Consider the following 57,254-nt stretch of genomic DNA (forward strand, 5'->3'; position numbering starts at 1 on the left):
CGCCGATCCGGGAGCCGACGGTGACGACCTGGAGTCCGACGACGTCGGTCTCCCCCGACTCCTCCGGGCGGAAGTAGTCCGCCAGGCACAGTCGGCGGCCCCGGCGCTGGCGGGGGAAGGTGAAGCGGGTGCGTTCGTTGCCCTGCTCGTCCAGCAGGATCAGGTCGTCGTCCTTGGACACGCAGGGGAAGTAGCCGTAGACCACGGCGGCTTCCAGCAGGTTGTCGGTCTGGAGCCGGTCCAGCAGTCCGCGCAGCCGCGGCCGGCCCTCGGTCTCGACGAGTTCCTCGTAGCTCGGGCCGTCGCCGGTGCGGGCCTGCTTCAGACCCCACTGGCCCTTGAACAGGGCGCCCTCGTCGAGCCAGCTCGCGTACTCCTTGAGCTGGATGCCCTTGACGACGCGGGTGCCCCAGAACGGCGGGGTGGGGACCGGGTTGTCGGTGGCCACGTCGGAGCGCACGTGTCCTTCCTCGGGGTGCTCCTCGACCTGCGCCGCGGGCGTCGCCCGGACCCTGCGCTGCTTGAGCTCCGGCAGCTTCGCGCCGGGCACTCCGCGCTTGACGCCGACCAGGGCGTCCATCAGGCGCAGGCCCTCGAAGGCGTCGCGGGCGTAGCGGACCTCGCCCTCGTAGATCTCGTGCAGGTCCTGTTCGACGTAGGCGCGGGTCAGCGCGGCGCCGCCGAGGATGACCGGGAAGTCCGCCGCCAGGCCGCGCTGGTTGAGCTCCTCCAGGTTCTCCTTCATGATCACGGTGGACTTCACCAGCAGGCCCGACATGCCGATGACGTCGGCGCGGTGCTCCTCGGCGGCCTCCAGGATCGCGGAGACCGGCTGCTTGATGCCGAGGTTGACGACGTTGTAGCCGTTGTTCGACAGGATGATGTCGACCAGGTTCTTGCCGATGTCGTGGACGTCGCCGCGCACGGTGGCCAGCACGATGGTGCCCTTGCCCTCGGTGTCGGACTTCTCCATGTGCGGTTCGAGGTGGGCGACGGCGGCCTTCATCACCTCGGCGGACTGGAGGACGAACGGCAGCTGCATCTGGCCCGAGCCGAACAGCTCGCCGACGGTCTTCATGCCGTCGAGGAGGGTCTCGTTGACGATGTCGAGGGCGGGGCGTTCGGCCAGGGCGAGGTCCAGGTCGGCTTCCAGGCCGTTGCGTTCGCCGTCGATGATCCGCCGCTTGAGGCGCTCCTCCAGCGGCAGTGCCGCCAGTTCCTCCGCCCGGCCGGCCTTCAGCGACTTCGCGGTGGCGCCCTCGAAGAGCTGCATGAGCTTCTGGAGCGGGTCGTAGCCCTCGCGGCGCCGGTCGTGGATGAGGTCGAGGGCGGTCTGCACCTGCTCGTCGTCGAAGCGGGCGATCGGCAGGATCTTGCTGGCGTGCACGATCGCCGAGTCCAGTCCGGCCTTGACGCATTCGTCGAGGAAGACGGAGTTGAGCAGGATGCGGGCGGCCGGGTTGAGGCCGAAGGAGATGTTCGACAGGCCCAGGGTGGTCTGTACGTCCGGGTGGCGGCGCTTGAGCTCGCGGATCGCCTCGATGGTGGCGATGCCGTCGCCCCGGGACTCCTCCTGGCCCGTACAGATCGTGAAGGTCAGTGTGTCGATCAGGATGTCCGACTCGTGGATGCCCCAGTTCCCGGTGAGGTCCTCGATCAGCCGTTCGGCGATCTCGACCTTCTTCTCGGGGGTACGGGCCTGGCCCTCCTCGTCGATGGTCAGCGCGATCAGGGCCGCGCCGTGTTCCTGGGCGAGCCTGGTGACCTTCGCGAAGCGGGACTCGGGGCCGTCGCCGTCCTCGTAGTTCACGGAGTTGATCACGGCGCGGCCGCCGAGCTTCTCCAGGCCGGCCCGGATGACCTCGACCTCGGTGGAGTCCAGGACGATCGGCAGCGTGGAGGCGGTGGCGAAACGGCCGGCCAGTTCCTCCATGTCGGCGACACCGTCACGGCCGACGTAGTCGACGCACAGGTCGAGCATGTGCGCGCCCTCGCGGATCTGGTCGCGGGCCATCTCCACGCAGTCGTCCCAGCGGCCCTCCAGCATCGCCTCGCGGAACTTCTTCGAGCCGTTGGCGTTCGTCCGTTCGCCGATCGCCAGGTAGGAGGTGTCCTGGCGGAAGGGGACGGTCTGGTAGAGGGAGGCGGCACCCGGCTCGGGGCGCGGGCGGCGCTCGCCCGGGGTGAGGCCGCGGACGCGCTCGACGACCTGGCGCAGGTGCTCGGGGGTGGTGCCGCAGCAGCCGCCGACGAGCGAGAGGCCGTACTCGTGTACGAAGGTCTCCTGGGCGTCGGCGAGCTCGGGCGCGCTCAGCGGGTAGTGGGCGCCGTCCTTGCCGAGGACCGGCAGGCCCGCGTTGGGCATGCAGGCCAGCGGGATGCGGGAGGTACGGGCGAGGTAGCGCAGGTGCTCGCTCATCTCGGCCGGGCCGGTGGCGCAGTTCAGGCCGATCATGTCGATGCCGAGCGGTTCCAGCGCGGTGAGGGCGGCGCCGATCTCCGAGCCGAGCAGCATGGTGCCGGTGGTCTCGACGGTCACCGAGACGATCAGCGGCAGGTCGAGGCCGAGGGCTTCGAGGGCGCGGCGGGTGCCGAGGACCGCGGACTTGGTCTGGAGCAGGTCCTGGGTGGTCTCGACGAGCAGTGCGTCGGCGCCGCCCGCGACCAGTCCCTCGGCGTTGCGCTGGTAGGCGTCGCGCAGGGTGGTGTAGGGGGCGTGGCCCAGGGTGGGCAGCTTGGTGCCGGGGCCCATGGAGCCCAGGATCCAGCGCTGTCGGCCGTCGCGGGCGGTGAAGTCGTCGGCGGCCTCGCGGGCGACGCGGGCGCCCGCCTCGGACAGCTCGTACACGCGGTCGGCGATGTCGTACTCGCCGAGCGCGGAGTGGTTGGCTCCGAACGTGTTCGTCTCGACGCAGTCCACGCCCACGGAGAAGTAGGCCTCATGGACCGAACGGACGATGTCGGGCCGGGTCACATTGAGGATCTCGTTGCAGCCCTCGAGGTTCTGGAAGTCCTCGAGGGTGGGCTCCTGGGCCTGGAGCATGGTGCCCATGGCTCCGTCGGCGACCACCACACGGGTGGCGAGGGCCTCTCGGAGCGCGGACACGCGGGTCCGGCTGTCGGCAAGGGTCGGCGGCACAGAGGCCATGAAGGGGCTCCCTTTGGGTGCGACGGCTGTCGGCTTTGCGCCGCCCGGGGAGTACCGGGAGGGGTCCCTGGGCGGGCGCACCCCGTCAGGGTATCCGGGACCGGGGGCTTATGGTCGGGGCGTCCACGAGGCGGACGAGGACGGCGCGCGGGCCGCCGCCGGGGGACGTGTGGCGCAACAGGTACCGACGGACCATTGGCGGGACGTCCACCTGGACCGGTAGTGTTCGGCATTGCCGAACGTTGGCAGTTCAAGGCCGCGCATTGTCGGTCATGGGGACGGAGGCAGGACGGCGATGGCACGGAACATCCAGTCGCTCGAACGGGCGGCCGCGATGCTGCGGCTGCTCGCGGGCGGCGAGCGGCGGCTCGGCCTGTCGGACATCGCCTCGGCGCTCGGCCTCGCCAAGGGCACCGCGCACGGCATCCTGCGCACCCTCCAGCTGGAGGGTTTCGTGGAGCAGGAGGACGCCTCCGGGCGCTACCAGCTGGGCGCCGAGCTGTTGCGGCTGGGCACCACGTATCTCGACGTGCACGAACTGCGCGCGCGGGCCCTGGTGTGGACGGACGACCTGGCCCGTTCCAGCGGGGAGAGCGTGCACCTGGGGGTCCTGCACCAGCACGGCGTACTGATCGTGCATCACGTCTTCCGGCCGGACGACAGCCGGCAGGTGCTGGAGATCGGGGCCATGCAGCCCCTGCACTCCACCGCGCTCGGCAAGGTGCTGTCGGCGTACGACCCGGTGGCGCACAGCGAGGTCATGGAGGCCGACCGCAAGCCGTTCACGGACCGGACCGTGTGCGAGTCGGTGGCGTTCGAGCAGGTCCTCGACCTCACGCGGGCGCGGGGGTACGCGGCCGACGTCGAGGAGACCTGGGAGGGCGTCGCGTCGATCGCCGCGCCCATCCACGACCGGCGGCGCATGCCGGTCGGCGCGGTCGGCATCACCGGGGCCGTGGAACGGCTGGGCCGGGACGGGGAGCTGCGTCCCGAGCTGATCGCGGCGGTGCGGGACTGCGCCCGCGCGGTGTCACGGGACCTGGGCGCCGCCCGCTTCTGATCCTGCGCGACCCCGCGCACCCTCGACTTCAAGGACCGGAACGCCCGGTGGCGCTCCGGTCCTTACCATGCCCCGGGGTGTACAAAATGGGGCAAACATGAGGCCGCGAGCGCGTCGTGGCCGCATCGCCGCCGCCCGGCCCGCCGGCCCTTTGGCCGGGCCCGGCACCCCCCGCCCATCAGTGGCGATCGCGAATAACGATCGCGCTTTCGAGAACAGAACCCTTGACGCACGCGTGACGCCGGAGCAAGACTCCCGTCCACCGGTCGACATTGTCGAACACCTGACGGCAATACGCGCTAGGGTGTGGCAACGCCCACGGCCGGCATCGCTCTCACCCCCGAGGGCGTCGAACTCCCGGCGGGACCCGGGATTCGGCTTCCTGGACGAAGGACAAAGGAGTCGCGGGTGTCCAGCTCCGACATCTTCATCGGCGAGACCATCGGTACCGCCATACTCATCCTGCTGGGCGGCGGCGTCTGCGCCGCCGTCACGCTGAAGGCCTCCAAGGCCCGCAACGCCGGCTGGCTCGCCATCACCTTCGGGTGGGGTTTCGCCGTCCTCACGGCCGTCTACACCTCCGGCCCGCTGTCCGGCGCGCATCTGAACCCGGCGGTGACGCTCGCACTCGCGATCAAGGACGGCGGCTGGGGCAACGTTCCGGTCTACTGGGGCGGGCAGCTCCTGGGCGCCATGATCGGCGCGACGCTGGTCTGGGTCGCCTACTACGGCCAGTTCCAGGCGCACCTGACGGACGAGGAGATCGTCGGCGACCTCGGCGGGCAGCCCGTCAAGGTGAAGTCCGCCGAGGTGAAGTCCGTCGAGGCCCGGGAGAGAGGCGCCGGCCCGGTGCTGGGCGTCTTCTCCACCGGTCCCGAGATCCGCGTGGTCTGGCAGAACCTGGCCACGGAGATCATCGGCACCTTCGTGCTCGTCATCGCCGTCCTCACCCAGGGCCTCAACGACGCGGGCAACGGCCTCGGCACGCTGGGCGCGCTGATCACCGCCCTCGTCGTCGTCTCGATCGGTCTGTCCCTCGGCGGCCCGACCGGCTACGCGATCAACCCGGCCCGTGACCTCGGTCCGCGCCTCGTGCACGCCCTCCTGCCGCTGCCCAACAAGGGCGGCTCCGACTGGCGCTACGCCTGGATACCGGTGGCCGGCCCGCTGATCGGCGGGGCGATCGCCGCGGGCATATACAACGTCGCCTTCGCCTGAGAACACCGGTCCTCCGGACTCCCGCCGCGCGCACCGGGAGTCCGGACCCGAAGCACCGAACCTCACCGCACGCGCCGTACGTACCGCCCCCAACCACGGAACTCCCAGGAGCAGACAGTGACCGACGCGCACACCGCCGGCCCGTTCATCGCCGCCATCGACCAGGGCACCACCTCCAGCCGCTGCATCGTCTTCGACCGCGACGGCCGGATCGTCTCCGTCGACCAGAAGGAGCACGAGCAGATCTTCCCGAAGCCGGGCTGGGTGGAGCACGACGCCACCGAGATCTGGACCAACGTCGAGGAGGTCGTCGCCGGAGCCATCGCGAAGGCCGGCATCACCCGCGACGACATCAAGGCCATCGGCATCACCAACCAGCGCGAGACCACCGTGCTGTGGGACAGGAACACCGGTGAGCCCGTCCACAACGCCATCGTCTGGCAGGACACCCGCACCGACGCGCTCTGCAAGGAGCTCGGCCGCAACGTCGGCCAGGACCGCTTCCGCCGCGAGACCGGCCTGCCGCTCGCGTCGTACTTCGCCGGCCCCAAGGCGCGCTGGCTGCTCGACAACGTCTCGGGCCTGCGCGAGCGCGCCGAGGCGGGCGACATCCTCTTCGGCACCATGGACAGCTGGGTCATCTGGAACCTGACCGGCGGTGTCGACGGCGGCCACCACGTCACCGACGTCACCAACGCCTCCCGCACCATGCTGATGAACCTGCACACGCTGGAGTGGGACCCGAAGATCGCCGAGTCCATCGGCGTCCCGCTGTCGATGCTGCCCGAGATCCGCTCCTCGGCCGAGGTCTACGGCGAGGTCACCGGCGGCCGGCTGGGCGAGCTGCTCGGCGGCATCCCGGTCGCCTCCGCGCTCGGCGACCAGCAGGCGGCCCTGTTCGGCCAGACCTGCTTCTCCGAGGGCGAGGCCAAGTCCACGTACGGCACCGGCACGTTCATGCTGATGAACACCGGCGAGAAGATCATCAACTCCTACTCGGGCCTGCTGACCACGGTCGGCTACCGCATCGGCGACCAGAAGCCGGTGTACGCCCTGGAGGGTTCGATCGCCGTCACCGGTTCGCTGGTGCAGTGGATGCGCGACCAGATGGGCCTGATCTCCACCGCCGCCGAGATCGAGACGCTCGCGCTGACCGTCGAGGACAACGGCGGCGCCTACTTCGTACCGGCCTTCTCCGGCCTGTTCGCCCCGTACTGGCGCTCCGACGCCCGCGGTGTGATCGCCGGTCTGACCCGGTACGTCACCAAGGCGCACCTCGCACGCGCCGTCCTGGAGGCCACGGCCTGGCAGACCCGTGAGATCACCGACGCCATGACGAAGGACTCGGGCGTCGAGCTCGCGGCCCTCAAGGTCGACGGCGGCATGACCTCCAACAACCTGCTGATGCAGACCCTCTCGGACTTCCTGGACGCCCCCGTGGTGCGTCCGATGGTCGCCGAGACGACCTGCCTCGGCGCCGCCTACGCCGCCGGTCTCGCCGTCGGCTTCTGGAACAACACCGACGACCTGCGCGCCAACTGGCGCCGGGCCGCCGAATGGACCCCCCGCATGGACGCGGAGCACCGCGACCGTGAGTACAAGAGCTGGCTCAAGGCCGTCGAGCGGACCATGGGCTGGCTCGAGGACGAGGAGTAAGAACCACCGATGACCAGTCAGCCCACCCTGCAGTCCGTGCCTGCCCTCGGTACGCGCCCGGCCGCCGGCTCGAACCCGAGTCGTGCCGAGACCCGAGAGCAGCTCTCCAAGGCGTCGTACGACCTTCTCGTGATCGGCGGCGGCATCCTGGGCATCTCCACCGCCTGGCACGCCGCGCAGTCCGGTCTGCGGGTGGCTCTGGTCGACTCCGGCGACTTCGCCGGTGCCACCTCCTCCGCCTCCTCCAAGCTCCTCCACGGCGGTCTGCGCTACCTCCAGACCGGCGCGGTGAAGCTGGTGGCGGAGAACCACTTCGAGCGCCGTGCGGTCTCCCGCCAGGTGGCCCCCCACCTGGCGAACCCGCTCACGTTCTACCTCCCCGTGTACAAGGGCGGGCCGCACGGCGCGGCGAAGCTCGGGGCGGGCGTCTTCGCCTACTCCGCGCTCTCCGCGTTCGGTGACGGCGTCGGTCACCTGCTCAGCCCGGCCAAGGCCGCGCAGGACGTGCCCGAGCTGCGCACCGACAACCTCAAGGCCGTCGCCGTCTACGGCGACGACCAGATGAACGACTCCCGGATGGCGCTGATGACGGTCCGCGCGGCCGTCGAGTCGGGCGCCGTCGTCCTCAACCACGCCGAGGTCACCGGACTGCGTTTCACCCGGGGCCGGGTGACGGGCGCCGAGCTGCGCGACCGTCTCTCCGGCGAGGAGTTCGGCGTGAACGCCCGGCTGGTGCTGAACGCGACCGGCCCGTGGGTGGACCACCTGCGCCGGATGGAGGACGCCGGCGCCGCGCCGTCGATCCGGCTGTCGAAGGGCGCGCACCTGGTCCTGAAGCGGACCGCGCCGTGGAAGGCCGCGCTGGCCACCCCCATCGACAAGTACCGCATCACCTTCGCCCTGCCCTGGGAGGACATGCTGCTGCTGGGCACGACCGACGAGGAGTACGAGGGCGACCCGGCGGACGTCGCCGTCAACGACAAGGACACCGCCCAGATCCTCGACGAGGCGGCGTTCTCCATCCGGGACCAGCAGCTCGACCGTGACCTCATCACGTACGCCTTCGCCGGTCTGCGGGTGCTGCCGGGCGGCCCCGGCGACACCGCCAAGGCCAAGCGCGAGACGGTGGTGACCGAGGGCCGGGGCGGCATGCTGTCCGTCGCGGGCGGCAAGTGGACCACCTTCCGGCACATCGGCCGTACGGTGATGCGCAAGCTCCAGGAGCTGCCGGGGCACCCGCTCGGCGACGACTTCGAGCCGGTCGCCTCGCTGCCGAAGAAGCTGCCGCTGCCGGGGGTCGCCAACCCGCGCGCGGTCGCCCACCGGCTGCTCACCGACCGTCCGGCGCCGGGGCCGCGGATGGCGGCGGACACCGCCCGGCACCTTGCCACCCACTACGGTTCGCTGGCCTTCGACATCGCCCGGCTGGCGAACGAGGACCCGCGGCTGGGCGAGCGCGTCCACCCGGACGCGCCGGAGATCTGGGCGCAGGTCGTCTACGCCCGGGACCACGAGTGGGCCCGGACGCCGGACGACGTGCTGCGCCGTCGTACGACGCTCACGATCCGGGGCCTGGCCTCGGACGAGGTCCGGGCGAAGGTCCAGGACGTGCTCGACGCGCAGTAGGCCCGGCGTCCGCCCCGCCCGACCGGGGCCGGCGCCGGGGCCTGCGCCCGCTACCGGGAGAGGGGCGGCTCCACGTCACCGGAGCCGCCCCTCTCCACATGCGGGCCATGATCGGCGACTTGGCCGCGTCGGACGGGCCGGGCCTCCATAATGCCCCTGAGACATCGGATGTCTCGGATGTCCGAGCGACAGGGGGCCCTCCCATGGCAGTCACCGACGAGGCGATCGAGAAGATCAAGGACATGATCGTCTCCGGTGCGCTGCGCCCGGGCGACCGCCTGCCGAAGGAGAGCGAACTCGCCGCCGGGCTGGGGCTGTCGCGCAACTCGCTGCGGGAGGCGGTGCGCGCGCTGTCGCTGATCCGGATCCTGGACGTGCGGCAGGGCGACGGCACCTATGTGACCAGCCTGGACCCGCAGTTGCTGCTGGAGGCGATGAGTTTCGTCGTCGACTTCCACCGCGACGACACGGTGCTGGAGTTCCTCTCCGTGCGCCGCATCCTGGAGCCGGCCGCCACGGCGATGGCGGCCCCGCGGATCGGCGAGGCGCAACTGGACGCGCTCTCGGCCCGGTTGGACGCGCTCGGCGCGGCCCCCTCGGTGGAGGAACTCGTCGCCTGCGACCTGGAGTTCCACCGGGACATCGTGCGCAGCGCGGGCAACTCGGTGCTGTGCTCACTGCTCGACGGTCTGTCAGGGCCCACCACCCGGGCCCGGATCTGGCGCGGGCTGACCCAGGAGGACGCGGTCGCCCGCACGCTGCGCGAGCACCGGGCGATCCTGGCCGCGCTGCGCGACCGGGACGCGGAGGCGGCGCGTTCCTGGGCGACGGTGCACATCGCGAGTGTGGAGCAGTGGCTGCGCAGCACGCTGTGAATCTCCTGTGGATCCGGGGTGCGGGGCGTGGGCGGCCGTCGCCCGTCGAGGGTGTTCGGGGGTGGTGATCGGGGCAGTGATCCGTTCACTCCCCCGTGCAAGGGGGCTGCGGGCGCCCCCGCCGCACGCCGTAAGGTTGGGACGTACGCGAGGGCACGTCGGAAGGAGGCGCTGGGTGATCGAGCTCGAGGGGGTTCCCGAGCTGATCGACCCGGTCATGGTGGCCGCGTTCGAGGGCTGGAACGATGCCGGCGACGCCGCTTCCACCGCGGTCGCGCATCTGGAGAGGGAGTGGAAGGGCGAGGTGTTCGCGGCGCTCGACGCCGAGGACTACTACGACTTCCAGGTGAACCGGCCCACGGTGTGGATGGATGCCGGGGTGCGCAAGATCACCTGGCCGACGACGAGGCTGTCGGTGGTCCGGATCGGCGGCGAGAAGCCGCGCGACCTGGTGCTGGTCCGTGGCATCGAACCGTCCATGCGCTGGCGCTCGTTCTGCAACGAGCTGCTCGGCTTCGCGCACGAGCTGGGCGTGGAGCTGGTGGTGATCCTGGGCGCGCTGCTCGGCGACACCCCGCACACCCGTCCGGTCCCGATCAGCGGGACCACGTCCGACCCGGACCTGGCGCAGCGCATGGACCTGGAGGAGACCAAGTACGAGGGTCCGACGGGCATCGTCGGCGTCCTGCAGGAGGCGTGCACGCACGCGGGCGTGCCGGCGGTGTCGCTGTGGGCGGCGGTCCCGCACTACGTGTCGCAGCCGCCCAACCCGAAGGCCACGATGGCCCTGCTCAACCGGCTGGAGGACCTCATCGACGTGCGCATCCCGCTGGGCGAACTGCCCGAGGACGCGCGCGCCTGGCAGGTGGGGGTGGACCAGCTGGCCGCCGAGGACAGCGAGGTCGCGGAGTACGTGCAGACGCTGGAGGAGGCCCGGGACACCGCGGAGCTCCCGGAGGCGTCCGGCGAGGCGATCGCCCGTGAGTTCGAGCGGTATCTGCGGCGGCGGGACGGCGGCGGTCCGCCCGGGGCACCCGGTGGACACGCCACGGAGGGCGGTGACGGGCCGTCGTCGCCGGGTTCCTATCTGCGCGACAGCCCCAGTGAGCGGACCCGGCCGCCGAAGCCCCCGAAGCCGAGCGCTGACGACGAGGATTCGTCGGAGGACTGACCATGCGGTCCTTGACCGTGTACGCAAGAGGGGCGCTTCCTCCGCAGGGAGGAAGCGCCCCTCTCGTGCGTCCGGTACGTCCGCGGCCGCCAGGGCCTGTCTGACGATTCCCGTCTGCCCGGCGACGCCATGCACGCTCCCCCAAGGGGGGGGGAACCCCCACTCGCCGCACCGGCCCCGGACCCGAGTACCTCCAGTACGCGGGCCTGGGGCCGGCACACCGAGAGCACGCTCCCCCGAGCTCTCGGCTTCGCTCGAGCGGGGAGGGACCCCCATGACACCGCCGGGCCGCCCTCCGGGCGACGACGCGAATCGTCGGACAGGCCCTACAGGGCGACGCCCAGCAGCGCGTCGACGGCCCGGGACACCAGACCGGGGGCGCTGATGTCGGTGCCGCCCCGCTCCTGCTGCGCGGCGGCCCAGCGGTCCACGGCCAGCAGCGCGGCCGGGGCGTCGAGGTCGTTCGCGAGGGCCTCGCGGATCTCCTCGACGAGGGCGTCCGCGGACGGTCCGTCGGGACGGGAGACGGCCGCGCGCCAGCGCCCGAGCCGTGCCTCGGCGGCGGGCAGCACCTCGTCGGTCCACTCCCAGTCGCGACGGTAGTGGTGGGCGAGGAGGGCGAGGCGGATGGCGGCCGGGTCGACGCCGTCGCGCCGCAGACGCGAGACGAAGACGAGGTTGCCCCGCGACTTGGACATCTTCTCGCCGTCCAGCGCGACCATGCCGGCGTGGACGTAGGCCTTGGCCATGGGGAACTCGCCGGTCAGCACCTGGGCGTGCGAGGCGCCCATCTCGTGGTGGGGGAAGACGAGGTCGGAGCCGCCGCCCTGGACGTCGAAGCCCATGCCGAGGTGGTCGAGGGCGATGGCGACGCACTCGATGTGCCAGCCGGGCCGCCCGCGTCCCAGCGAGCCGCCGTCCCAGCTGGGCTCGCCGTCACGGGCGGCCATCCACAGCATGGGGTCGAGCGGGTTCTTCTTGCCGGACCGGTCGGGGTCGCCGCCGCGTTCGGCGGACAGCAGCCGCATGGCGGCGGCGTCGAGGTGGGAGACCTTGCCGAAGTCGGGGTCGGACTCGACGGAGAAGTAGACGTCGCCCTCGAGCTCGTAGGCGGCGCCCTGGTCCCGCAGCCGCTCGACGAGCGGCACGATGCCGGGTATCGCCTCGACGGCGCCTATGTAGTGCCGCGGCGGGAGCATCCGCAGCGCGGTCATGTCCTCGCGGAAGAGCGACGTCTCCTGCTCGGCGAGGGCGACCCAGTCGACGCCGTCCCGCTGCGCGCGCTCCAGCAGCGGATCGTCGACGTCGGTGACGTTCTGGACGTAGTGAACCTGCCGCTTGGTGTCGAGCCACACGCGCTGCACCAGGTCGAACGCGTTGTAGGTCGCCGCGTGACCCATGTGGGTGGCGTCGTAGGGCGTGATGCCGCAGACGTAGATACGGGCGACGGGACCGGGGGCGAGGGTGACCAAGCCGCCGGTCGCGGAGTCGTGGATCCTCAGGTCGCGGCCCTGACCAGGCAGGGCGGGGACCTCGGAAGCGGGCCAGGCATGCATGTCATGAGCCTAACCGGACGGAAGTTCCGCGTACGAACCGGAGCGGGCCGTATGGCCGGGAAGGCACCCTTGCGCGCCCGCGCCCCGGTGTGCTGGGCGCACGTCTGTGTTCGAGCACACATCCGAGCCGCCCGTACCGGCGGACCGGGCGGGCTCGAAAGGGGGAAGGGCGGGAAGTCCGGGGACGGGGTCAGACCGGGGGCCAGGGGATCGCCGGCCACTCGCCGCTCGGCTCCGGATGGGTCCCGGACCGCAGCAGCGCGTCGACCCGCGCCCGGGTGGCGTCGACCTCGGCGGCGGTGAGCAGTTCGGCGAGCCGGACCGCGAGCGCGCCGTCCGGCTCCAGGGCCGCTCCGAGCCCCTTGAGCGCCGCCACGGCCTCCCCGGTCAGCGGTTCCCCCGCCCAGCCCCACAGCAGCGTCCGCAGCTTGTTCTCGACGTTGAAGGTGACCCCGTGGTCGATGCCGTAGAGGCGCTCGTCCGCCGTGGGCAGCAGATGGCCGCCCTTGCGGTCCGCGTTGTTGATCACGGCGTCCAGGACGGCGAGGCGGCGCAGCCGTTCGTCGTCGGCGTGCACCAGCAGCGCGGTCCTGCCCTCACCGACCTCGGCGAAACCGATCGCCTTCCAGCCGGGGGCGGGCTCCTCGTCGTCCACCAGGGCGAGCAGTTCCGCGTCCGGGAGCGCCTCGATCCACAGCTGGCACATCCCCTCGCCGTACGGCCCGTCCCGCAGCACCGTGGGCGGTACGAGACCCCAGCCGGTCGCCTCGGAGACCTCGTAGGCCGCCACCTCGCGCTCGGCGAGCGTGCCGTCGGGGAAGTCCCACAGGGGCCGCTCCCCCGCGACGGGCTTGTAGACGCAGGCCGCTTCCCGGCCGTCGTACGTCACCGTGCAGTACAGCGCCGCGTTGGACGCGTCGCGGATGCGTCCGCGCACCGTCAGCTCGCCGCGCGCGAGCAGCTCGGCGGGCGTCACCTCGGTGCTCACGCCCCGCGGCGGTATCCGTTCTGGCGCGGACATACGTGTCCTTCCGGGTCGAGCGGCAGGCTGCACAGCGGGCAGGGCGGCCGGCCGGCGTTGACGACGTCGAGGGCTCGTTTGGCGAAGGCCCGCGCCTGCGCGCCGGTCAGCCGGACCCGCAGCATCGGGGGCCCGTTCTCCTCGTCCTGGAGGAGCCGCTCCTCGGCCTCGGCGAGGTCCTCGTCGGACTCGGCGTCGAGTTCCACGAGGGCCTGCGCCTCGACGATCATGCGTTGTTCCTCGCCGTCCCAGGCCAGCGCCATGGTGCCGACCCGGAACTCCTCCTCGACGGGCGTGTCGAGAGGGGCGGTGTCGGAGATCTCGGTGGGCGCCATCGCGGGTACGGCCGCGCTGCCGCCGCTACGGCGTACGACCTCGTCGAGCAGTTCGTCCATGCGCTCGGCGAGTGCCGCGACCTGGGTCTTCTCCAGGGCCACGCTGGTCACCCGGGATCCGGCGGTGGCCTGGAGGAAGAACGTACGGCGCCCGGGCAGACCGACCGTGCCGGCCACGAAGCGCTCCGGCGGGTCGTACAGGTACACCTGACGGGACACGTCCTGTCTCCATTGGAATCGTGAGTGCGTGAACGTCCATGCGTGAACGTGACTGCGTGAACCGCTTCACCCTACTGCGGCCGACGATCACGGTGCGCCCGCGCCGCCGCCGACCGGGGCTTCGCCGTCGGCCGGCTCCTCGCGCGGTACGAGGGAGGCGAGGTCACCGGTGTCCCCGAGGCGCACGAGAAACGGCCGCAGCCTGGTGTAGCGGATCACGGTGAGGGAACAGGGTTCTACGGAAATCCTCTGGAACAGGTCGAGATGAAGTCCGAGTGCGTCCGCCACGAGCGACTTGATGATGTCGCCGTGCGAACACATGAGGTACACGGCCCGGTCGCCGTGGTCGCGCTCCACGCGCGCGTTCCACTCGCGGACCGCTTCGGCGGCCCTGGTCTGCATGGCGCGCATGGACTCGCCGCCGGGGAAGGCGGCGGCGGACGGGTGGTTCTGGACGACCTCCATCAGGGGTTCGTCCTTCAGCTCGGCGAGCTTGCGCCCGGACCAGTCGCCGTAGTGGCACTCCCCGATCCGCTCGTCGGTGTGCGCGGTCAGCTCCGGGCGGGCGTCGAGCAGGGGCCGCAGGGTCTCCTGGCAGCGCTGCAAGGGGCTGGTGACGACCTCGGAGACCGGGATGTCGGCGAGCCGCTTCGGCAGTGCGGCGGCCTGCGCGGCGCCGCGCTCGTCGAGGGCGACGCCGGGCGTCCAGCCGGCGAGCAGGCCCTCGGTGTTGGCGGTGGAACGTCCGTGCCGGACGAGGATCAGCGTGGGCATGCGGACCAGCGTAGGCGCACCGGAGGGTGGGCAGAGGGCCGACGGAAAGGAGAACGCACACCGTGATCGTGGACTGTGCCGTCTACCGCGACGGGCGCCGGATCGAGCGTGCCGGGGACTTGTCCGACGTCCTGGACGAGGCGCGCGCCGCGGGCGGATTCGTCTGGATCGGGCTGCACCGGCCGTCCCAGGACGAGTTCGAGCTGGTCACCCGGGAGTTCGGGCTGCATCCGCTGGCGGTCGAGGACGCCCTGAAGGCCCACCAGCGGCCCAAACTGGAGGTGTACGACGACTCGCTGTTCCTGGTGCTGAAACCGGTCGTGTACGAGCCGCGCAGCGATGCCGTCTCCAGCGGCGAGGTCATGGTCTTCCTCGGGGACTCCTTCGTGGTGACCGTGCGGCACGGCGAGGGCTCGTCCCTGGCGGGTGTGCGGCACCGGCTGGAACAGGAGCCGAAGTTGCTGCGCAAGGGCCCCACGGCCGTGCTGTACGCGATCTCCGACGCGACCGTCGACCACTATCTGGAGGTGGCGGCCGAGCTCCAGACGGACCTGGAGGAGGTGGAGGCGGAGGTGTTCTCGCCCGACGGGGGCGGTTCGCGGCACACCGCGTCCCGTATCTACACCTTCAAGCGGCAGGTCCTGGAGTTCCGGCGGGCGACCGGGCCGCTGGCGCCGCCGCTGGTCAGGCTCTCGGGCACCGCTCAGTCCGGCACGCCGGTGCCGTTCGTGCACGAGGGGTCGCGGCCCTTCTTCCGTGACGTCAGCGATCACCTCACGCGCGTGAACGAGTCGGTGGAGGGTCTGGACCGGCTGGTCTCGGACGTGCTGTCGGCGCATCTGGCGCAGACGGGCGTGCGGCAGAACGACGACATGCGGAAGATCTCGGCGTGGGCCGCCATGGCGGCGATACCGACGATGCTCGCGGGGATCTACGGGATGAACTTCGACCACATGCCGGAGCTGCACTGGCTGTGGTCGTATCCGGCGGTGATCGCGGCGATGGCCGTACTGGAGGTGCTGCTGTACCGGACGTTCAAACGGCGGGGCTGGCTGTAGCGAGCGCGTCGCGCCGCAGGGGCGTCTCCAGGGAGACCATCCGCCGCCAGCCGGCGAGGCGCTCCCACGCGTAGACGGTGTGGATGCCGGCCGCCAGCGCCGCCGACTTGGCGGTCGGCCAGCGCAGGATGCGTCCCATGTGGGTCATGACGGCGAGGCTGACGTCCCGGTAGACGCGGATCTCGGCGAGCGCGCAGTCGCGCAGGGTCCGCTGGATGGCGGGGCCGTGGCCGGCCCGGGCGTACCGCAGCAGTTCCTCGTGGCAGTAGGCGAGGTGGTTGTCCTCGTCGTGGGAGATCAGCTTGACCGCGTGGCCGATGTCGGGGTGGTCGGCGAAGTGTCTGAGCAGCAGTTCCATCTGTTCGGAGGCGCGCTGCTCGGTGACCCGGCTGTGGGCGAGGTAGACGACGATGTCGCCCGCGGTCAGGGGTTCGTCGCTCCTGAGCCGGTCGTGGGCGAGGCCGATGCCGTGCCGTTCCAGGATCATGGTGTAGTCGGTGTCGGGCGGTACGGGGACGGGTTCGAGGCCTCGCCTGCGGATCAGGGCGTTGAAGATCCGGCCGTGTTTGTCCTCGTCGGCGCCATGGCGGGTGATCTTGGGGGCCATCCGTCGTTCGCTCTCCGGGACGAGTGCGGCGATCCGCGCGTTCTCCCAGCCGCCCTGGGCCTCGCCGCCGGCCGCGATGGAGCAGAAGAGCCGGAAGGACTCGTCGTCGTCGAGGATCTCCTGGAACAGGCTCTTGGCCGACAGCATGGCGCGCACCTCTCTGCCCGACTCGCCCAACTCCGCGGAATTCATACAGATTCCGCAAAATTCCGCAGAGAACGAGTCAAATGCGGAGCGCCGGGGCGCGCAACAGCAGTGCCGGGAAACTCGGCCGAAAGAAGGAGCACGGCGGTCACCGCAAAGGCGTAACCGCGCGGGCGGGCGGCGCGTTGTTCCCTGTGACGGCCGTGGCGGGGAAGACCCCCGAGCCCCCACCACGGCCGTGGTAACTTCCGGCGCCGCGCGGGCGCCGTCGGACAGGGCTCAGGCGAGCCCGGCGCGCTCCATGGCCTCGGTGCCGGCCCGCAGCGAGGCCAGCCGCTCGTCGAGGGTGAAGCCGGCCGGGGCGAGGGTCAGGGTGGTGACGCCGGCCGCCGCGTAGGCCTTCATCCGGTCCGCGATCCGCTCCACCGAGCCGAGCAGCGTGGTCCGGTCGATCAGGTCGTGCGGTACGGCGGCCGCGGCGCCCTGCTTGTCGCCGGACAGGTACTTGTCCTGGATCTCGGCGGCGGCCTGCTCGTATCCCATGCGCTGGGCGAGCTGGTTGTAGAAGTTCTGCTTCCGGCTGCCCATACCGCCTACGTACAGGGCGGTGTAGGGGCGGAAGGTGTCGGCGAGCCGCTCCACGTCCTTGTCGTCGCCGACGGCCAGCGGGAGGGTCGGGCAGACGTCGAACCCGTCGAGGGTCTTGCCGGCCTTCTCGCGCCCGGCGCGCAGGTAGGTGATCGCGGTGTCCTCGATGTGGTCGGCCGAGGGGAAGATCAGCAGGGCGCCGTCCGCGATCTCGCCGGTCTGTTCGAGGTTCTTCGGCCCGATGGCCGCGATGTACAGCGGGATGTGCTCGCGCTCCGGGTGCACGGTCAGCTTGATGGGCTTGCCGGGGCCGCCGGGCAGCGGCAGCGTCCAGTGCTCGCCCTCGTACGACAGCCGCTCCCGGGTCATCGCCTTGCGCACGATCTCGACGTACTCGCGGGTGCGGGCCAGCGGCTTGTCGAACTTGACGCCGTACCAGCCCTCGGAGACCTGCGGGCCGGACACGCCGAGGCCGAGCCGGAAGCGACCGCCCGACAGCGAGTCGAGGGTCGCCGCGGTCATCGCGGTCATCGCGGGCTGACGGGCCGGGATCTGGAAGATCGCCGAACCCACGTCGATGCGCTCGGTCTGGGCGGCGACCCAGGTGAGCACGGTGGCCGCGTCGGAGCCGTAGGCCTCGGCGGCCCAGCACACGGCGTAGCCGAGCCGGTCGGCCTCCTGCGCCACGGCGAGATTGTCCGCGTCCATCCCGGCGCCCCAGTAGCCGAGGTTGATCCCGAGCTGCATGCCAGATCCCCTTACCGCTCAGTAACGTCCCTTGTGCGGAGACCTTAGCGCGGGACCTTCCGAGGAGACGGGTGGGTGGGGCCGGGAGGCGGGTGGGACGCGTGTGACGAGGGTCCGGCGGGGCGGGCGTGGTGGGCGTGGCGGCGGCGGTGGGGCGAGTGGAGCGGGGCGTGTGGCACGTGGGGCGGGGCCGGTGGGGCGAGTGTGGTGGGTGAGACGGGAGGGTGCGGCGCGCGGGACGCGGGCCGACAGCGCGGACCGGTGCGGGGAGTTGGCCGGATCGATGGCCCGCACGGGGCTCCCGAAGTGCTCCGTTCCCATGAAATCGGTTATCCACAGGCAACCCACGCACCACCCCTGGCCAGTAATCTCGGCGTTCATGGAGCAGAGGCATCTCGGCCGGACCGGCCTGCGCGTGTCCCGCATCGGACTGGGCACCCTCACCTGGGGCAGGGACACCGACGAGCATGACGCCGCGGACCTCTTGAAGACGTTCTGGGAGGCCGGCGGCAGCCTCGTCGACACCGCGGACGTGTACGGCGACGGAGAGGCCGAGTACCTGCTCGGGCGGCTGATGGAGGGCCTGGTGCCGCGCCGTGACCTGGTCATCTCGACCAAGGCGGGCAGCGTGCCCGACCCCGACCGCCGGTTCGACGGCTCACGCGGCCATCTGCTCGCCGCACTGGACGCCTCGCTGGCCCGTCTCGGCACGGACTACGTCGACGTGTGGCACATCCACGCCTACGACCCCCACACCCCGATGGAGGAGACGCTCCAGGCGCTCGACCTGGCGGTCGGCAGCGGCCGGGCGCGGTACGCGGGCGTCTCCAACTTCTGCGGCTGGCAGCTCGCCAAGGCGGGGACCTGGCAGCTCGCGGCGCCCGGCACCCGCACCCGGCTGGCCAGCACGCAGCTGGAGTACTCGCTGCTCCAGCGAGGCGTGGAGCGCGAGGTGCTGCCCGCCGCCATGGACCTCGGGATAGGGCTGCTGCCGTCCTCGCCGCTCGGCCGCGGCGTCCTCACCGGCAAGTACCGCCACTCCACGCCCGCGGACTCGCGCGGCGCCTCCGAACACCTGGCGCCCTTCGTCGCGCCCTACCTCGACGACACCGCGAGCCGCATCGTCGACGCCGTGACGACCGCGGCGGACGGGCTCGCCGTGACCCCGCTCCAGATCGCCCTCGCCTGGGTCCGCGACCGGCCCGGAGTGACCGCCCCCATCATCGGCGCGCGCAACGCGCAGCAGCTCACGGCGGCACTGTCAGTGGAGGCCCTTACTCTTCCTGACGAGATCTGCCGGGCGCTCGACGACGTGTCGGCGCCCGTGCACCGCTATCCCGATCACGACTGGAGCACGCTGTGAGCACGGAACCGGAGACCACCAGGGACGCCGGGGCACCGACCACCGCAGACCCCGAGACCCAGGACGCCGGCGAGCCGTCGCCGGACACCGCGCAGGGCCGGGACGACAGCGCGGAGAGGGCCGGAGACGGCACCTCGGCCGCCACGGATGCCGACGGTGACGGCAGTGACGTGACGGGCGCGGACGGCTCGGGCGCGGAGGGCGAAGGGGAGGCCTCCGCGCAGCGGTCGGAGGCCGAGGCCGAGCTCGCGGCGCAACGACTGGAGCGGGAGCGGATCGAGCAGCGGAAGGCCGAGAAGCAGGGGCCCATCGCCAGCGGAGGCAAGCTGAGCGGGAAGGCCGCCGACCTGCTGGCGGCCGTGCGGGCGGTGGAGAGCGGTGAGAAGCCCGCCGCCGTGTTCGGTGGGCCCGAGCCCACCCCGCGCCGCGCCGCTCCGGAACCCGTCAGGCGCCCGCAACCGGTGGCCGTCACGGGCTCCGGCCCCGCTGCCGGCCCCGCTCCGCGGACCGTCGAGGCCGTACGGCGGGTGCTGGCCGAAGGCGGCGCGCCCGAGGCGCTGGCGCCCCAGGTCGGCGCGGCACTCGGCGAGGGCGCGCAGGACGAGCTGCGCGCCGATCCCTGGCAGCTGCTGCGGGTCGCGGGCGTGCGGCCCGAGCAGGCCGACGGGTTCGCGCGGGCGCTGCTCGGCGCGGACTGCCGTCCGGACGACGAACGGCGGGGCCGCGCGGTCACCGGCTGGCTGCTGGAGCAGGCGGCGCTGGCCGGACACACCGCCCTGGAGCTCGCGGCGCTCACCGCGGCGCTGGCCCGGCGTGGCGTGCCCGACGGCGACGCGACCGTGCAGAGCGCGCTCGCGGAGGGCGAGGCACTCGTCTTCCAGGACGCGCTGGAGGAGTCCCCGGCCGAGGCGGGGCGCCGGGAGGACCCGGCGGAGGACGGCGAGGAGGCGCAGCCGCGCCCGGTCCGGGTCCTGGTCGGCCTGGAGCGGTACGCGCTCGCCGAGGAGAGCCTCGCCGACGGTCTGGCCCGCGTGGTCAACGCCCTGCCCAAGGAAGCCGCCGCGGAGTGGGAGGCGGCCGCGTCCTCGGCGTCCGGCAGCGCGGCCGAGCTGATCCGCGCCGTCGCCGGACACGGTCTGGTGCTGCACACGGGCGGCGAGGCGGCCCGCGCCGAGCCGGCGGCCCTGATCGGCGCCGCCCGCGCCCTGGGCCTGCGTGCCGTCGCGGCCTGCCACACGGCCGACGGCCGCGATCGGCTCGCCGCCGCGCTCGCGGCGGCCGACGACGGTCCCGGAGCCGTCGGTGACGCGGGCGCCGGTGCCGGTGCGCCGGCCGCCCCCGACGTCGTCACCGTCGCCGGGCTGCTCTCCGGCGCCGAGGGTCCCGGGCGGGACCCGGAAGGGGCCCTGGAGCTCGACCTCCTGGTCCTGCTGGACGCACCGCAGCTCGATGTGGAGAGCGCGGCGATGGTGGTGGAGTCGCTGCCCGACGGAGCCCGGCTGGTGCTGAGCGGTGATCCGGCGGTGCTCTGGTCGGCCGGCCCCGGCCGGGTCTTCGCCGATCTGCTCGCCGCCCGCGTCTGTCCCCAGATCGCCTCGCGCACCCCGGACCCGGGTCCGCTCGGCGAGCTGGTCTCCGGCATCGGCATCGGTGAGCTGAACCAGGTGGACGCGCCCGGCAAGGAGATCGTGATCGTGCCGGTGCGGGACGCGGGCGAGGCCGTGCACCGGACCGTGCAGCTGGTCGCCGACTCGGTGCCGCGCGCCTTCGGCGTCCCCTCCGAACAGACGGTGGTGATCACTCCGGGGCACGGCGGCGCGGCGGGCACCCGCGCGCTCAACGTCGCGCTCAAGGAGCGGCTCAACCCCGGCCCCGGGCGGTTCGGCGGCTTCGACCCGGGTGACCGGGTCGTCCACTCCCCCGTGCCGGGGCGTGCGCTGCCGGCCCTGGTGGTGAAGGCCGACACGGAGGGGCTGCACCTGGAGTGCGCGGGCGAGCCCGTCGTCGTACCGAGGGACCGGGTGGAGCGGTCCGTGCGGCACGGGTGGGCGCTGACCGCGCACCAGGCGGTGGGCAGCCGGTGGCCCGCAGCGGTCGTGGTGCTGCCCGGCGATGCCGCACAGTCCCTCAGCCGGCCCTGGATCCACACGGCGTTCGGCCGGGCGGAGCGCCATCTGTCGGTGGTCCACGGCGTGGAACAGGCGCTGCCGAGGGCGGTCGCGGAGGTCCTGGCCAAGCCCCGCACGACGCGGCTGCCCACCCTGCTGCGCGCCCAGGTGCCCACGGCGCACTGACCCGGACCGAGCAGGCCTGCGGAGCGGAGACGACGGACGGCGGCGGTCGGGAGGTGATGCCTCCCGACCGCCGCCGTGACGACAGGCGCCCGCTCGGCCGCGCCGGGCGGCGATGCGACGACCGGTCCTAGCGGTCGGCCTCCAGCCGCTCCAGGTCCTCGTCGTCCTGGTCTTCGTCTTCGCTCTCGTCTTCGTCTTCGCCCACGTCCTCGTCCTCGTCCTCGTCCTCGGGCAGATCCGCGTCGGGATCGTCGTCGGTCACGTCCTCGTCCTCCGCCTCGTCCTCGACGTCGATGTCGATGTCGATGTCGTCGTCGAAGACCGCGCTGACGTCGAAGCGGCAGACCACCCGCTCCGGGTCCGCCTGCTCGAACGGGGCTTCCAGCCACTCTCCGGGGTCGGCCTGATCGTCCGCGGCCGTCACCCAGAGCGTGGAGTCGCCCTCCTCCAGCCCGAACTCCTTGTGCCGGGAGGCGATCTCGTCCGGCTCGAACTCGCCGAACAGGATGCCGAGCGCCCCGTGGACGGTGCCCGCGGCGTCTTCCCCCGTGCCCTCGCCGTCCTCGTACTCCGCCGCCTCGACCCGCTGGGCCTGCGCCAGCAGGCGCTGGGGCTCCGCCACGGCGTAGTCGCGGCGGATCAGCACGCTGATCGCGTTCGGCTCCGCGGGGCCCGTGTACGGCGGCAGTGAGTCGTCCGCACCGGGGATCTCGAAAGGCGTGACCTCGTCGTAGCGGTCGTAGAGCAGTTCGTCGTAGACCTCGGCGGCCGCGGCCAGCTCGTTGAACGCCTCGTAGACGGCCGGGTCGTCCTCTCCCGACCTGCGTTCGACCGCGGCCAGGTGGCGGTCGAGCGCGGTCTTGACCGCCTCGGCGGCGGCTCGTACCTCGGCAGCGGTGGGCTGCGCAGCATCAGACATAGTGCAGACGCTATCCGTACCGGGCCCCAGCCCGCACAATAGATGCGATGCCGGAATACGAATTTGTCGACGTGTACGTACCTCGCGGGGTCTCCCGCAAGGACGCCACGCGTCTGCTGACGGACCATGCCGAGTACGGAAACTGGGAGTTGGACCGCCTGAGTCTGTTGCGCGACGGCAGCCGCAGGGTGCGGTTGCGCCGACGGATCATCCGCCAGGTGCGCGCCACCTGGTGAGCTGAGGCGACGGAAAATCGGAGCGGGCCCCGCCTGAGGCGGGGCCCGCTCCGTTGGGTCGGCCGTCGGCCGCCGGGCTTGTGCCCTGGGTCGTCACGCCCAGGCACGTGCCTTGCGGTAGAGGACGGCGCCGGCCAGCAGCGCGCCCGCGCCGACCGGCAGGACGAGGCCCATCGGCAGCTCGGAGCCGGTGTGCGCGAGCTGTGCCGTGGAAGCGGCCGGGGTCACCGTCCGGGTGCCCTGCTCGTTGACGTGGGTGTCGGACCCGGGGGTCCGGCCCGTGCTCGTCGGGGTGGTCGGGTGCGCCGGGTTGCCCGGCCGCTCCGGCGTCCGGGGCGGCGTCGTACGGCCCGTGTCGCGCGGGGGCGTGGTGTCGTCCTCGCCGTAGCCGCCGGCGCAGTCGTTGCCGAAGACGGGATTCAGCAGCCCGATGACGTCCGCGCTGTTGCCGCAGGCGTTCACCGGCACGTCGATCGGCACCTGGACGTCGTTCCCGGAGCCCACACCGGGCGAACCGCCGGTGTGACCGCCGGCGTACGCGCCCCCGTGGCCGCGGTGGCCGTCACGATCGCCGTAGCCACCGCCGTGACCGCCGTAGCCACTGTCGTGCCCACCGTAACCGCCGTGACCACCCGAGTCGCCGTAGCCGCTGTCGTGACCACCGTAGCTGCTGTCGTGCCCACCGTAACCGCCGTGACCACCCGAGTCGCCGTAGCCGCTGTCGTGCCCACCGTAGCCGCCGTGACCACCCGAGTCGCCGTAGCCGCTGTCGTGCCCACCGTAGCCGCCATGACCACCCGAGTCGCCGTAGCCGCCGTGACCATCCGAGTCGTCGTGGCCGCCGTAGCCGCCGCGGCCGTCGTCGTCGTGGCCGCCGAAGCCGCCGTGGTCATGCCCACCGGAGCGGAAGGCGCCCCCGCCCTCGTTGGCGCATTTGTTGCCCATGGCCGGATTGAGGAGCCCGATCACGTCGATCGTGTTCCCGCATACGTTCACCGGAATGTTCACCGGTGCCTGGAACGTATTACCGGACAGGACGCCCGGAGAATTCGTGCTCGCGCCGCTCGCTCCCGAGTCGGCGTGGGCATAACCGCTGGCGGCCGCGATGGCTCCCGTCGCCGCCATCACGGTCATGAGGCCTTTCCGCGTGACCTCTCGCATGCTGAATCCCTGCCTTTGCCCTTTGACGTTGCCTGGAAAGGCCGAGCGGCCCCGGAGCGCATGGCGCGTGCTCCGGGACCGACGGCATGGACGACCCTCAGAAAGGCGACGTCAGTCGTTGACGCAGGTGTTGCCGAAGGCGGGGTTCAGCAGACCGATCACGTCGATCGTGTCACCGCAGACGTTCACCGGGACGTGCACGGGCACCTCGACGACGTTGCCGGACAGGACGCCCGGGGACTGCGCAGCCGCACCCTGGGCGCCGGAGTCGGCCACGGCCAGGCCCGCGCCCGCGAGAAGCAGCCCACCGGTGGCAGCCGCAGCAGCGACGACCTTCTTGATCATTATTCCTCCTTGTTGGCAATGCGATCCAAAACCACGGATCGCATCACCAGTAACGAGGCGACTCCGGCGAGGCTACGAGCTAATGAGACCATTCACTCTTCTCAGCGCTCACCGCACGCGTTGGCGAATTCCGCCGCGCGGTCCCGGCGGCGTATTCAGGACGCGTCGATGAAACGGTCGAGCACGCGCACGCCGAACTTCAGACCGTCCACGGGGACCCGCTCGTCGACGCCGTGGAACATGCCGGCGAAGTCCAGCTCCGGCGGCAGCTTCAGCGGCGCGAAGCCGAAGCCCCGGATGCCCAGGTCGTCGAAGGACTTGGCGTCCGTGCCCCCGGAGAGCATGTACGGGATCGCCTTGGCGGCCGGGTCCTCGGCCAGCAGCGCGGACTGCATGGCGTCCACGAGCGCCCCGTCGAAGGTGGTCTCGACCGCCTTGTCGGAGTGCACGTCCGTGCGCCGGACGTTCGGCCCGAGGATCCGGTCGAGGTCGGCGAGGAACTCCTCCTCGAAGCCGGGCAGGAAGCGCCCGTCGACGTGCGCGGTCGCCTCGCCCGGGATCACGTTGACCTTGTAGCCGGCGTTCAGCTGGGTGGGGTTGGCGGTGTTGCTCAGGGTCGCGCCGATGAGCTTGGCGATGCCGCCGAGCCGGGCGAGGGTGCCCTCCATGTCCTCGGGGTCGAGCTCGGTGCCGAGCGCGTCCCCGAGCTCGTCGAGGAAGGCCCGGGTGGTCTTGGTGACCCGCACCGGGAACTTGTGCCGGCCGAGCCGGGCGACGGCCTCGGACAGCTCGGTGATCGCGTTGTCCCGGTGGATCATCGAGCCGTGCCCGGCCGTGCCGGCCACGGTCAGCTTCATCCAGTGCATGCCCTTCTCGGCCGTCTGGATGAGGTAGAGGCGCCGCTGCTCGCTGACGGTGAAGGAGAACCCGCCCACCTCACTGATCGCCTCGGTGACACCGTCGAACAGGTCGGGGTGGCGGTCGACGAGGTACTTGGCACCGTACGTGCCGCCCGCCTCCTCGTCGGCGAGGAAGGCCAGGACGATGTCGCGGGGCGGTCGGCGCCCGCTGCGCAGCCGGTCCCGCACGACCGCGAGGGTCATCGCGTCCATGTCCTTCATGTCGACGGCCCCGCGGCCCCAGACGCACCCGTCCGCGACCTCGCCGGAGAAGGGGTGGTGGGTCCAGTCGGCCGCGTTGGCCGGTACGACGTCGGTGTGGCCGTGGATGAGCAGTGCGGGCCGCGTGGGGTCCTCGCCCTCGATGCGGGCCACGGTGGAGGCGCGTCCCGGGTGCGACTCGAAGATCCGCGGTTCGAGGCCGACCTCCGCGAGCTTCTCGGCGACGTACTCGGCCGCCTTGCGCTCACCCGGGCCCGAGTGGTCGCCGTAGTTGCTGGTGTCGATCCGGATCAGCTCGCGGCAGAGGTCGACGACCTCGTCCTCGCCGGTGACACCCTTGGCCGTGTCCGTCTGGCTCACGCTGCTTCCTCCCGCTGACACTGCTGGTGGTTGCCCTCATCCTCCCTCTCCCGGGACCGGGACCCAAGGCCGGTCCCGGTCCGTCACACGCCGTTCACGCCGGGAGCGCTGCCGCCGGACCACCTGTGATCGGCCACCCCCGAAAGCCTGGTAATGTTTACGACGTCGCCGCGGGGAAGACCCCGCACGACAGACACCTTGTCCGGGTGGCGGAATGGCAGACGCGCTAGCTTGAGGTGCTAGTGCCCTTTATCGGGCGTGGGGGTTCAAGTCCCCCCTCGGACACCAGCCGAATCCCCCGGCCGCTCAGCGGCCGGGGGATTCGTCGTTTCCGGCCCCACCGGCACCACCGCGTCGACGGCCCTGCGCGGCAACGCGGTCACGCGTCCACTCCACGGTCCGGAATTCACCCCTGCGGGGGTGTCCCGAAGTCGGGCCGCGTGGACTCTTATGGGGTGGCGGGCCTCCCCGCCGCGACGGTGGTCCGTGCCGTCACCGACGAGCGGAGGAGAGTCCCGATGCCCACGATTCCCTGGCTGTCCGGCGCCGACCGGAACGCGGTGGCCCCCGAGGGCGCCCCGGGCCTGCCCCTGGTCATGGCCTCCCGGCTGGAACTGCGGTCGCTGTGGTCCGTGCCCAGGTTCTTCCTGCTGTCGCTCGTCGTCCTCCAGCAGGTCAGGCGCTCTCCGGGGCTGATCGGCACCTCGCTGCGGGCGGAGCCGCTGAAGCGGACCTTCTGGACGCTGTCGGCATGGCGGGACCAGGAGGCCCTGAACACCTTCGACCGCACCGACCCGCACGCGAAGAACGTGCGCCGACTGCGTCCGGGGATGAAGAGTTCGGTGTTCGTGCTCTGGAGCACCGAGCGGGACCGGCTCCCGGTCACCTGGGACGAGGCGGAGCGGCGGCTGGACGAGCAGGTGAACAAGGAGACACAGGGGACATGAGCCCGGTTTCGGTCGAGTTCGGGCGCCGCTCGCCCCGACAGCCGGGGCTCGCCGGGCAGTTGTGTGGGCCATCTCTCCCCGCCCCGGAAAATCCGCAGGTCAGGCCGGGTTCCCATACTCTGCGTACCCCCTCGATCGCCCCCCGTTCGGCCCTCCCCGGTGGCTGGAGCAGGGCCGCGAACCTAGCGTCGTACTACCATTTCCGGCTTGTTACGGTGCCGAGCTGGACAACCCCAGGCACACCTGCGGGCCCGTCGGCGCCCCGGATGCTTCCGGGATTCGAGACGCGAGGACCGATGGCAGCCATGAACGAGAGCGGTGCTCTCGGCCTGCTCGACGACGAGATCCGCGTACCTGACGGGGCACGCTTCTCCGGGGGCCCGGCCGCCGGCGCGCGCACCCTCGTCGACATCTTCGACGCCAGCGTGCGCTCGCACCCGGACGAGCCCGCCCTGGACGACGGCACGACCCGCCTGACCTACCGGGCGCTCGCCGGGGAGGTGGAGCGGCTGCGCCGTCGGCTCGCCGACGCCGGGGTCGGCCTCGGTGACCGCGTCGGTGTCCGCGTGCCCTCCGGCACCAACGACCTGTATGTCGCGATCCTCGCCGTCCTCGCGGCCGGCGCCGCCTATGTCCCGGTGGACTTCGAGGACCCGGACGAGCGGGCCGAGCTGGTCTTCGGCGAGGCGCGGGTGCGTGCGGTCGTCGGCGCCGGGCACGAGCTCGCCCTGGACCGCGGTGCCCGCACCCCGGCGGCCCGTCCCGGTACCGGGCACGACGCGTGGATCATCTTCACCTCCGGCTCCACCGGCAAGCCCAAGGGCGTCGCCGTCAGCCACCGCAGCGCCGCGGCCTTCGTGGACGCGGAGGCCGCGCTCTTCCTCACCGACGAGCCGATCGGGCCCGGTGACCGGGTCATGGCGGGGCTGTCGGTCGCGTTCGACGCGTCCTGCGAGGAGATGTGGCTGGCCTGGCGGTACGGCGCCTGTCTGGTGCCGGTCCCCCGCTCCCAGGTCCGCAGCGGCGCCGATCTCGGCCCCTGGCTGGTCGAGCAGGAGATCACGGTCGTCTCCACGGTGCCGACGCTGGCCGCGCTGTGGGAGCCGGAGACCCTCAACGACGTACGGCTGCTGATCTTCGGCGGGGAGGCCTGCCCCCCCGAGCTGGTGCAGCGGCTGGTGACGGAGGGCCGCGAGGTCTGGAACACCTACGGGCCGACCGAGGCGACCGTGGTGGCCTGCGCGGCCCTGATGTCCGGTTCCGTCGAGGAGCCGGTGCGGATCGGGCTGCCGCTGCGCGGCTGGGAGCTGGCGGTCGTCGACGAGGCCGGTGAGCCGGTGCCGATGGGCGGCAGCGGGCAGCTGGTGATCGGCGGGATCGGACTCGCCCGTTACCTCGACGCCGACAAGGACGCGGAGAAGTACGCGCCGCTGCCGTCGCTGGGCTGGGAGCGGGCGTACCGCAGCGGCGACCTGGTGCGCGCCGACCCGCAGGGACTGGTGTTCCTGGGGCGGGCCGACGAGCAGATCAAGCTCGGCGGGCGCCGGATCGAGCTCGGCGAGGTCGACGCGGCCCTCCAGGCCCTGCCCGGCGTCGCGGGCGCGGCCGCCGCCGTGCGCACCGCCCGCAGCGGCAACCAGCTGCTGGTCGGCTATGTAGTCACCCAGGACGGCTGGGACCAGGCGGCGGCCGTGGAGCGGCTGCGCGCCGAGTTGCCGGCCGCTCTGGTGCCCCTGCTCGCCCCGGTCGCCGACCTGCCGACGCGTACCTCGGGCAAGGTGGACCGCAACGCGCTGCCCTGGCCCCTGGAGGGTCTGGAGACCGGCGGCGCGGCCGAGCGGCTGCACGGCACCGAGGCCTGGCTCGCCGAGCAGTGGACGGCCGTGCTCGGCATCCCGGTGACCGGGCCCGGCGACGACTTCTTCGCGATCGGCGGCAGCAGCCTCGCCGCCGCCCAGCTCACCACCCGGCTGCGCGAGCGCTGTCCGGAGGCCGCGGTCCTCGACATCTACCAGCGGCCGACCCTGCGCAAGCTGGCGCAGCGGCTGGAGGCCTCCGCGCAGCGGACCGGCGAGAGCCGTACGGTCGCGCCGGTGCCGGTGCGCGCCCGGCTGGTCCAGCTGCTCCTGCTGGTTCCGCTGTTCACCCTGCTCGGGCTGCGCTGGACGGTGGTGCTGGCCGCGTTCGGCAACGTGCTGAGCGGCTACGCCTGGCTGCCGACCGCGCCGTGGTGGCTGGTGGTGGCCGGCGCCGTGCTGTTCTTCAGTCCGCCGGGCCGTCTCGCGCTCGCCGCGGGCGGGGCGCGGCTGCTGCTGCGGGGGGTGAAGCCCGGCCGTCATCCGCGTGGCGGCAGCGTCCATCTGCGGTTGTGGACCGCCGAGCGGCTGGCCGAGTACACCGGGGCGACCTCGCTGACCGGGTCCTGGCTGGAGCGCTACGCCCGGGCGCTGGGCGCCAGGATCGGCCCGGACGTCGACCTGCACTCGCTGCCGCCGGTGACCGGCCTGCTCAAGCTGGGCCGGGGCGCGGCCGTGGAGTCCGAGGTCGACCTGTCGGGGTACTGGCTGGACGGCGACCGGCTGGAGATCGGTCCCGTGAAGGTGGGCGCGCACGCCGTGGTCGGCACGCGCAGCATCCTGTTCCCCGGGGCCCGGGTGGGCAAGCGGGCCGAGGTCGCCCCCGGTTCCGCCGTCACCGGGCAGGTCCCGACCGGGCAGCGCTGGGCGGGTGCGCCCGCGGTCAAGCTCGGCAAGGCCAAGCGCAACTGGCCCAAGGACCGTCCGCCGCGGGGGCGTTTCTGGCGGACGATGTACGGGGTGTCGGGCGCCGGGCTCACCCTGCTGCCGGTGGTGTCGGCGGGCGCCGCGCTGCTGGTCGTGCGGCGGTTCGTCGAGCCGGGCACGGGGCTCGGCGCGGCCCTGCGGGGCGCCGCGCTCGCGCTGGTCCCGGCGACGCTGGCCTACGGTCTGGCGTACGCGCTGCTGCTCCTGGTCGCCGTACGGCTGCTGAGCCTGGGGCTGCGCGAGGGCACGCATCCGACGCACAGCAGGGTCGGCTGGCAGGCCTGGACCGTCACCCAGCTGATGGACCGCTCCCGCGAGACGCTCTTCCCGCTGTACGCCGGGCTGGCCACGCCGGTGTGGCTGCGGCTGCTGGGGATGCGCGTCGGCCGGGGTGCCGAGGTGTCCACGGTGCTGGCGCTGCCCAGTCTGACCACGGTCGGGGAGGGCGCGTTCCTCGCCGACGACACGCTGACGGCGCCGTACGAACTGGGCGGCGGCTGGGTGCGGATCGGACGCGCGGAGATCGGGCGGCGGGCCTTCCTCGGCAACTCGGGGATGACCGCGCCGGGCCGGTCGGTGCCGGACGGCGGTCTGGTCGGTGTGCTGTCGGCGACCCCGAAGAAGGCCAAGAAGGGCAGCTCGTACCTGGGGCTGCCGCCGGTGAAACTGCCGCGTTCGGCGGCCGACTTCGACCAGGACCGCACGTACGACCCGCCGGCCCGGCTGCTGTGGGCGCGCGGTCTGGTGGAGCTGTGCCGGCTGGTGCCGGTGTTCTGTTCCGCGGCGCTGGCCGTGGGCACGGTGGCGGCGCTGTGCGCGCTGGGCCCCTGGGCCGCGCCGTTGTCGGGGCTGGTGCTGCTGGCCACGGGGGCGGTCGCGGCGGTGGTGTCGCTGGCCGCCAAGTGGCTGCTGGTGGGCCGGCACCGCAGCGGGGAGCATCCGCTGTGGAGCGGGTTCGTCTGGCGCAACGAGCTGGCGGACACGTTCGTCGAGGTCGTGGCCGTGCCCTGGCTGGTAGGCGCCGTTCCGGGCACGCCGGTGACGACGGCGTGGCTGCGCGGTCTTGGCGCGCGCATCGGCCGCGGGGTCTGGGTGGAGAGCTACTGGCTGCCCGAGACCGACCTGGTGACCTTGGAGGACGCGGCCACCGTGAACCGCGGCTGTGTGCTCCAGACCCACCTTTTTCACGATCGGATCTTGCGGACGGGTACGGTGGTCCTCCGCCAGGGCGCCACCCTGGGTCCTGGCGGGATCGTGCTGCCCGGCAGCACGATCGGGGCCCGCACCACCCTGGGTCCCGCGTCGCTCGTCATGGCCGCGGAGTCCGTCCCGGACGACACCCGCTGGCTGGGCAACCCGATCGAGGCCTGGCGTACCTGAGCGCCGGCCGTTCGGACCCGGTGGGCGGGGCAGCACCGGCACGGCGGACAGCACAGCGCAGGGAGCGGACACGGCAGTGGCAGTACAGCAGTCAGTGGGCCCGGACCCGTACTTCCCGGCCAACGGCGACCCCCGCTACCGGGTGCACCGCTACGAGCTCGCCCTGGACTACCGTCCCGGGCCGAACCGGCTGACGGGCACGGCCCGGATCAACGCCATAGCCGGGCGGGCGGCGCTGCCGGAGTTCCAGCTCAACCTGGCCGACTTCAGGATCGGCCGGGTGCGGGTGGACGGGCGGCAGCCGCACTACACCCACCGGGGCGACCGGCTGCGCATCCGTCCCGCCAAGCCGGTCCGGCCGGGCGCCGCCTTCACGGTGGAGGTGCAGTGGTCCGGCAATCCCAAGCCGGTGGCCAGCCCGTGGGGCGGGCTCGGCTGGGAGGAGCTGACGGACGGGGCGCTGGTGGCCAGCCAGCCGGTCGGGGCGCCGTCCTGGTACCCGTGCAACGACCGTCCCGCCGACAAGGCGTCGTACCAGATCTCCGTGACCACACCGTCCTCGTACGCCGTGGTCGCGGGCGGGCGGCTGCTCACCCGCACCACGAAGGCCTCGACGACCACCTGGGTCTACGAGCAGTCCGCGCCGACCTCCAGCTATCTGGTCGGGCTGGCGATCGGCAAGTACCAGACGGTGCTGCTGGGCGACCCGGGGCTCGGCGGTGTGCCGCAGCACGGGCACATCCCGGCGCATCTGCTGCCCGCCTTCTCCCGGGACTTCGCGCGCCAGCCGATGATGATGGAGATGTTCCAGCGGCTGTTCGGGCCGTACCCGTTCGACGAGTACGCGGTCGTCGTGACGGAGGAGGAACTCGATGTGCCGGTCGAGGCGCAGGGGTTGTCGCTGTTCGGGGCCAACCACGTGGACGGGGCGCGGGGTTCGGAGCGGCTGGTGGCGCACGAGCTGGCGCACCAGTGGTTCGGCAACAGCGTGTCCATCGCCGACTGGCGGCACATCTGGCTGAACGAGGGCTTCGCGAAGTACGCCGAGTGGCTGTGGTCGGAGCGCTCGGGCGGTCGCAGCGCGCAGCAACTCGCGGCCGCTGCGCACCGGTTGGTGTCGTCGCTGCCGCAGGACCTGCGGTTGGCCGATCCGGGGCGCAAGTCGATGTTCGACGACCGTCTCTACGAACGCGGCGGGCTCGCCGTGCACGCGGTGCGGTGTGCGCTGGGCGACGACGCGTTCTTCCGGATGCTGCGCGGCTGGACCCTGTTGCACCGGGGCGGGGCGGTGACGACGGCGACGTTCGCCGCGCACGCGGCACGCTTCGCGTCGGAGCCGCTGGACGAGATCCTGGACGCCTGGGTGTACGGGACGCAGTTGCCGCCGTTGCCCACGCAGTCCATGCCTCCGATGCCGCTGGCGCCGCCCAATCCGTAGGCGGGTGCCGACGCGGTCCACGGGGCCCGGCGGGGCGGGTCGGGGCAGGCCGGTGCGGGGTGCAGCAGAATGGACGTCATGTCCCGACGCACCTCGCACCCGCGGCGGCCGAGCGCCGCCGGCCCGGCCTCCCGGCCCTCCTGTCCCTGCGGCACGGCGAAGCCGTACGAGGAGTGCTGCGGCCGGTTCCACCGGGGTGAGGCCGCGGCCCCCACGGCCGAGGCGCTGATGCGCTCGCGCTACTGCGCCTTCGTGCGGCTCGACGCGCCCTATCTGTTGCGGACCTGGCACCCGCGGACGCGGCCGGAGCAGGTCGAGCTCGACCCGGGGATGCGGTGGAGCGGGCTGGAGATCCTGGAGACCGGCGGCGGTACGGGCTTCCACGCCACCGGGACCGTGACCTTCCGGGCCTCCTACCGGGGCGGCTCGCTGCACGAGCGCAGCCGGTTCGAGCGGGTCGACGGGGCGTGGGTCTATGTGGACGGGGACTTCCTGGACTGAACACCCGGTCCGGCAGGGGCCGTCGACTGAACGCCCGGTCCGGCAGGGGCCGTTCGGGTGGGCTCAGGGCGCCAGGATGTCCAGTTCCTGGAGGGCGCCCTCCGCGATCTGCCGGGTCAGTTCCTGCGCGCGGGTCGCGTCGCCCTCACGGACGGCCTCGGCGACCTGGACGTGCAGCGTGACGGCGGCCGGGTCGGGGTCCTCGAACATCACCTCGTGATGGGTGCGGCCGGCCAGGACCTCGGCGACGACGTCCCCGAGCCGGGCGAACATCTCGTTGCCGGACGCGGTCAGGATCACCCGGTGGAAGGCGATGTCATGGACGAGGTAGCCCTCGAGCCGGTGGCCGCGCGAGTTGGCCACCATTCCCAGCGCGCACTCGGTGAGCTCGGCGCACTGCTCGGCCGTGGCGTTCCTCGCCGCCAGGCCCGCGGCGATCGGCTCGACCGCCGAGCGCAGCACGGTCAGCGAACGCAGCTGGCGCGGCCGGTCGGCGCCCGCCAGACGCCAGCGGATGACCTGCGGGTCGTAGACGTTCCAGGCGGCCATGGGCAGCACGGTCACGCCCACCCGGCGACGGGACTCGACCAGGTGCATGGACTCCAGCACCCGGACCGCCTCGCGCATCACCGACCGTGACACCTCGAAGCGCTGCGCGAGCTCGTCGGTGCGCAGAACACTGCCCGACGGGTACTCGCCCGCGGTGATCGCGGGGCCGAGGGTTTCCAGTACGCGGCCGTGCAGCCCCCGGTCCGAAGTGGTCATGCACTCAGCGTACGGGGTGGATCACAGAGCTAAAAAGTCAGACTTATAAGTCACAGACTCTTGAATTTGTCGTACCTAATCGGTTTCAGTGTGGTCGACACCAGGTGTCGACGAAGACAGTGAGGCAGTCATGAGTACCCCGCAGGTCGTCGTGGTCATGGGGGTGGCCGGTACCGGCAAGACCACCATCGGCCCCCTGCTAGCGGCCCGGCTCGGCGTTCCGTACGCCGAGGGCGACGACTTCCACCCGCAGGCCAACATCGCCAAGATGTCGGCCGGCACCCCCCTCACCGACGAGGACCGGTGGCCCTGGCTCGACGCCATCGGCGGCTGGGCCCACGGCCGGGCCGGTCTCGGCGGGGTGGTCAGCTGCTCGGCTCTGAAGCGGTCCTACCGCGACCGGCTGCGGGCCTCGGCGCCCGGCCTCGTCTTCGTGCACCTCGCGGGCGACCGCGCCCTCATCGAGGACCGGATGTCGCACCGGCAGGGTCACTTCATGCCGACGGCACTGCTGGACTCCCAGTTCGCCACGCTCCAGCCGCTCCAGGCGGACGAGGCGGGAGTCACCGTGGACGTCGTCGGTGGCCCCGAGGACATCGCCGCGCGCGCCACGGCCGCGCTGGACGCCCTCGGGCGGACCTCGCCGTCGCCCCTCGCGTAACCCCTCTTCCTTCCCCGTCCCCACCCTTCACAAGGAACAACCGTGACCAGACTCAGCGTCGAGATGCTGGCAGCGGACGTCGTCGGGCCGATCACCTCGGCCGGCCACGCCCGGCTGGGCCTCGCCGTGCTGGCGGGTATCGCCGTCATCGTCCTGCTCATCACCAAGTTCAAGCTCCACGCCTTCCTGGCGCTGACCATCGGGTCGCTCGCGCTGGGGGCGTTCGCAGGAGCGCCGCTCGACAAGGCCATATCCAGCTTCACCACCGGACTCGGCTCGACCGTCGCCGGCGTGGGTGTCCTGATCGCGCTCGGGGCGATCCTGGGCAGGCTGCTGGCCGACTCCGGCGGCGCCGACCAGATCGTCGACACGATCCTCGCCAAGGCGGGCGGACGGGCCATGCCGTGGGCGATGGTGCTGATCGCCTCGGTGATCGGTCTGCCGCTGTTCTTCGAGGTCGGCATCGTGCTGCTGATCCCGGTGGTGCTGATGGTCGCCAAGCGCGGCAACTACTCCGTGATGCGGATCGGCATCCCCGCGCTCGCCGGCCTGTCGGTGATGCACGGACTCATCCCGCCGCACCCCGGCCCGCTGGTCGCCATCGACGCGGTCAAGGCCAACCTGGGCGTCACCCTGGCCCTGGGCCTGGTCGTCGCGATCCCGACGGTGATCATCGCCGGTCCGCTGTTCTCCAAGGTCGCCGCGCGCTGGGTGGACGTCCCGGCCCCGGAGCGGATGCTCCCGCCGCGCGCCTCGGAGGAGCTGGAGCGGCGCCCGAGCTTCGGTGCCACGCTGGCCACCGTGCTGCTGCCGGTCGTCCTGATGCTGTCCAAGGCACTGGTCGACATCGTCGTGGACGACCCCACGCACCAGGTGCAGCGCGTCTTCGACGTCATCGGCTCGCCGCTGATCGCGCTGCTCGCGGCCGTCATCGTGGGCATGTTCACGCTGGGCCGGGCCGCGGGCTTCACCAAGGACCGGCTGTCGACGACCGTCGAGAAGTCCCTCGCGCCGATCGCGGGCATCCTGCTGATCGTCGGCGCGGGCGGCGGCTTCAAGCAGACCCTGATCGACTGCGGGGTGGGCCAGATGATCCTGGACATCTCCAAGGACTGGTCGATCCCGGCGCTGCTGCTGGCCTGGCTGATCGCGGTGGCGATCCGGCTGGCCACCGGTTCGGCGACCGTCGCGACCATCTCCGCGGCCGGACTGGTCGCCCCGCTGGCGGCCGACATGTCCACCACCCACACGGCGCTGCTGGTCCTCGCCGTCGGCGCGGGCTCGCTCTTCTTCAGCCATGTGAACGACGCCGGCTTCTGGCTGGTGAAGGAGTACTTCGGACTGAGCGTCGGCCAGACGGTCAAGACGTGGTCCGTCATGGAGACGATCATCTCCGTGGTCGGCGGCGGCCTGGTGCTGCTGCTGTCCCTGGTGATCTAGGACGCATGTCCTGAGGACCTCGCGGTACGGCGGTCACGGCCCGCCCGCTCCCCGGCACCGGCGTCAGCGCCGGCCGGGGAGCGGGCGGGCCGCCGCATGTGCCGTACCCGGCGGGCCCGCCCGCACCCCGTGCCTCGCATCCCCGGCGGGCCCAGTATCCCCGGCGTGCCCGACGGGCCCAGCATCCCCGGCGTGCCCGGCGTCAGGGCCGCCACAGCGGATGTTCCCGCTCCGCCCACTCCGGGCTCACCGAGCCCGTGCGCATGCCCCGGCGGGCCTCCGGATCGCCCAGGGCCATACCGATGTGGCCGGCCAGCACGACACCGACGGTGAGGGCGAGCCAGTCGTGCACGAAGGTCGCGCCGGTCCGCCAGACCAACGGCGCGAGGTGGGTGAACCACATCAGCAGGCCCGTGCCCAGCATCACCAGCGCCGCCCCGGCGATCCAGGCCGCGAAGATCTTCTGGCCGGCGTTGAACTTGTCCGCCGGACGGGACGCGCGGCGCCGGTCCCGGACCAGCGCCGCGCGCAGCCAGACCCGGTCGTGCGGTCCGAACCGGTTCAGCCGGCCCAGGTCCGCCCGGAAGGCCCGGGAGGCCAGCGCGGCCAGGACGGGCACCGGCAGGGCGAGCCCGGCCCACTCGTGGACCCGTACCACCAGCTCGCGGCGGCCGACCAGCTCGGCGAACTCGGGGACGTACAGGAAGGACGCCGTCACCACGCAGACGCCCATCAGCACGGCGGTGGCGCGGTGCGTCCACCGTTCGGCGCGGGTGAAGCGGTGCCGGCGGTCGGCGGCGACGGCCGGGTCAGCTCGTAGGGGCATCGTCGCGTCCGTTCGAACGGCCCACCCAGGCGTCGACGTCGTAGCCGCGGTCCTCCCAGTAGCCGGGACGGACGTCCTCGGTGACGGTGATGCCGGAGAGCCACTTGGCCGACTTGTAGAAGTACATCGGCGCGACATAGAGGCGCACCGGGCCGCCGTGCGCGTGCTCCAGGTCCTTGTCCTGCATGCGCAGCGCCACCAGGACGTCGGCGCGGCGGGCCTGGTCGAGGGTGAGGCTCTCGGTGTACGTGCCGTCGAAGCAGCTGAAGCGCACGGCCCCGGCCTTCGCGCGCACCCCGGCCGCGTCCAGCAGACGGGACAGCCGTACGCCCTCGAAGGGCGTCCCCGGCACCCGCCAGCCGGTGACGCACTGGACGTCCTTGACCAGCCGGGTCTGAGGAAGGGCGCGCAGGTCGGCGAGGGTGTAGCTGGCCGGGTGGTCGACCAGGCCGTCGACGGTGAGGCGGTAGTCGGTGGCGCTCCTGTGCGGGACGGACGCGGCGACGGAGTAGTAGCGGAATCCGCCGCCGTTGGGGAGCAGGCCGGTCAGGCCCGTGGGGTCCTTGTCGGCCGCGCTGCCGAGGAAGGCCTCCAGGCCGCGTTGCAGGGTCGGCGCCGCGAGCACGCCGAGGGCGCCCAGGCCCAGGGTGCCGAGGAAGACCCGGCGGCCCACCGGTGCGCCGCGTTCGGGTCCGCCGGGTTGTTCGGGTTCTTCGGGTGGTTCGGAAGTCACCCCTTCATTCGAACACCCGCGACCCCGGCGGGGCCAGGAATCCGCGGCCCCCGTCAGATTTCCGTAACCACTTCTCACCCAGTCCTCAGGTACGGCCGGCCGGGCCTCACCCCGTGCCGAACGCGCGGTCGCGGGCGGCACGGAAGGCCGCGCGCGGGTCGCGGTCCGGGTACGTCCAGGGTGCGGGGGTGGCGTACGGCCCGATCCGCTGGAACAGGGCGGCCGCCTCGGCGGCACAGCCGGCGTGGTGCTTGGCGTGGGCGAGGAAGTTGAGGTCGACCAGGCAGCGCGGGTGGCTCTCGTGCTCCCACTCCAGCCACCATTCGAAGGCGGCCCGCGCCACCTGCCGGGCCCGGGGGCCGGTCCAGTGGTCCGAGGCGGCCGGATCGGCGGGCTCGGTCCCGGTGGCGGCCAGCACGCGGTAGCGCTCGGCGCGCGCGACCACCGGCAGGACGGCCAGCGGGGAGTCGGCGGGGGCCCGCCGGGCGGACGTCTCGGCGAAGTCGTAGACGGCGTGCCGCGGGTCGGGGCCCGCGTCGGCGCGGCGCTCGGCGAGCCGGGCGACCATCAGATGGTGGGCGTGGTGGTGCTCGGGGCAGCGCTTGCGCACCTCCTCGAAGGCGGCGGTGGTGTCCGCCTCGCCACCGCGGGACCGCTCCAGCATCAGCAGGCCGAGCCAGGGGGTGGGGTCGGCGGGCGCGAGCCCGGCGGCGGTGTGGCAGGCGTCGCGTACCCGGTCCTGCCGCTCCCGGCCGCGTACCGCGCGCCTGACCAGGGCCAGGGCGAGCAGCACCGAGGCGTCGGCGGAGCCGGGTTCGGCGCTCAGCCAGTCGCGGGCCCGGGCGGCGGTGCGGGGGTGCCGGGCGAGCACGGCGACACGATGGCCCCGGCGCTCCCAGTCGTCACCCGTCCGGACGAGCAGCGAGCGGGCGGCCTGCCAGCGCCCCTCGGTCAGCGCGGTACGGGCGGCCGCGAGTTCGGTGTCGTCGAGGGCCGCGTCGAGGGCCAGGCGCGGATGCGCGGTACGGCGGCCCTCACCGGTGCGCGGGCCGGGGCCGTGGGGGCCGGGGTCGTGCCCGGGTCCGGCGCCGGGGGCGGGAGGTGCGCCGGGGGCGGGTTCACTGCCGGGATCGGCGCGAGAGGCGGGTGCGCGGCCGGGATCGGGGCCGTGCGCAGGACCGGCGCCGGGTTCACGACCGGGTTCACGACCGGAGTCGTCATCGGGAGGAGGCGTGGATAAGGGTGATAAAGGGGACACCGCGGGTCGTACCTCGTGCTCCTCTGGTCGCTCGCACGCCGTTGTGCAGCCTCGCACGCCGTCGTGCCGCCTCGCGCCGACGCGCCCGCTTCCTCGCGCGGCACGGCCGGGTATCGGCACACCATCGGCCGATCGGGACAGCAAACCCCCAGCCGGCGCGCACCGTCAAGCCGCGCGATCACACGGATCCGGCAACTGCACCCGGTGCGACGGCACTTGCGGCGGGCGGCCGGCAGGCGGGGCGGCGGGCGGCCGGTGCGCTACGGCCCGTCCGGCATGACGCACGCCATGGCGTCACGGCGCCCGGCGGCGCACGATGACGGTACGAGCGCGCCACCGCCCGTGATCGACCGGGCGGCGCGGTCGCGTCCACCGCCCGGTTCCGGGTCTCGCCGCAGGCGATGTTCCGGACGCTTCCCGGGGCGCCGACCGCCCCGGACCGCTAGAGTCGGCCATCGACGACCCGTGGCCCGGCCGGATGATCGAGGTACACAGCGTGTCGGTTCTGGTTCTGGTTCTCGCCGTGAGCGCCGCCTGCTGCCTGGGCTTCGGGTTCGTGCTCCAGCAGAACGCCGCCGCGCGGGCACCGCTCAGCGACTTCCTCTCCCCGCGGCTGCTCCTGGACCTGATGCGGGTACCACGCTGGCTGGGCGGGATCGCGCTGATGGTCGTCGGCATGGTCCTGGGCGCGTTAGCCCTCGGCAAGGGCGAGATCTCCCTGGTCGAGCCGCTGCTCGCGACCAACCTGCTGTTCGCCCTCGCGCTCTCCCGCCGGCAGACCCGGCAGCCGCTGGGCCGCCAGGGCTGGGCGGGCCTGGGGCTGCTCGCGGGCGGGGTGAGCGCGTTCATCGTGGCCGGTGAACCACGCGGCGGCCACGCGGTCACCGATCCGGTACGGCACTGGCTGATCATCGGCATCATGGTCGGTGTCGCGTTACTGCTCACGACGTACGCGAAGCGGTCCAGGCTGAGCGCGGGACCGGTGCTGCTGGCCGTGGCGGCCGGGCTGCTGTACGGGGTGCAGGACGCGTTGACGCGGGTCAGCGGGCAGCGCTTCGCCGCGGGGGGCCTGGCCGAGGCGCTGTCCGGGTGGCAGCCGTACGCCGTGCTGGTGATCGGGGTGACCGGCCTGGTACTGGTCCAGAGCGCGTTCGAGACGGCGCCGCTGCGGATGTCCCTGCCCGCCCTGACCGCGACCCAGCCGCTGGCCGGCATCCTCTGCGGGGTGGGTTTCCTCGGCGACCGGCTGCGCACCGACACGGGAGCGCTGGCCTGGGAGGCCGCGGGGCTCGCGGCGATCGTCGTGGGCATCGTGCTGCTGGGGCTGCACCCGGCGATGCCGGACGGCACCGGGAAGCCGGAGCGGGTGCGGGACCTGCAACCGCGCTGACCGTTCCCCCGAGCCGCCCCGGGCCCTGCTTGGATGGGCCCATGAGCGCTGCTGACGAAATCCTCGACATCGTCGACGAGAACGACCGGGTCGTCGGGCAGTCCCCGCGCGGCGAGGCCTACGCGCGGGGACTGCGCCACCGCTGCGTCTTCGTCCAGGCGCGCGACGCGGCCGGCCGTCTCTTCGTCCACCGCCGCACCCCGACCAAGCTGGTCTTCCCCTCCCTCTACGACATGTTCGTCGGCGGGGTCGTCGGCGCGGGCGAGGCGTACGACGACGCCGCCCTGCGCGAGGCCGAGGAGGAGCTCGGGGTGAGCGGACTGCCGCGCCCCGAGTTCCGCTTCAAGTTCCTGTACACCGACGGCTCCGGCCACAGCTGGTGGTCGGCCGTCTACGAGGTCCGCTGCGACCTGCCGGTGCACCCCCAGGTGGAGGAGGTGGCCTGGCACGACTTCCTGCCCGAGGAGGAGGTCGAAGCGCGCCTGGACGGCTGGGAGTGGGTACCGGACGGACTGGCGGCGTACGAGCGGCTCAGGGCGTACCGCGCCGCGGGCTGACCGGAACCGGGCGGCCCGGGACCGGGGCGGCGGCACCTGGGCGGCCGTGAGCGGGGCCGCCCGGCCCGGAAGGCGCCGCCCGGACGGCCCCCGGTAGTGTCCTGCGCGTGATCGAGTTCGTGCGGAACGTCCGTCTGTGGTTCGCGCCCCAGCAGGTCCGCGAGGAGGGCGGCACGCCCGACTACCGGTTCTCGCTGGCCAACGAGCGCACGTTCCTGGCCTGGCTGCGCACCTCCCTGGCCTTGATCGGCGGCGGGTTCGCGGTCGACCAGTTCCTGCCGGACCTGCGCTGGGCCTGGCGGGTCGGGCTCGCGCTGGCGCTGCTCGCGGCGGGCGTGCTGTGCGCGCTGCGCGCGGTCAACCACTGGGTGCGGTGCGAGCGGGCGATGCGCCGGGGCGAGGACCTGCCGGTCTCCCGCTTCCCGGCCCTGCTCGCCGTCCTCGTCGCGGTGGTGGCCGTCGCGATGGTGATCGTCGTCCTGGTCGGCTGGGGCGGATGACCGGCGACGCGCCGCCCCCCGCCCCGGTCCGCCGGCCGGTGCGCGACCCCGGGCTCCAGCCCGAGCGCACCCGGCTGGCCTGGCGGCGTACGACGCTGGCCGGCACCGTCGCGACCGTGCTCGCCGTCAAGGCCTCCCTGCACCACGGCCGTGCCGCCGCCGCGATCACCGTCTGCATCCTGTGCTGCGTCCTCTGGCTGGCGTTCCTGACGCTCGCCCACCGGCGCATCCGCGCCCTGGCGAGCCACCGCCCGAAAACGCTCGCCCCGCGGCACGCCACGGCGGCGGTCCTGTGCACGGTCGCGATGGCCGTGTGCGCCGCGGCACTGATCGTCTAGGGCCGGGCGGCGCCGCGCATGCCGGACGCCCCGATGTGCGGCGTTCGCGTGGCAGTCCGACGACGGCCCGACGGCGCCCCGAAGGCGGCCGAAAAGCCACTCCCGGCGGCTCCTCGTGGTTCGCCGCGGGGGTCCTGCGGCCTAGGGTGGCCCAGATCACCTTCGGCGCATCCACTGGACGACATACCGACCGGTCGGCATCATAAGTCGGGTCCCGTTCACGCGCCCGTAGGAGCGATGTATGAGCCCCGACCACCCGCCCGGACTCGATCTCGACCGGCTGCGCGACCTGCTCGACCGCGAGCGGCCCGGCCTGGTGCGCGGCCCCCTGACCGGCCGGCTGATCGAGGGCGGTCGGTCGAACCTGACGTACGAGGTCGCGGACGGCGACACGAAGTGGGTCGTACGGCGTCCCCCGCTCGGCCATGTCCTGGCCACCGCGCACGACATGCGGCGCGAGCACCGCGTGATCAGCGCGCTGCACCCGACCGCCGTGCCGGTGCCGCGTCCGGTGCTGCTGTGCGAGGACGAGGACGTACTCGGATCGCCCTTCTACGTCATGGAGTTCGTGACGGGCACCCCGTACCGCACCGCCGACCAGCTCGCCCCGCTCGGCGCCGAGCGCACCCGCAACGCGGTGCTGTCGCTGGTCGACACCCTCGTCGAGCTGCACGCGGTCGACCCGGCCGAGGTGGGCCTGGCGGACTTCGGCCGCCCCGAGGGCTTCCTGGACCGGCAGCTGCGGCGCTGGAGCAAGCAGCTCGACGCCTCCCGCAGCCGTGACCTGGCGGGCATCGACGAGCTGCACGCGGCGCTCGGCCGCGAGCTGCCGGTCTCCCCCGCGCCGGCCGTCGTGCACGGCGACTACCGGCTCGACAACGTCCTGATCGGCGAGGACGACACGATCAAGGCCGTCCTCGACTGGGAGATGTCGACGCTCGGCGACCCGCTGACCGACCTGGGTCTGCTGGTGATGTACAGCATGCGGCTCGGGCTGCCGCACTCGCCCGTCTCCACCACCGCCGAGGCCGCGGGCCACCCGGCGCCCGCCGAGCTGATCGAGCGGTACGCCGCCCGCTCGGGCCGCGACGTCTCGGCCGTCTCCTGGTACACCGCGTTCGCCTGGTTCAAGCTCGCGGTGATCCTGGAGGGCATCCACTACCGCTACACGCTGGGCCAGACCGTCGGCCGCGGCTTCGACCGCATCGGCGAACTCGTCCCCGTCTTCATCGAGCACGGCCTGACCACGCTGCACGACGGTCTCCAGGAGGGCTGATCCATCATGGACTTCGCGTTCGACGCACGCACCGAGGAACTGCGCGCCAGGCTCCTGGCCTTCATGGACGAGCACGTCTACCCGGCCGAGGCCGTCGCCGAGGAGCAGCGGGCCGGGCTCGCCTCGCCGTGGGACACCCCGGCGGTGGTGGAGGAGCTGAAGGCCGAGGCGCGCAGGCAGGGGCTGTGGAACCTGTTCCTGCCCGACGCCGAGTACGGCGCCGGTCTGACCAACCTCCAGTACGCGCCGCTCGCCGAGATCACCGGCCGCTCCCCGCACCTGGCGCCGACCGCGCTGAACTGCGCCGCGCCGGACACCGGCAACATGGAGGTGCTGGCGCAGTTCGGCGACGAGCGGCAGAGGAAGCAGTGGCTGGAGCCGCTGCTCGCCGGTGAGATCCGCTCGGCGTTCGCGATGACCGAGCCGGAGGTGGCCTCCTCGGACGCCACCAACATCACCACCCACATCGAGCGCGACGGCGACGAGTACGTCGTCACCGGCCGCAAGTGGTACATCTCCGGGGCGATGAACCCGGACTGCAGGATCTTCATCGTGATGGGCAAGACCGACCCGGACGGCGCCGACATCCGGCGTCAGCAGTCGATGGTGCTGGTCCCCCGCGACACCCCGGGTGTCACCGTGAAGCGCGCCATGCAGGTCTTCGGCTACGAGGACCACTCGCACGGCGGTCACGCCGAGGTGGTCTTCGACCACGCGCGGGTGCCGGTGTCGAACCTGGTCGGCGAGGAGGGCGGCGGCTTCGCCATCGCGCAGGCCCGGCTGGGACCGGGCCGGATCCACCACTGCATGCGGCTGATCGGCATGGCGGAGCGGGCGATCGAGCTGATGTGCCGCCGGGCCGTCGAGCGCACCGCGTTCGGCAAGGCACTGGCCCAGCAGGGTGTGGTGCAGAACTGGATCGCGGACGCCCGGGTCACCGTCGAGCAGTTGCGGCTGCTGGTGCTGAAGACGGCCTGGCTGATGGACACCGTCGGCAACAAGGGCGCCCACACGGAGATCCAGTCCATCAAGATCGCCACCCCGCGCGCGGTGGTCGGCATCCTGGACCGGGCCATCCAGTTGCACGGCGCGGGCGGTGTGAGCCAGGACTTCCCGCTGGCCGAGCTGTACGCGAGTGCCCGCACCCTGATGCTGGCCGACGGCCCGGACGAGGTGCACCAGCGGTCGCTGGCCCGCCGGGAGCTGAAGAAGTACCTGTAAGCGGCGCGGGTGAGCACGGTGACATGAGGAGGGCCCCGGCGATGTCGCCGGGGCCCTCCTCATGTGACGGCTGGGCCGTCAGGGGCGCAGGGCCCGCAGCAGCAGGTCGGCCAGGTGGTCGGCGAGCTCCTGGGGGCTCATCGGGCCGTCGGGGCGGTACCAGGTCGACAGGTGGTGGATCGAGCCGAAGTGGTAGTCCACGACCAGGTCGGCCGGGGTCGCCGTGGAGAACACCCCGGCGGCCTGGCCCTCCTCGACGAGCGCGCGGAAGCGTTCGTGGTAGCGCCGCCGCTCGGCGCGCACCTGCTTGTTCTTCTCGGGGCTGAGGTGGTGCATCGAGCGGAAGAAGATCGACGCGTCGTCGAGGTTCTCGATCGTCGTGACGACGACGTCCGCCGCGGCGCCCCGCAGCCGCTTCTCGATCGGCTCGTCGGCGTCGGCGAAGGCGTCGAGCCGCTCCTGCTGGACCCGCAGCACGCGCGCGTACACCTCGTGCAGCAGGTCGTCCTTGGAGCCGAAGTAGTGGTACAGCGCCCCCTTGGTGACGCCGGCCGCCTCGACGATCTCCTGGACCGAGGTGCGGTCGTAGCCCTGCTCGGCGAAGAGCCGGGTGGCGGCGGCGAGCAGCCGCTGCGGTACGGGGGGCCCGTCGCCGTCCGTCGTCCTGGGCACTGCCGCCACCTGCCTTCCTCTATGCCTTGTCGGCCCTGCCTCGTCGGCGGGCCTCACCGGCTGTCGTCCACTGACCGTCTTGCGCGTCTACTGGCTGTCGTGCGCGTCGCGGGAACGCAGTTCCCGACGGAGGATCTTCCCACTCGCCGTTTTGGGCAGTTCGGGCAGGATCTCCACCTGGCGCGGATACTTGTAGGCCGCCAGTCTGTCCTTGCAGTAGGCGGTGAGCGTATCCGCATCCGCGTCGGCGTCGGGCCGCAGGCTGATGTAGGCCTTCACCGTCTCCCCGCGGTAGCCGTCCGGCACCCCGACGACGGCCGCCTCGCGCACCGCCGGGTGCGTGTACAGGACGTCCTCGACCTCGCGCGGCCACACCTTGAAGCCGGACGCGTTGATCATGTCCTTCTTGCGGTCGACGACGTACAGCCAGCCCTGCTCGTCCATGAACCCGATGTCGCCGGTGCGCAGTTCGCCGTCGGGGAAGGTCTCGGCGGTGGCCTCGGGGCGCCGCCAGTAGCCGGGCACGACCTGCGGTCCGCGCACGACGATCTCGCCCTGCTCGCCGAAGGGCACCTCGGCGCCGGTGTCGTCGAGGATCCGTACGACCGTGTCGGGGCCCGGCACGCCGACGGCCAGCGTCCCGGAGGCCGGGTCGACGGGTGCCTCCAGGCCGGGCGGCACGGACGCGCAGGGCGCGGTGCACTCGGTCAGGCCGTAGCCGTTGCGGATGTACGGTCCGAAGCCGGCCCGGAACTTCTCCACCAGGGCGGGCGGCAGCGGGGCGCCGCCGGAGGAGATGTGCGCGAAGGAGGAGAAGTGCTCCGGGGTGGCGGCCGGGTGGGCGGCCAGTGCCATGAAGGCGGTCGAGGGGCCCACGGTGTAGTGCGGCCGGTGCTCGGCGAACGCGTCCAGGACGACGCCCGGCTCGAAGCGGTAGGTGAGCACCAGGGTGCCCGCGCTGTCGAGGCAGGCGCCGAGCTGGCAGACCATCCCGGTGATGTGGAACAGGGGGGCCAGCGCGTAGTAGACGGGCACGCCGGGCAGGCCCAGTCCGGTGCGCTGCCGCTCGGCGTTGTACATGATGTTGCCGTGCGTGTTGGTGGCGCCCTTGGGGGTGCCGCTGGTGCCCGAGGTGTAGCTGATCAGCGCGATGTCGTCGGGGCCGGGGTCGCGGCCTTCGGGGGCCTTGTGGCCCTGCCGGGCGACGCTGGTGAGGTCGTCGGCGTCCGCGGCCCGCGCCGCCCGCTCGAAGGTCAGCACGCGCGTGTCGCCGCGGGTCTGGAAGTCCAGCTCGCAGCCGGTGAGCACGATCCGCACCGGCGAGCCGGCGGCCGTCTCGCGCAGGTACGCCTCCCAGGCGCGGTCGGCGCAGATCAGCGCGGTGACCTCGGCGTCCCGCAGGACGTGCGCGACCTCGCCGGACTTGTACATGGGGTTGACGGGGACGACGGTCGCGCCCGCCTTCCACGCGCCGAGCAGCGCGATCACGAACTGCGGGGAGTTCTGGAGCAGCACGGCCACCCGGTCGCCGCGTTCCAGGCCGCGGGCGGCCAGATGGCCGGCGACGGAGTCGCTGAGCTCGTCGGCCTCGCGGTAGGTCAGCCGGCCGTCGAAGTAGGCGAGGAAGTCGCGTTCGGGCGTCTCGTCGACGGCCCGGCGCAGGGCGTGCACCAGGGAGTCGGCCGGGTGGACGGGGGCGCGCTGGGCCTCGTCGAGGAGGGCGACCCAGGGCTTGTCGGCGTAGCGGGAGGCGGTCACTGTCCGGCCTCCCACTTCTGCTGGATGTGGTTCATGGTGGTCAGCCAGCGGTCCGGATCGACGGCCCGGCCCTGGTAGTAGGCGGCGACCTCGGGGTGGGGCAGGATCAGGAAGCGGTCCTCCTCGATGCCCTTGAAGAGGGCGTCCGCGACGGCCTGCGGCTCGATCGCGGTCGGCTGGAGGACCAGGTCGCCCGCGCTGCCGGTGGCGGCCAGCATGTCGGTGCGCACCCCCTGGGGGCAGATGGCGTGGACCTTGATCCCACGGTGGCGGTAGGTGAGCGAGAGCCACTCGGCGAAGGCGTACGCGCCGTGCTTGGTGACGCTGTACGGCGCGGCGCCGATCATGGTGAGCAGTCCGGCGGCGGAGACGGTGGAGACGAAGCGTCCGTGGCCGCGCTCCAGCCAGCCGGGGATCAGCGCCTCGGCCGCGCGGACGTGGGCCATCACGTTGACGTCCCAGGCCAGGGCCCACACCGGCTCGCCCGCCGCCTCCGAACCGCCGGAGCCGACCCCGGCGTTGGCGCAGTAGACGTCGACGGAGCCGCCGAGCGCGTCCCGGGCGTCGGCGACGATCGCGGAGGCGTCGCCGGGGATCGCGATGCCGCCGATCTCGTCGGCCACGGCCCGCGCCTTGTCGGCGTCCAGGTCGTTGACGACGACGCGGGCCCCCTCGGCGGCGAAGCGGCGGGCCAGTGCGGCCCCGATGCCGCCTCCCGCTCCGGTGACGACCACTCCGGCATCCTGCACGGCTTCCACCATCGGTCTCCTTCGACACGACGAGAATCGGCTCTGCGACGAGATTCGGATCTGCGACACCAGACTAACCGGTCGGTATGTGCGAGAGGAAGGGCCGTTGCCGCACGCTGGGAGCGGCGGAGCCGCCGAGGTTCGGCGCCGTCGCCCGCACGATCCGCACCGGACGGCCCGTCACGTCTCCCCCACGGAGGATCCGCATGCGCCTCTCCAGACGCACCGTGCTCGCCTCGGCCACGGCGGCCACACTGTCCACGGCAACCGCAATGTCTTTGACCCCCGCCCCTGTCACAAAATCGCCCCGAGAAAAACCGCGCACCGGTTTCGAGCGGCTCGCCGCGGACGGCTACGCGCGGCTGAAGGGGCAGCGGGTCGGCATCGTCACCAACCCGACCGGTATCACCCGGGACGCCCGGCACATCGTGGACGTGATGCATGCCGACGGACGGGTGAACCTGCGTGCCGTGTTCGGACCCGAGCACGGCTTCCGCGGCACGGCGCAGGCGGGCGGGTCCGAGGGCCGCTACGACGACCCGGCGACCGGGCTGCCGGTGTACGACACCTACCTGAAGAGCGGCCGGCCGCTGGCCGACGTGTTCACCGCGTCCGGCGTCGACACGGTCGTCTTCGACATCCAGGACGCGGGCGCCCGCTTCTACACCTACATCTGGACCCTGTACGACTGCATGGAGGCCGCGCAGCTCGCGGGCAAGCGGTTCCTGGTCCTGGACCGGCCCAATCCGCTGACCGGGCGGGCGGCCCTGGGGCCGGTGCTGCACCGGGAGTTCGCGACCTTCGTCGGCCGGCAGCCGATCGCGCAGGCGCACGGCATGACGGTCGCGGAGCTGGCGCGGCTGTTCAACGGGGAGTTCCTGGCGGCGCCGGTGAAACTGGACACCGTACTGATGAGCGACTGGAAGCGGTCGCAGTGGTACGACGCGTCCGGGCTGCCCTGGGTGCCGCCGAGCCCGAACATGCCGACGCCCGACACCGCGCTGGCGTACGCGGGCACCTGTCTGTTCGAGGGCACGAACCTCTCCGAGGGGCGCGGCACCACCCGGCCGTTCGAACTGCTGGGCGCCGAGGGGATCGACGGGCGGTGGGCCGCCGCCGTGAACGCGCTGCGCCTGCCGGGCGTGCGCTTCCGCGAGGCGTACTTCGCGCCCACCTTCTCCAAGTTCCAGGGGAAGACCGTCGGGGGCGTGCAGATCCATGTGCACGACCGGGGGACGTACGACCCGGTGCGCACCGGGATCGCGCTGCTGGTGACCGCCCGGCGGGTCTGGGACGGCTTCGCCTGGCGTTCCGACCACTGGATCGACAAGCTGACGGGCTCCGACCGGGTGCGCACCGCGATCGACGCGGGCGCGGACACCGACGCGGTGGTGGCGGGCTGGCACGAGGAGTTGGCGGCGTTCCGGCGGGTGCGGGAGAAGTATCTGTCCTACGGATGAGCCGTGACGTATGGCCAATGTCCCCCGTTGGCAGGACCATGCGCCCAGAGCGCGCCACCACGGGGGACGAAGGAGTCCGTCATGGCAGATCCGGCGATGAGTGTGACGCCGTACTGGGAGCTGACCTTCGACGCGGACGGCGACGTGTCCGGTCCGGAGCGGGACCGGCTGCTGACCGAGGCACCCCGGCGCGGTGTGCGGGACCTGGTGGTGTTCGCGCACGGCTGGAACAACGACCGCTCGGGCGCGACCCGGCTCTACAGCAGCTTCTTCGCCCCGTTCCCGCAGCTCGCGCCGACGGCCCGGATCGGGTACGTGGGGGTGGTGTGGCCGTCGATGCGGTTCTGCGACGAGCCGATCCCGGACTTCCCGCGCCCGGCGGCGGCCGAGGCGCCCCGGCGTCCGGCGCTCGACAAGGACACCCGGCACGCGCTGCTGGAGACCTTCCCGGGCCGGGGGATCCTGGTGGAGCAGCTCGCTCGGCTGCTGGAGCAGCGGCCGCGCGAGGAGGCCGAACTGACCGAGTTCGGGCGGCTGGTGCGGCTGCTGGTGGAGGTGGTGCCGCCCGGCCCGCAGGCGTTGTTCGCGGCGGACACGCTGGCGGAGGGGGTGCCGCAGGACGTGCCGGAGATGTTCACCGGGTCCGCGGCCGAGATGTGCGAGACCTTCGCGCAGGCCCTGGCCGGCCTCGAATCCCCGGGCGCCACGGCGGAGTTCACGATGCCCGACCCGTGGGACGGGGCGCTCGAACTGCTGCGGCAGGGCACGTACTACGCGATGAAGCGGCGGGCCGGAACGGTGGGCGAGCGCGGGCTCGGCCGGTTCCTGGGCCAACTGGCGGACGCGGCGCCGCAGGTACGGGTGCATCTGGTCGGGCACAGTTTCGGCGGCCGGCTGGTGTCGTTCGCCCTGCGCGGGCTGCCCGAGGGTGTGCGCACGGTGAAGTCCGTGACCCTGCTGCAAGGGGCCTTCTCGCACTACGCGTTCGCCGCCCGGCTGCCCCAAGACCCGCGTACGGGCGGTGTGTTGCAGGGCCAGAACCATCGGGTCGACGGCCCCCTGGTGTGCTGCTGGTCCAGCCACGACACGGCGCTGGGCACGCTGTACCCGCTGGCCTCCCGGATGGCGGGCGACGCGCAGGGCGTGGCCGAGGGCTTCGGCCTGGGCCGGCTGCTGGGCGACAAGTGGGGGGCGATGGGCCACGACGGGGTGCAGGCGGTGCCGGGCACCCGGGCGCTGACGCTCGCCGACGCGCTCGGGGGTGCGCTGCCCGGCTCCGGGTGCGTCAACGTCGACGCGTCGGCGGTGGTGTGCCGCGGCGGCCCGCCGAGCGGCGCGCACAGCGACATCGTGCACCCGGAGCTGGCGCGGGTGGTGCTGGCGGCGGGCCGGATCCGCTGAACCCGCCCGCCGCCGCTCAGGGCGTCACCGGTGCGAGGTGAACTCCACCACCTGCTGGTAGGTGGGCCGGTTCTGCCAGCTGATGTTTCCGTGCTTGATGCCGCCGAGGGCGCGCTGGACGATCGAGTCGGCGCACCACTGGTTGCCCGCGGCGCACAGGTCGTCGCCGGGGTAGACCTGGGCCGCGGTCAGGGCGGCCGCCTGCTTCAGGGTGCTGATGAGGATGTCCCGGCAGGAGGTCAGGCTGCCGCCGCCGCAGTACTTCTGTCCGAGCGGGCCCGCCACGGTGTCGCCGAGCACCGCCCGGACGTCCTTGTCCACATAGCTCCACCAGCCGTACTGGAAGGAGCTTCCGGCGTGTGCGCCGGTCGGGCCGTGCGCGGCCGACGGGGTCTCGTCGATCGGGAGGTTGGCGGTCAGGGCGGTGTAGAGCGGGGTGCCGAGGCCGGGTTCGAACTCGGCCTTCACCAGCAGCGGCCACCAGGCGTCCAGGATGCGGATGGCGTCGGCGTTGGCGTAGGTCTTCGAACCGGCCGAGGTCTCCGTGCGCCTGGCGCCCGCGGTCAGCCAGGTCTGGAGCTTGGTGACCGCCGCGGCGGCCGTGGTGTCGGTGACCGTGGAGCTGTTGACGACCCGGAGCAGGTCCGGCAGCACGTCCTCGGCCCGCAGGTCCGCGAGCGCCGCGTCCGCCATCGCCTTGACGAGGGCGACCCTGGTCACCCCGCCGGCCGCGACCAGCTTCTTCACCCGGTCGTCCAGCAGGTTGCCGCGGTGCACCGAGCCGTCGCCCCAGGACGCGGTCGTGTAGTCCTTGGCCTGCTTGTTGTTCCAGGAGATGTAGTAGTCCTGGTCCATGGAGTTGGGGTGGGCGGAGGCCGGTGTGTAGTCGGCGGTGTTGGTGGCCGGGTCCCAGTTGCGCCACTCGTAGGCGGCCTGCGCCCACACCGGGAACTCGGCGTCGACGCCGCTCGCGCGCACCGGGTTGTCGCCGCTGTTGTAGTACGCGGTGTGCGTGGAGTCGGCGTAGAACCAGTTGAAGGTGTAGTTGATGTGCTGGGCCGCGCTCTGGAAGTCGGCCGGGCCCTTCACGTAGTCGGGGTCGTTGAGCATCTGGAAGCCGATGATCGAGTCGGCCTCGTGCAGGTAGGAGGAGCGCAGGGTGGTGTAGGCGACCTTCTTGCCGCCGACGGTGGCCCGGTACTCCACGGGGCCGTACTTCGTGCGGTAGACCCGCATCGTGTAGGAGCCGGCCGCGGTGCCGTCGGCGGTCGTCGGGGTCCAGGCGTTCTTCTGCTCGACCTTCTCCATCGCCGTGCAGGTGCCGTGGTAGAGGTAGTGGTAGTCGTCCTGGCACAGTTCGACGGCGTAGGTGTCGATGATGTCCTGGCCGGAGGTCGTGGCGCTCCACGCGTAGTCCTGGCCGCGGCCCAGTTCGACGTACATGCTCAGGCCCGCGAAGGAGGCGCCGCGGGCGCTGATGCCGGGTCCCTGGATCTCCTGGAGCATCAGCAGCTGTGGCGCGAAATAGCCGGTCTGCGGCCCGAACACGGCGATCGGGTGACCGCCGGCCGTGGACCTGCCGCTGACCACCAGGGCGTTGGACATACCGCGCCTGGCCGAGCTGAGCGCGGTGGCCGCCGCGGTGGTGGCGGTGGTCGCCGCCGTGGCGGTCGCCGCGCTGCCCGTACGGTCGTACACCAGCGGTTCCTGGGTCACCGTGCCGGCGTCGGGCAGGGCCTCGCCCTGCGGGTCGTCGGGCTTGGTGGCGTAGGGGAAGCTCTCGCCGTTGTGGACGGTGAGGGCGGCCTCGGCGTCGTTGCGCTCGCGGAAGGACTCCCAGACCGCGGTGCCGGCCGCCACGCCGTACTTGTCCTGGGCGGCGAGCAGGGAGACGGCGTTGTTGACCTCGCCGCCGCCGCCGGAGCCGAACAGCGAGCCGATCACCGAGGCCAGCGCCACCAGGTCGGTGATCTTGAAGTGGTCGATGGTGCCGGCGTTGGTGATGGAGTCCTTGTGGCCGGTCAGGACGTACTCGCCCGGGAAGTAGCGGCCGCTGTCGGAGGCGTCGATGTAGGAGTTGATGCCGGCGAGATAGGCGTTGGCGTCGGCCAGGGCCTGCTGGCCGCGGGTGCCGTTGTTCGCCACGGCGTTGTCGATCTGGGCCTGGAGGTCGGCCTCGGTGTACGGCGCGTTGCGGTAGAACTCCTGCTCGAGACCCTGGTTGGAGGCCGCGCCGCCCGCGAACGTGGTCAGCTGACCGCGCCCGACATGACGGAAGACGTCCATCAGCCAGAGCCGGTCCTCGGCCGCCGCGTAGCCGGCGCCGAACTCCGTGCCGTACCGGGTGGTGCCCGTGATGTGCGGCACACCCGTCTTCTTGTCGCGCACGATCGACACGTCGGTACGGCCCGCGGGGCTCTCGGTGGAGGCGACCTGCCCGGAGGCGACGCCGAACGACGCGTCGTTGAAGAACGTGTTGATCTTGTCGGTGGTGAGCGCCGAGTAGCCCGTGGCCAGGTTGGCGTAGGGGCCGAGCTGGTCCTCGGCGTGCGAAGGCTGGGTGCCGAAAGCCTGGTTGAGGAGGACCTGGGCGAGGGTGGCGTTGCCGTTCTCGCCCGGCGGCAGGATGTCGGAGCACTGTCCGCCGCAGTAGTCGGTGGCCGTGGCGGTCTCGGCGGCGACCGCCAGCTGGGAAAGCGGTGACAAAAGTCCGGCAATGAGGACGCATACGGATGCCGTCTTCAGGAACCCGGGAAATCTGCGGGGAGTTCTCAGTCTGTCGAGAGGTGTGCGTGGGGTGCGCCCAGGCATGGCAGCTCCTAGCGACGGGGATTGGCCGGAGGTTACCGCCGGTATCCCCGGGATTGAAGATGAACATGCGTCACTTTTTCGAGTCGTCGCTCCGGCTTATGGGGGGCGATCGGAAATCGGATGGAGCCGATTCGGGTGTCGACACGTCTATTCGGCGACGTCCGCACGACGACGCCGAAGTGACCGAAGTACAGGTGCAGATGTGACGGAGGTGCAAGGCGATGGCCGGTTTCCGGAGTCTGGCGAGACAGGTGCGCGATCCGCGCTGCGATCTGGCGCTGCGGCGCTACTCGCTGCGCAAGTGCCTCGAGCGGTTCGCTCCTTACGGGCACAGGGCGACCTGGGACCACCTGTGCTCCCGGTCGGGGTTCGGCCCCGAGGACCGCTCCCCCGATCCTGCGCGGCTCGTGGCCGCGTTGGACGAGCTGGAGGAGGCACGGGCGGTGTGGCTCGACTACGAGGGCGAGTTCGCCGAGCGTCGCAGGAAGGAGAAGCACGACGGGCTGCGCAGGCCGGGCAGCGTGGACGACTGGCACCGGCTGACCTGGGGCGGATTCGGCGTCGCCTGGTGCGACAACCCCCGGCTGCACCCCCGTGCGCCGCTCGGTGAGGTGCTGCGCAGTCTGATCGCCGCGCTGGAGCGCGCGCCGGGCTCGACCTGCCCGGTGTGCGACGGGGAGCGCCTGTTCTGGAAGTACGACCTGGACCACGAACCGTCGTCGGGCCCGGTCTGCGCGGACTGCGGCATACTCGTCCCGCGGCCCGTCCTCACGTCCGAGGCCCTGGCGTTCGCCAGGCAGGGGCGGGCGATGCTGATGTCGGCCTGAGAGCACGCCGGGGGTGCGCCGGGGATGCCGCACCCCCCTCATGTGCACGCGGGGACCGGGAGGCTAGCAGGTGCTAATCGGGTCGCTCCAGCGCTTTCCCGTGCGGAGAGTGAGGGGACGAGGGGGCCCGTCCGGGGCACCCCGGACGCCCGAGGAGCCATCGTGTCGACGCTGCGCGTCACCGCCGAAGTGCTGACCGTCCACCCGCACCCGAACGCCGACGCACTCGAACTGGCCCAGGTGGGCCTGTACCGGGCCGTGGTCGCCAAGGGCGCCTACCGCACCGGCGACGCGGCCGTCTACATCCCCGAGCAGTCCGTCCTCCCGGCCGCGCTGATCGAGGAGCTGGGGCTGACCGGCCGGCTCGCGGGCGGCAACCACGACCGGGTCCGGGCGGTGCGGCTGCGCGGTGAGCTGTCGCAGGGCCTCGTCTGCCGGCCGCGTGCGCTCGAGGACGTCGACCTGGCGCGCGCCGCGGCCGACCGCACCGACTTCGCCGAGCGGCTCGGCGTCGTCAAGTGGGTGCCGCCGGTCCCGCCGACGATGAGCGGGGAAGTCGAGTCCGCGCCCGGACTGTTGCCCTGGGTGGACATCGAGAACATCCAGCGCTACCCGGACGTGTTCGCGCCGGGCGAGCCCGTGGTCCTGACGGAGAAGCTGCACGGCTCGGCCTGCCTGCTGACCTACCACGCCGAGGAGGACCGCGCCTACGTCTCCTCCAAGGGCTACGGCGCCAGGTCGCTGGCCCTGAAGGAGGACCCGCGCAACCTGTACTGGCGGGCCGTGCGCGGTCACGGTGCCGTCGAGGCGGCGGCCCGGCTCGCCGGACGGCTCGGGGCGCGCCGCGTGGGGATCTTCGGCGAGGTGTACGGGGCGGGCGTCCAGGACCTGACGTACGGCGCCGGCGGCCGCCACGACACCCTGGGCTACGCCGTGTTCGACGTGTCCGCGGAGATCGACGGCACGGTGGTCTGGCTGGACGCGGCCGGACTGCTGGACGGGGAGCTGCCGTTGGTGCCACGGCTGTTCGAAGGGCCGTACGACATCGGGCGGGTGCTGGAGGCCGCCACCGGGCGCGAGAGCGTGTCGGGGCGGGAACTGCACCTGCGGGAGGGTGTGGTGATCCGGCCGGCCGTCGAGCGGTACAGCCCGGTGACCGGTGGGCGGGCGATCGCCAAGGCGGTGAGCCCGGCCTACCTGACCCGCAAGGGCGGCACGGAGTACGAGTGAGTCACGGCGAAAGGCGGCTCAGGAGCGGGCCTTCGGCTGCTGGGCGGCCTGTCGGGGCGGGCGTTCCACCATCAGGCGGGAGCCCGTCCGCTGTTCGCCGAACACGTCGTCCGGGTTGGACAGGACACAGGACTCCAGGGAGAGACAGCCGCAGCCGATGCAGTCGGTGAGATGGTCGCGCAGCCGGTTGAGCTGCTTGATCCGCTCGTCCAGTTCGGCCCGCCAGGCCTCGGAGAGACGGGCCCAGTCCTCCCGGGTGGGCGTGCGCTCCTCGGGGAGCTGGGCGAGGGCCTCGCGGATCGTGGCCAGCGGGATGCCGACCCGCTGGGCGGCCCGCACGAAGGCCACCCGGCGCAGCGCGTCGCGGGTGTAGCGGCGCTGGTTGCCCGCGGTCCGGCGGCTGCTGATCAGCCCCTTGGACTCGTAGAAGTGCAGCGCCGAGACGGCGGCGCCGCTACGGGCGGCGAGCTGGCCGACGGTGAGCTCGTGGATCTTCTCGGGAATCTGGGGCACTCCTCGGAGCCTACCCAAACCCGACACCCCGGTGGTCCGTTGACAGCCGACCGGGACCCGACCATGCTAAGCAGTTGCTTAGACATAAGCGGGAACACCTCAACGGGACATCCGTGATGCGAGAGGCCGGGACATGGCAGAGCCGAGGATCTTCACGTCAGCCGACGAGCTGAAGGCGGCGGTGGGCGAGCAGCTGGGGTACACCGACTGGCACGAGGTCGACCAGAAGCGGATCGACCTGTTCGCCGAGGCCACGGGCGACCACCAGTGGATCCACGTCGACCCGGAGAAGGCGGCCGCGGGCCCCTTCGGGACCACCATCGCCCACGGGTACCTGACCCTGTCGCTGCTGCCGCTGTTCGGGCCCCAGCTGATCTCGGTCGAGGGCGTGAAGATGGGCGTCAACTACGGCACCAACAAGGTCCGCTTCCCCGCCCCCGTCCCCGTCGGCTCACGGCTGCGCGCGACGGCGACCATCACCGGCGTCGACGACGTGCCCGGTGGCGTGCAGGTCGCCGTCGCCTTCATCGTGGAGCGCGAGGGCGGCGACAAGCCGGTGTGCGTGGCGGAGTCGGTGTCCCGGTACTACGTCTGAGCGGGCGATCTCCTCGCCCCGACCATCCGCAGCACGAGGTCGGCGTACAGCGCGCCGACCTCGTCGGGGGTCTGCGGGCCGTCGACGTTGAACCAGCGGGCGACGTCGATGCAGAGGGAGAGCACGGCGATCGTGGTCCCGTGCACGTCCGGCACGTCGAACTCGCCGCTCGCCACCCCGTCCTCGACGATCCCGCGCACCTGCGCGTCGACCTGGCGGCGCAGGGCGAGGATCTCGGCGCGGGCGTCCGGGCCGAGCGAGTCGAGTTCGTACTGAACGACACGCGCGGTGGTGCGCCCCCCGGCGTGCCAGCGCACGAAGGAGCTCACGGCGTCGGCGAGCCGCTCGGTCGCGCTGCCCTCGCTCCCGGCCGCCGTGCGCAGGATGTCCAGCGCCTTGTCGTGGCCGATCCGGCTGATCCGGTGGAGCAGCTCTTCCTTGGTCTTGTAGTGGATGTAGAGCGCGGCCGGGCTCATGCCCGCGCGGCCCGCGATGTCACGGGTCGTCGTCGCGTGGTAGCCGCGCTCGGCGAAGGCCTCCACGGCGGCCACCAGCAGCCGTCGGGCCGCGTCAGGGGTGACCTCGCCCCACGCCTCGGCCTCGCCGCCGGCCGTGTCCTCCGCCGTACTCATCGCTCGCTCGCCCCTCTCGGTACCGGAGCTACACCATACCGCCGAAGCTGAGCGCTCGCTTAGTGTGGCCGTTCAGAGCTTGTCGAGCTTGTCGAGGGGGCTCGCTCAGAGCTTTTCGAAGGGGCTGTACGGCCGGGCCGAGGCCTCCTGCCGGTCGCGGACGACCTTGGCCAGGGTGAAGGCCGAGGTGACCAGATAGAGGACGGCGATGCCCAGAAAGCCCCGGACCCAGGGATCGGCGTGCAACTTGAAGATGCCGATCGCGGTGGCGGCCATGGCGAGGGAGAAGGAGGCGACGGCCTGACCGTAGAAGGCGGCCGTGTTCTGCTGCTTGCCGGATGCGTCAGTCATGCGACGAGCATCGGCGGACGTGGCCCACGCCACATCCGCCGGGGTACTCAGGGGCGTACGGACAGGTACTCAGAAGGCCGAGACCCCGGTCAGCGCCCGCCCGATGACCAGCTTCTGGATCTGGCTGGTGCCCTCGTAGAGGGTCATCACCCGGGCGTCGCGCAGCAGCTTGCCCGCCGGGTACTCGTCGATGTAGCCGTAGCCGCCGAAGACCTGGAGGGCGTTGTTCGCGGCGCGCACGGCCGCCTCCGAGGCGAACAGCTTGGCCTTGGAGGACTCGGTGGCGAAGGGCAGACCGCGGTCGATCAGGTCGGCGACGCGCCAGGTCAGCAGCCGGGCCGCGTCCACGTCCACGGCGATGTCGCTGAGCAGTTCCTGGACGAGCTGGTGGTGGGCGATGGTCCTGCCGAACTGCTCGCGCTCACCGGCGTACTTCACCGCGACGTCCAGCGCCGCCTGGGCTATGCCGACACAGCCCGCCGCGACCGACATCCGGCCCTTGGCGAGCGCCGACATGGCGACCGCGAACCCCTTGCCCTCGGGCCCGAGCATCGCGGACGCGGGGACGCGGACGTCCTCCAGCACCAGTTCGGCGGTGGCCTGGCCGCGCAGACCGAGCTTGCCGTGCACCGCGCGCCG

50 protein-coding genes and 1 tRNA gene (1 of these 51 running past the window's edge) are annotated in these 57,254 nt (G+C 72.3%); 28 read left to right on the forward strand and 23 right to left on the reverse strand.

The annotated features are described in order from the left end of the window. On the reverse strand, positions 1–3,148 hold a 3,148-nt coding region (gene metH, locus ACWC24_RS20495), incomplete at its 3' end, for a methionine synthase (protein WP_450664258.1). Positions 3,149–3,443: 295 nt separating this feature from the next. On the opposite strand from metH, the gene ACWC24_RS20500 reads away from it, so the two are divergent. The 6 genes from ACWC24_RS20500 (at position 3,444) to ACWC24_RS20525 (ending at position 10,754) form a co-directional block, all read left to right on the forward strand. Then, complete coding sequence (locus ACWC24_RS20500; RefSeq protein WP_392623498.1) at positions 3,444–4,208, forward strand: IclR family transcriptional regulator; 765 nt, start codon at positions 3,444–3,446, stop codon at positions 4,206–4,208. Between the two features lie 408 nt (positions 4,209–4,616). Then, the gene (locus ACWC24_RS20505) at positions 4,617–5,426 is read left to right on the forward strand and encodes an MIP/aquaporin family protein (RefSeq protein ID WP_450664259.1); all 810 of its coding nucleotides are present in this window, start codon (positions 4,617–4,619) and stop codon (positions 5,424–5,426) included. A gap of 117 nt (positions 5,427–5,543) precedes the next feature. Then, on the forward strand, positions 5,544–7,082 hold the full coding sequence (gene glpK, locus ACWC24_RS20510; RefSeq protein ID WP_450664260.1) for a glycerol kinase GlpK: 1,539 nt from the start codon (positions 5,544–5,546) through the stop codon (positions 7,080–7,082). 9 nt (positions 7,083–7,091) lie between these two features. Continuing rightward, positions 7,092–8,708, forward strand: coding sequence for an FAD-dependent oxidoreductase (locus ACWC24_RS20515; protein ID WP_450664261.1), 1,617 nt, complete (start codon positions 7,092–7,094; stop codon positions 8,706–8,708). 203 nt (positions 8,709–8,911) lie between these two features. Beyond that, positions 8,912–9,583, forward strand: coding sequence for a FadR/GntR family transcriptional regulator (locus ACWC24_RS20520; RefSeq protein ID WP_450664262.1), 672 nt, complete (start codon positions 8,912–8,914; stop codon positions 9,581–9,583). A gap of 175 nt (positions 9,584–9,758) precedes the next feature. Further along, positions 9,759–10,754, forward strand: a complete 996-nt coding sequence (locus ACWC24_RS20525; RefSeq protein WP_450664263.1) for a PAC2 family protein — start codon at positions 9,759–9,761, stop codon at positions 10,752–10,754. A gap of 326 nt (positions 10,755–11,080) precedes the next feature. Here the strand turns inward: ACWC24_RS20525 and mshC are convergent, their stop codons facing one another. The 4 genes from mshC to ACWC24_RS20545 form a co-directional block, all read right to left on the reverse strand. Continuing rightward, on the reverse strand, positions 11,081–12,310 hold the full coding sequence (gene mshC / locus ACWC24_RS20530; protein WP_450664264.1) for a cysteine--1-D-myo-inosityl 2-amino-2-deoxy-alpha-D-glucopyranoside ligase: 1,230 nt from the start codon (positions 12,308–12,310) through the stop codon (positions 11,081–11,083). A gap of 190 nt (positions 12,311–12,500) precedes the next feature. Then, positions 12,501–13,331: an SCO1664 family protein gene (locus tag ACWC24_RS20535; protein ID WP_450664265.1), complete on the reverse strand. Its 831-nt coding sequence runs from the start codon at positions 13,329–13,331 to the stop codon at positions 12,501–12,503. After that, positions 13,295–13,885 carry a DUF3090 domain-containing protein gene (locus tag ACWC24_RS20540; protein ID WP_351618333.1) on the reverse strand — a complete coding sequence of 197 codons (591 nt, stop codon included), beginning with the start codon at positions 13,883–13,885 and terminating at the stop codon, positions 13,295–13,297. Before ACWC24_RS20540 ends, ACWC24_RS20535 begins: the two co-directional genes overlap by 37 nt. Before the next feature lie 87 nt (positions 13,886–13,972). Further along, on the reverse strand, positions 13,973–14,659 hold the full coding sequence (locus tag ACWC24_RS20545) for a histidine phosphatase family protein (RefSeq protein ID WP_450664266.1): 687 nt from the start codon (positions 14,657–14,659) through the stop codon (positions 13,973–13,975). A gap of 62 nt (positions 14,660–14,721) precedes the next feature. Here ACWC24_RS20545 and ACWC24_RS20550 point away from each other — a divergent pair, with 62 nt between their 5' ends. Continuing rightward, positions 14,722–15,717 carry a magnesium and cobalt transport protein CorA gene (locus ACWC24_RS20550; RefSeq protein ID WP_450664267.1) on the forward strand — a complete coding sequence of 332 codons (996 nt, stop codon included), beginning with the start codon at positions 14,722–14,724 and terminating at the stop codon, positions 15,715–15,717. Here ACWC24_RS20550 and ACWC24_RS20555 read toward each other — a convergent pair. Together ACWC24_RS20555 and ACWC24_RS20560 are read right to left on the reverse strand one after the other, a co-directional pair. Beyond that, positions 15,695–16,471: a ferritin-like domain-containing protein gene (locus ACWC24_RS20555; protein WP_450664268.1), complete on the reverse strand. Its 777-nt coding sequence runs from the start codon at positions 16,469–16,471 to the stop codon at positions 15,695–15,697. The two genes, ACWC24_RS20550 and ACWC24_RS20555, sit on opposite strands and share 23 nt — an antisense overlap. Positions 16,472–16,747: 276 nt before the next feature. Continuing rightward, positions 16,748–17,803, reverse strand: coding sequence for an LLM class F420-dependent oxidoreductase (locus ACWC24_RS20560; protein ID WP_152892662.1), 1,056 nt, complete (start codon positions 17,801–17,803; stop codon positions 16,748–16,750). Between the two features lie 379 nt (positions 17,804–18,182). Between ACWC24_RS20560 and ACWC24_RS20565 the strand changes: the two genes are divergently transcribed. Together ACWC24_RS20565 and ACWC24_RS20570 are read left to right on the forward strand one after the other, a co-directional pair. Next, on the forward strand, positions 18,183–19,166 hold the full coding sequence (locus ACWC24_RS20565; RefSeq protein WP_450664269.1) for an aldo/keto reductase: 984 nt from the start codon (positions 18,183–18,185) through the stop codon (positions 19,164–19,166). Beyond that, positions 19,163–21,460, forward strand: a complete 2,298-nt coding sequence (locus ACWC24_RS20570) for a helix-hairpin-helix domain-containing protein (protein WP_450664270.1) — start codon at positions 19,163–19,165, stop codon at positions 21,458–21,460. Before ACWC24_RS20565 ends, ACWC24_RS20570 begins: the two co-directional genes overlap by 4 nt. Positions 21,461–21,587: 127 nt before the next feature. On the opposite strand, the gene ACWC24_RS20575 is transcribed toward ACWC24_RS20570, so the two are convergent. Then, on the reverse strand, positions 21,588–22,379 hold the full coding sequence (locus ACWC24_RS20575) for a hypothetical protein (RefSeq protein WP_450664271.1): 792 nt from the start codon (positions 22,377–22,379) through the stop codon (positions 21,588–21,590). Positions 22,380–22,426: 47 nt separating this feature from the next. Between ACWC24_RS20575 and ACWC24_RS20580 the strand changes: the two genes are divergently transcribed. After that, entirely contained in the window at positions 22,427–22,615 is a 189-nt protein-coding gene (locus tag ACWC24_RS20580) for a DUF5703 family protein (RefSeq protein ID WP_152892666.1), read from the forward strand. Between the two features lie 93 nt (positions 22,616–22,708). Here the strand turns inward: ACWC24_RS20580 and ACWC24_RS20585 are convergent, their stop codons facing one another. The 3 genes from ACWC24_RS20585 to ACWC24_RS20595 form a co-directional block, all read right to left on the reverse strand. Beyond that, positions 22,709–23,776: a chaplin family protein gene (locus tag ACWC24_RS20585; RefSeq protein WP_450664272.1), complete on the reverse strand. Its 1,068-nt coding sequence runs from the start codon at positions 23,774–23,776 to the stop codon at positions 22,709–22,711. A gap of 111 nt (positions 23,777–23,887) precedes the next feature. After that, a complete protein-coding gene (gene chpH / locus ACWC24_RS20590) occupies positions 23,888–24,121 on the reverse strand; it encodes a chaplin ChpH (protein WP_450664273.1) in 234 nt (77 codons plus the stop codon). 155 nt (positions 24,122–24,276) lie between these two features. Then, on the reverse strand, positions 24,277–25,602 hold the full coding sequence (locus ACWC24_RS20595; RefSeq protein ID WP_162469206.1) for a M20/M25/M40 family metallo-hydrolase: 1,326 nt from the start codon (positions 25,600–25,602) through the stop codon (positions 24,277–24,279). A gap of 200 nt (positions 25,603–25,802) precedes the next feature. Between ACWC24_RS20595 and ACWC24_RS20600 the strand changes: the two genes are divergently transcribed. The 5 genes from ACWC24_RS20600 to ACWC24_RS20620 all read left to right on the forward strand — a co-directional run bounded on the left by ACWC24_RS20600 (position 25,803) and on the right by ACWC24_RS20620 (position 32,651). Beyond that, a tRNA-Leu gene (locus tag ACWC24_RS20600) sits at positions 25,803–25,890 on the forward strand. Positions 25,891–26,120: 230 nt separating this feature from the next. Then, on the forward strand, positions 26,121–26,549 hold the full coding sequence (locus tag ACWC24_RS20605; RefSeq protein ID WP_450664274.1) for a DUF3291 domain-containing protein: 429 nt from the start codon (positions 26,121–26,123) through the stop codon (positions 26,547–26,549). A gap of 296 nt (positions 26,550–26,845) precedes the next feature. Then, positions 26,846–30,712, forward strand: a complete 3,867-nt coding sequence (locus ACWC24_RS20610; protein WP_450664275.1) for a Pls/PosA family non-ribosomal peptide synthetase — start codon at positions 26,846–26,848, stop codon at positions 30,710–30,712. A 76-nt stretch (positions 30,713–30,788) separates the two neighbouring features. Further along, entirely contained in the window at positions 30,789–32,150 is a 1,362-nt protein-coding gene (locus tag ACWC24_RS20615) for a M1 family metallopeptidase (RefSeq protein ID WP_450664276.1), read from the forward strand. A gap of 78 nt (positions 32,151–32,228) precedes the next feature. Continuing rightward, positions 32,229–32,651 (forward strand): YchJ family protein, encoded by a 423-nt coding sequence (locus tag ACWC24_RS20620; protein WP_450664277.1) that lies wholly within the window; start codon positions 32,229–32,231, stop codon positions 32,649–32,651. Positions 32,652–32,714: 63 nt separating this feature from the next. On the opposite strand, the gene ACWC24_RS20625 is transcribed toward ACWC24_RS20620, so the two are convergent. Beyond that, positions 32,715–33,416: a FadR/GntR family transcriptional regulator gene (locus tag ACWC24_RS20625; RefSeq protein WP_450664278.1), complete on the reverse strand. Its 702-nt coding sequence runs from the start codon at positions 33,414–33,416 to the stop codon at positions 32,715–32,717. 130 nt (positions 33,417–33,546) lie between these two features. Between ACWC24_RS20625 and ACWC24_RS20630 the strand changes: the two genes are divergently transcribed. Both ACWC24_RS20630 and ACWC24_RS20635 read left to right on the forward strand, forming a co-directional pair. Then, positions 33,547–34,077, forward strand: coding sequence for a gluconokinase (locus tag ACWC24_RS20630; RefSeq protein WP_450664279.1), 531 nt, complete (start codon positions 33,547–33,549; stop codon positions 34,075–34,077). A 42-nt stretch (positions 34,078–34,119) separates the two neighbouring features. Continuing rightward, positions 34,120–35,517: a GntT/GntP/DsdX family permease gene (locus ACWC24_RS20635; RefSeq protein WP_450664280.1), complete on the forward strand. Its 1,398-nt coding sequence runs from the start codon at positions 34,120–34,122 to the stop codon at positions 35,515–35,517. A 202-nt stretch (positions 35,518–35,719) separates the two neighbouring features. Here ACWC24_RS20635 and ACWC24_RS20640 read toward each other — a convergent pair whose 3' ends face one another. From ACWC24_RS20640 to ACWC24_RS20650, 3 genes are all read right to left on the reverse strand, one after another. Further along, complete coding sequence (locus ACWC24_RS20640; RefSeq protein ID WP_450664281.1) at positions 35,720–36,343, reverse strand: cytochrome b/b6 domain-containing protein; 624 nt, start codon at positions 36,341–36,343, stop codon at positions 35,720–35,722. Further along, complete coding sequence (locus ACWC24_RS20645) at positions 36,327–37,076, reverse strand: molybdopterin-dependent oxidoreductase (protein WP_450664282.1); 750 nt, start codon at positions 37,074–37,076, stop codon at positions 36,327–36,329. Before ACWC24_RS20645 ends, ACWC24_RS20640 begins: the two co-directional genes overlap by 17 nt. 106 nt (positions 37,077–37,182) lie before the next feature. Then, positions 37,183–38,085 carry a hypothetical protein gene (locus ACWC24_RS20650; RefSeq protein ID WP_450664374.1) on the reverse strand — a complete coding sequence of 301 codons (903 nt, stop codon included), beginning with the start codon at positions 38,083–38,085 and terminating at the stop codon, positions 37,183–37,185. A 745-nt stretch (positions 38,086–38,830) separates the two neighbouring features. Between ACWC24_RS20650 and ACWC24_RS20655 the strand changes: the two genes are divergently transcribed. From ACWC24_RS20655 to ACWC24_RS20680, 6 genes are all read left to right on the forward strand, one after another. Further along, positions 38,831–39,724, forward strand: a complete 894-nt coding sequence (locus ACWC24_RS20655; protein WP_450664283.1) for a DMT family transporter — start codon at positions 38,831–38,833, stop codon at positions 39,722–39,724. 41 nt (positions 39,725–39,765) lie between these two features. After that, complete coding sequence (locus tag ACWC24_RS20660) at positions 39,766–40,281, forward strand: NUDIX hydrolase (protein ID WP_450664284.1); 516 nt, start codon at positions 39,766–39,768, stop codon at positions 40,279–40,281. 107 nt (positions 40,282–40,388) lie between these two features. Continuing rightward, the gene (locus ACWC24_RS20665; RefSeq protein WP_450664285.1) at positions 40,389–40,781 is read left to right on the forward strand and encodes a YidH family protein; all 393 of its coding nucleotides are present in this window, start codon (positions 40,389–40,391) and stop codon (positions 40,779–40,781) included. Continuing rightward, on the forward strand, positions 40,778–41,119 hold the full coding sequence (locus ACWC24_RS20670) for a DUF202 domain-containing protein (RefSeq protein WP_450664286.1): 342 nt from the start codon (positions 40,778–40,780) through the stop codon (positions 41,117–41,119). Before ACWC24_RS20665 ends, ACWC24_RS20670 begins: the two co-directional genes overlap by 4 nt. Before the next feature lie 241 nt (positions 41,120–41,360). Then, positions 41,361–42,395: a phosphotransferase family protein gene (locus ACWC24_RS20675; protein ID WP_450664287.1), complete on the forward strand. Its 1,035-nt coding sequence runs from the start codon at positions 41,361–41,363 to the stop codon at positions 42,393–42,395. Positions 42,396–42,401: 6 nt separating this feature from the next. Next, positions 42,402–43,616: an acyl-CoA dehydrogenase family protein gene (locus ACWC24_RS20680; RefSeq protein ID WP_450664288.1), complete on the forward strand. Its 1,215-nt coding sequence runs from the start codon at positions 42,402–42,404 to the stop codon at positions 43,614–43,616. 78 nt (positions 43,617–43,694) lie between these two features. Here ACWC24_RS20680 and ACWC24_RS20685 read toward each other — a convergent pair whose 3' ends face one another. The 3 genes from ACWC24_RS20685 to ACWC24_RS20695 form a co-directional block, all read right to left on the reverse strand. After that, positions 43,695–44,288, reverse strand: coding sequence for a TetR/AcrR family transcriptional regulator (locus ACWC24_RS20685; RefSeq protein WP_450664289.1), 594 nt, complete (start codon positions 44,286–44,288; stop codon positions 43,695–43,697). An 87-nt stretch (positions 44,289–44,375) separates the two neighbouring features. Further along, on the reverse strand, positions 44,376–46,046 hold the full coding sequence (locus tag ACWC24_RS20690; protein ID WP_450664290.1) for a class I adenylate-forming enzyme family protein: 1,671 nt from the start codon (positions 46,044–46,046) through the stop codon (positions 44,376–44,378). Then, positions 46,043–46,807, reverse strand: coding sequence for an SDR family oxidoreductase (locus ACWC24_RS20695; RefSeq protein ID WP_450664291.1), 765 nt, complete (start codon positions 46,805–46,807; stop codon positions 46,043–46,045). The genes ACWC24_RS20690 and ACWC24_RS20695 overlap by 4 nt, the downstream gene beginning before the upstream one ends. A gap of 194 nt (positions 46,808–47,001) precedes the next feature. Between ACWC24_RS20695 and ACWC24_RS20700 the strand changes: the two genes are divergently transcribed. Both ACWC24_RS20700 and ACWC24_RS20705 read left to right on the forward strand, forming a co-directional pair. Further along, positions 47,002–48,255: an exo-beta-N-acetylmuramidase NamZ family protein gene (locus ACWC24_RS20700; RefSeq protein WP_450664292.1), complete on the forward strand. Its 1,254-nt coding sequence runs from the start codon at positions 47,002–47,004 to the stop codon at positions 48,253–48,255. 81 nt (positions 48,256–48,336) lie between these two features. Further along, the gene (locus tag ACWC24_RS20705) at positions 48,337–49,656 is read left to right on the forward strand and encodes a serine-threonine protein kinase (protein WP_450664293.1); all 1,320 of its coding nucleotides are present in this window, start codon (positions 48,337–48,339) and stop codon (positions 49,654–49,656) included. Positions 49,657–49,680: 24 nt separating this feature from the next. Here the strand turns inward: ACWC24_RS20705 and ACWC24_RS20710 are convergent, their stop codons facing one another. After that, positions 49,681–52,467, reverse strand: coding sequence for a penicillin acylase family protein (locus ACWC24_RS20710; RefSeq protein WP_450664294.1), 2,787 nt, complete (start codon positions 52,465–52,467; stop codon positions 49,681–49,683). Positions 52,468–52,688: 221 nt separating this feature from the next. Between ACWC24_RS20710 and ACWC24_RS20715 the strand changes: the two genes are divergently transcribed. Beyond that, entirely contained in the window at positions 52,689–53,294 is a 606-nt protein-coding gene (locus tag ACWC24_RS20715) for a hypothetical protein (protein ID WP_450664295.1), read from the forward strand. Positions 53,295–53,456: 162 nt separating this feature from the next. Beyond that, entirely contained in the window at positions 53,457–54,524 is a 1,068-nt protein-coding gene (locus ACWC24_RS20720) for an RNA ligase (ATP) (protein WP_450664296.1), read from the forward strand. Positions 54,525–54,542: 18 nt separating this feature from the next. Here ACWC24_RS20720 and soxR read toward each other — a convergent pair whose 3' ends face one another. Then, the gene (soxR, locus tag ACWC24_RS20725) at positions 54,543–55,037 is read right to left on the reverse strand and encodes a redox-sensitive transcriptional activator SoxR (protein WP_450664297.1); all 495 of its coding nucleotides are present in this window, start codon (positions 55,035–55,037) and stop codon (positions 54,543–54,545) included. A 133-nt stretch (positions 55,038–55,170) separates the two neighbouring features. On the opposite strand from soxR, the gene ACWC24_RS20730 reads away from it, so the two are divergent. Beyond that, a complete protein-coding gene (locus ACWC24_RS20730; RefSeq protein ID WP_450664298.1) occupies positions 55,171–55,632 on the forward strand; it encodes a MaoC family dehydratase in 462 nt (153 codons plus the stop codon). Here the strand turns inward: ACWC24_RS20730 and ACWC24_RS20735 are convergent. From ACWC24_RS20735 to ACWC24_RS20745, 3 genes are all read right to left on the reverse strand, one after another. Then, positions 55,623–56,264 (reverse strand): TetR/AcrR family transcriptional regulator, encoded by a 642-nt coding sequence (locus tag ACWC24_RS20735; RefSeq protein ID WP_450664299.1) that lies wholly within the window; start codon positions 56,262–56,264, stop codon positions 55,623–55,625. The two genes, ACWC24_RS20730 and ACWC24_RS20735, sit on opposite strands and share 10 nt — an antisense overlap. Positions 56,265–56,369: 105 nt before the next feature. After that, positions 56,370–56,615: a YiaA/YiaB family inner membrane protein gene (locus tag ACWC24_RS20740; RefSeq protein WP_450664300.1), complete on the reverse strand. Its 246-nt coding sequence runs from the start codon at positions 56,613–56,615 to the stop codon at positions 56,370–56,372. 69 nt (positions 56,616–56,684) lie between these two features. Then, positions 56,685–57,254, reverse strand: the end of a protein-coding gene (locus ACWC24_RS20745; RefSeq protein WP_450664301.1) for an acyl-CoA dehydrogenase family protein. It continues 582 nt past the right edge of the window; the window shows 570 of its 1,152 coding nt (coding positions 583–1,152); its start codon lies off the right edge, out of view; the stop codon is at positions 56,685–56,687.

Source organism: Streptomyces sp. NPDC001443 (genome assembly GCF_053597355.1).

Coding starts and splice junctions, on each gene's coding strand:
- ACWC24_RS20630 (WP_450664279.1), top strand. CDS start 33,547: ATGAGTACCCCGCAGGTCGTCGTGGTCATGGGGGTGGCCGGTACCGGC.
- ACWC24_RS20730 (WP_450664298.1), top strand. CDS start 55,171: ATGGCAGAGCCGAGGATCTTCACGTCAGCCGACGAGCTGAAGGCGGCG.
- ACWC24_RS20695 (WP_450664291.1), bottom strand. CDS start 46,807: ATGGTGGAAGCCGTGCAGGATGCCGGAGTGGTCGTCACCGGAGCGGGA.
- ACWC24_RS20660 (WP_450664284.1), top strand. CDS start 39,766: ATGAGCGCTGCTGACGAAATCCTCGACATCGTCGACGAGAACGACCGG.
- ACWC24_RS20560 (WP_152892662.1), bottom strand. CDS start 17,803: ATGCAGCTCGGGATCAACCTCGGCTACTGGGGCGCCGGGATGGACGCG.
- ACWC24_RS20640 (WP_450664281.1), bottom strand. CDS start 36,343: ATGCCCCTACGAGCTGACCCGGCCGTCGCCGCCGACCGCCGGCACCGC.
- ACWC24_RS20700 (WP_450664292.1), top strand. CDS start 47,002: ATGCGCCTCTCCAGACGCACCGTGCTCGCCTCGGCCACGGCGGCCACA.
- ACWC24_RS20585 (WP_450664272.1), bottom strand. CDS start 23,776: ATGCGAGAGGTCACGCGGAAAGGCCTCATGACCGTGATGGCGGCGACG.
- ACWC24_RS20715 (WP_450664295.1), top strand. CDS start 52,689: ATGGCCGGTTTCCGGAGTCTGGCGAGACAGGTGCGCGATCCGCGCTGC.
- chpH (WP_450664273.1), bottom strand. CDS start 24,121: ATGATCAAGAAGGTCGTCGCTGCTGCGGCTGCCACCGGTGGGCTGCTT.
- ACWC24_RS20705 (WP_450664293.1), top strand. CDS start 48,337: ATGGCAGATCCGGCGATGAGTGTGACGCCGTACTGGGAGCTGACCTTC.
- ACWC24_RS20710 (WP_450664294.1), bottom strand. CDS start 52,467: ATGCCTGGGCGCACCCCACGCACACCTCTCGACAGACTGAGAACTCCC.
- ACWC24_RS20515 (WP_450664261.1), top strand. CDS start 7,092: ATGACCAGTCAGCCCACCCTGCAGTCCGTGCCTGCCCTCGGTACGCGC.
- mshC (WP_450664264.1), bottom strand. CDS start 12,310: ATGCATGCCTGGCCCGCTTCCGAGGTCCCCGCCCTGCCTGGTCAGGGC.
- ACWC24_RS20580 (WP_152892666.1), top strand. CDS start 22,427: ATGCCGGAATACGAATTTGTCGACGTGTACGTACCTCGCGGGGTCTCC.
- ACWC24_RS20565 (WP_450664269.1), top strand. CDS start 18,183: ATGGAGCAGAGGCATCTCGGCCGGACCGGCCTGCGCGTGTCCCGCATC.
- ACWC24_RS20555 (WP_450664268.1), bottom strand. CDS start 16,471: ATGCTGTCGGCCAAGAGCCTGTTCCAGGAGATCCTCGACGACGACGAG.
- ACWC24_RS20520 (WP_450664262.1), top strand. CDS start 8,912: ATGGCAGTCACCGACGAGGCGATCGAGAAGATCAAGGACATGATCGTC.
- ACWC24_RS20500 (WP_392623498.1), top strand. CDS start 3,444: ATGGCACGGAACATCCAGTCGCTCGAACGGGCGGCCGCGATGCTGCGG.
- ACWC24_RS20610 (WP_450664275.1), top strand. CDS start 26,846: ATGGCAGCCATGAACGAGAGCGGTGCTCTCGGCCTGCTCGACGACGAG.
- ACWC24_RS20535 (WP_450664265.1), bottom strand. CDS start 13,331: ATGTCCGCGCCAGAACGGATACCGCCGCGGGGCGTGAGCACCGAGGTG.
- ACWC24_RS20545 (WP_450664266.1), bottom strand. CDS start 14,659: ATGCCCACGCTGATCCTCGTCCGGCACGGACGTTCCACCGCCAACACC.
- ACWC24_RS20740 (WP_450664300.1), bottom strand. CDS start 56,615: ATGACTGACGCATCCGGCAAGCAGCAGAACACGGCCGCCTTCTACGGT.
- ACWC24_RS20575 (WP_450664271.1), bottom strand. CDS start 22,379: ATGTCTGATGCTGCGCAGCCCACCGCTGCCGAGGTACGAGCCGCCGCC.
- ACWC24_RS20605 (WP_450664274.1), top strand. CDS start 26,121: ATGCCCACGATTCCCTGGCTGTCCGGCGCCGACCGGAACGCGGTGGCC.
- ACWC24_RS20735 (WP_450664299.1), bottom strand. CDS start 56,264: ATGAGTACGGCGGAGGACACGGCCGGCGGCGAGGCCGAGGCGTGGGGC.
- ACWC24_RS20680 (WP_450664288.1), top strand. CDS start 42,402: ATGGACTTCGCGTTCGACGCACGCACCGAGGAACTGCGCGCCAGGCTC.
- ACWC24_RS20625 (WP_450664278.1), bottom strand. CDS start 33,416: ATGACCACTTCGGACCGGGGGCTGCACGGCCGCGTACTGGAAACCCTC.
- ACWC24_RS20620 (WP_450664277.1), top strand. CDS start 32,229: ATGTCCCGACGCACCTCGCACCCGCGGCGGCCGAGCGCCGCCGGCCCG.
- ACWC24_RS20675 (WP_450664287.1), top strand. CDS start 41,361: ATGAGCCCCGACCACCCGCCCGGACTCGATCTCGACCGGCTGCGCGAC.
- ACWC24_RS20670 (WP_450664286.1), top strand. CDS start 40,778: ATGACCGGCGACGCGCCGCCCCCCGCCCCGGTCCGCCGGCCGGTGCGC.